Annotated in this window: 46 protein-coding genes and 1 tRNA gene (1 of these 47 running past the window's edge); 15 read left to right on the plus strand and 32 right to left on the minus strand. The window is 74.1% G+C overall.

What is annotated here, in order from left to right:
• The 7 genes from AB0K34_RS24220 to AB0K34_RS24250 all read right to left on the minus strand — a co-directional run.
• On the minus strand, positions 1-696 hold a 696-nt coding region (locus AB0K34_RS24220), incomplete at its 3' end, for a Rho termination factor N-terminal domain-containing protein (protein WP_364550975.1).
• A 504-nt stretch (positions 697-1,200) separates the two neighbouring features.
• Complete coding sequence (gene thrB / locus AB0K34_RS24225) at positions 1,201-2,142, minus strand: homoserine kinase (protein WP_138635946.1); 942 nt, start codon at positions 2,140-2,142, stop codon at positions 1,201-1,203.
• Complete coding sequence (gene thrC / locus AB0K34_RS24230) at positions 2,143-3,210, minus strand: threonine synthase (protein ID WP_138635945.1); 1,068 nt, start codon at positions 3,208-3,210, stop codon at positions 2,143-2,145.
• Positions 3,211-3,303: 93 nt separating this feature from the next.
• Positions 3,304-4,608, minus strand: a complete 1,305-nt coding sequence (locus AB0K34_RS24235) for a homoserine dehydrogenase (RefSeq protein ID WP_240807426.1) — start codon at positions 4,606-4,608, stop codon at positions 3,304-3,306.
• The gene (lysA, locus tag AB0K34_RS24240) at positions 4,605-5,996 is read right to left on the minus strand and encodes a diaminopimelate decarboxylase (RefSeq protein ID WP_138635944.1); all 1,392 of its coding nucleotides are present in this window, start codon (positions 5,994-5,996) and stop codon (positions 4,605-4,607) included. The genes AB0K34_RS24235 and lysA overlap by 4 nt, the downstream gene beginning before the upstream one ends.
• Complete coding sequence (locus AB0K34_RS24245) at positions 5,993-6,622, minus strand: hypothetical protein (protein ID WP_364550978.1); 630 nt, start codon at positions 6,620-6,622, stop codon at positions 5,993-5,995. Before AB0K34_RS24245 ends, lysA begins: the two co-directional genes overlap by 4 nt.
• A gap of 21 nt (positions 6,623-6,643) precedes the next feature.
• A complete protein-coding gene (locus AB0K34_RS24250) occupies positions 6,644-7,006 on the minus strand; it encodes a response regulator (protein ID WP_138635947.1) in 363 nt (120 codons plus the stop codon).
• Positions 7,007-7,131: 125 nt separating this feature from the next.
• On the opposite strand from AB0K34_RS24250, the gene AB0K34_RS24255 reads away from it, so the two are divergent.
• A tRNA-Arg gene (locus AB0K34_RS24255) sits at positions 7,132-7,203 on the plus strand.
• Between the two features lie 317 nt (positions 7,204-7,520).
• On the opposite strand, the gene AB0K34_RS24260 is transcribed toward AB0K34_RS24255, so the two are convergent.
• From AB0K34_RS24260 to AB0K34_RS24270, 3 genes are all read right to left on the minus strand, one after another.
• Complete coding sequence (locus tag AB0K34_RS24260; protein ID WP_364550980.1) at positions 7,521-8,009, minus strand: GNAT family N-acetyltransferase; 489 nt, start codon at positions 8,007-8,009, stop codon at positions 7,521-7,523.
• A 154-nt stretch (positions 8,010-8,163) separates the two neighbouring features.
• On the minus strand, positions 8,164-8,697 hold the full coding sequence (locus AB0K34_RS24265) for a hypothetical protein (protein WP_138635941.1): 534 nt from the start codon (positions 8,695-8,697) through the stop codon (positions 8,164-8,166).
• A gap of 183 nt (positions 8,698-8,880) precedes the next feature.
• Entirely contained in the window at positions 8,881-9,978 is a 1,098-nt protein-coding gene (locus AB0K34_RS24270; RefSeq protein WP_364550982.1) for a hypothetical protein, read from the minus strand.
• 97 nt (positions 9,979-10,075) lie between these two features.
• Here AB0K34_RS24270 and AB0K34_RS24275 point away from each other — a divergent pair, with 97 nt between their 5' ends.
• From AB0K34_RS24275 to AB0K34_RS24285, 3 genes are all read left to right on the plus strand, one after another.
• Positions 10,076-11,371 (plus strand): histidine kinase, encoded by a 1,296-nt coding sequence (locus AB0K34_RS24275; RefSeq protein WP_364550984.1) that lies wholly within the window; start codon positions 10,076-10,078, stop codon positions 11,369-11,371.
• On the plus strand, positions 11,368-12,042 hold the full coding sequence (locus AB0K34_RS24280; RefSeq protein WP_138635938.1) for a response regulator transcription factor: 675 nt from the start codon (positions 11,368-11,370) through the stop codon (positions 12,040-12,042). The genes AB0K34_RS24275 and AB0K34_RS24280 overlap by 4 nt, the downstream gene beginning before the upstream one ends.
• A 155-nt stretch (positions 12,043-12,197) precedes the next feature.
• The gene (locus AB0K34_RS24285; protein WP_301176226.1) at positions 12,198-13,145 is read left to right on the plus strand and encodes a glycoside hydrolase family 16 protein; all 948 of its coding nucleotides are present in this window, start codon (positions 12,198-12,200) and stop codon (positions 13,143-13,145) included.
• 96 nt (positions 13,146-13,241) lie between these two features.
• Here the strand turns inward: AB0K34_RS24285 and AB0K34_RS24290 are convergent, their stop codons facing one another.
• Entirely contained in the window at positions 13,242-13,775 is a 534-nt protein-coding gene (locus AB0K34_RS24290) for a hypothetical protein (RefSeq protein ID WP_138635936.1), read from the minus strand.
• A gap of 428 nt (positions 13,776-14,203) precedes the next feature.
• Here AB0K34_RS24290 and AB0K34_RS24295 point away from each other — a divergent pair, with 428 nt between their 5' ends.
• Together AB0K34_RS24295 and AB0K34_RS24300 are read left to right on the plus strand one after the other, a co-directional pair.
• Positions 14,204-15,820, plus strand: a complete 1,617-nt coding sequence (locus AB0K34_RS24295; protein ID WP_364550987.1) for an FAD-dependent monooxygenase — start codon at positions 14,204-14,206, stop codon at positions 15,818-15,820.
• A gap of 48 nt (positions 15,821-15,868) precedes the next feature.
• Positions 15,869-16,207 carry a hypothetical protein gene (locus AB0K34_RS24300; RefSeq protein ID WP_364550989.1) on the plus strand — a complete coding sequence of 113 codons (339 nt, stop codon included), beginning with the start codon at positions 15,869-15,871 and terminating at the stop codon, positions 16,205-16,207.
• Position 16,208: 1 nt separating this feature from the next.
• Here AB0K34_RS24300 and AB0K34_RS24305 read toward each other — a convergent pair whose 3' ends face one another.
• From AB0K34_RS24305 to AB0K34_RS24340, 8 genes are all read right to left on the minus strand, one after another.
• Positions 16,209-16,637: an acyl-CoA thioesterase gene (locus AB0K34_RS24305; RefSeq protein ID WP_364550991.1), complete on the minus strand. Its 429-nt coding sequence runs from the start codon at positions 16,635-16,637 to the stop codon at positions 16,209-16,211.
• Positions 16,634-22,054, minus strand: a complete 5,421-nt coding sequence (locus AB0K34_RS24310) for an SDR family NAD(P)-dependent oxidoreductase (RefSeq protein ID WP_364550993.1) — start codon at positions 22,052-22,054, stop codon at positions 16,634-16,636. The genes AB0K34_RS24305 and AB0K34_RS24310 overlap by 4 nt, the downstream gene beginning before the upstream one ends.
• A complete protein-coding gene (locus AB0K34_RS24315) occupies positions 22,051-23,091 on the minus strand; it encodes an RnfABCDGE type electron transport complex subunit D (protein ID WP_301176223.1) in 1,041 nt (346 codons plus the stop codon). Before AB0K34_RS24315 ends, AB0K34_RS24310 begins: the two co-directional genes overlap by 4 nt.
• Entirely contained in the window at positions 23,088-25,028 is a 1,941-nt protein-coding gene (locus tag AB0K34_RS24320; RefSeq protein WP_301176222.1) for a VCBS repeat-containing protein, read from the minus strand. Before AB0K34_RS24320 ends, AB0K34_RS24315 begins: the two co-directional genes overlap by 4 nt.
• The gene (locus AB0K34_RS24325) at positions 25,025-26,005 is read right to left on the minus strand and encodes a DUF1702 family protein (protein ID WP_364550995.1); all 981 of its coding nucleotides are present in this window, start codon (positions 26,003-26,005) and stop codon (positions 25,025-25,027) included. Before AB0K34_RS24325 ends, AB0K34_RS24320 begins: the two co-directional genes overlap by 4 nt.
• 335 nt (positions 26,006-26,340) lie before the next feature.
• Complete coding sequence (locus tag AB0K34_RS24330; protein WP_364550997.1) at positions 26,341-27,612, minus strand: AarF/UbiB family protein; 1,272 nt, start codon at positions 27,610-27,612, stop codon at positions 26,341-26,343.
• A 1-nt stretch (position 27,613) separates the two neighbouring features.
• The gene (locus AB0K34_RS24335) at positions 27,614-28,543 is read right to left on the minus strand and encodes a hypothetical protein (RefSeq protein WP_364550999.1); all 930 of its coding nucleotides are present in this window, start codon (positions 28,541-28,543) and stop codon (positions 27,614-27,616) included.
• 163 nt (positions 28,544-28,706) lie between these two features.
• Positions 28,707-29,360, minus strand: coding sequence for a winged helix-turn-helix transcriptional regulator (locus AB0K34_RS24340; RefSeq protein WP_138635926.1), 654 nt, complete (start codon positions 29,358-29,360; stop codon positions 28,707-28,709).
• A gap of 196 nt (positions 29,361-29,556) precedes the next feature.
• On the opposite strand from AB0K34_RS24340, the gene AB0K34_RS24345 reads away from it, so the two are divergent.
• A complete protein-coding gene (locus AB0K34_RS24345; RefSeq protein ID WP_364551001.1) occupies positions 29,557-30,699 on the plus strand; it encodes a nucleotide disphospho-sugar-binding domain-containing protein in 1,143 nt (380 codons plus the stop codon).
• On the opposite strand, the gene AB0K34_RS24350 is transcribed toward AB0K34_RS24345, so the two are convergent.
• The 3 genes from AB0K34_RS24350 to AB0K34_RS24360 all read right to left on the minus strand — a co-directional run bounded on the left by AB0K34_RS24350 (position 30,696) and on the right by AB0K34_RS24360 (position 35,452).
• Positions 30,696-31,643, minus strand: coding sequence for a hypothetical protein (locus tag AB0K34_RS24350; protein WP_364551003.1), 948 nt, complete (start codon positions 31,641-31,643; stop codon positions 30,696-30,698). The two genes, AB0K34_RS24345 and AB0K34_RS24350, sit on opposite strands and share 4 nt — an antisense overlap.
• Positions 31,644-32,548: 905 nt before the next feature.
• Positions 32,549-34,321 carry a hypothetical protein gene (locus AB0K34_RS24355; protein WP_364551005.1) on the minus strand — a complete coding sequence of 591 codons (1,773 nt, stop codon included), beginning with the start codon at positions 34,319-34,321 and terminating at the stop codon, positions 32,549-32,551.
• A 132-nt stretch (positions 34,322-34,453) separates the two neighbouring features.
• Complete coding sequence (locus AB0K34_RS24360) at positions 34,454-35,452, minus strand: aldo/keto reductase (RefSeq protein WP_364551007.1); 999 nt, start codon at positions 35,450-35,452, stop codon at positions 34,454-34,456.
• Between the two features lie 91 nt (positions 35,453-35,543).
• Here AB0K34_RS24360 and AB0K34_RS24365 point away from each other — a divergent pair, with 91 nt between their 5' ends.
• A complete protein-coding gene (locus AB0K34_RS24365; RefSeq protein ID WP_364551009.1) occupies positions 35,544-36,971 on the plus strand; it encodes an NDP-hexose 2,3-dehydratase family protein in 1,428 nt (475 codons plus the stop codon).
• A gap of 67 nt (positions 36,972-37,038) precedes the next feature.
• On the opposite strand, the gene AB0K34_RS24370 is transcribed toward AB0K34_RS24365, so the two are convergent.
• On the minus strand, positions 37,039-38,643 hold the full coding sequence (locus tag AB0K34_RS24370) for an MFS transporter (protein WP_138638445.1): 1,605 nt from the start codon (positions 38,641-38,643) through the stop codon (positions 37,039-37,041).
• Positions 38,644-38,706: 63 nt separating this feature from the next.
• Positions 38,707-39,192 (minus strand): SRPBCC family protein, encoded by a 486-nt coding sequence (locus tag AB0K34_RS24375; protein WP_364551011.1) that lies wholly within the window; start codon positions 39,190-39,192, stop codon positions 38,707-38,709.
• A gap of 182 nt (positions 39,193-39,374) precedes the next feature.
• On the opposite strand from AB0K34_RS24375, the gene AB0K34_RS24380 reads away from it, so the two are divergent.
• The 7 genes from AB0K34_RS24380 to AB0K34_RS24410 all read left to right on the plus strand — a co-directional run bounded on the left by AB0K34_RS24380 (position 39,375) and on the right by AB0K34_RS24410 (position 47,792).
• On the plus strand, positions 39,375-39,896 hold the full coding sequence (locus AB0K34_RS24380; RefSeq protein WP_301176211.1) for a pyridoxamine 5'-phosphate oxidase family protein: 522 nt from the start codon (positions 39,375-39,377) through the stop codon (positions 39,894-39,896).
• An 18-nt stretch (positions 39,897-39,914) separates the two neighbouring features.
• Positions 39,915-41,264 carry a cytochrome P450 gene (locus tag AB0K34_RS24385; RefSeq protein ID WP_301176210.1) on the plus strand — a complete coding sequence of 450 codons (1,350 nt, stop codon included), beginning with the start codon at positions 39,915-39,917 and terminating at the stop codon, positions 41,262-41,264.
• Between the two features lie 61 nt (positions 41,265-41,325).
• The gene (locus AB0K34_RS24390) at positions 41,326-42,150 is read left to right on the plus strand and encodes a methyltransferase domain-containing protein (RefSeq protein WP_364551014.1); all 825 of its coding nucleotides are present in this window, start codon (positions 41,326-41,328) and stop codon (positions 42,148-42,150) included.
• The gene (locus AB0K34_RS24395; RefSeq protein ID WP_364551016.1) at positions 42,147-43,154 is read left to right on the plus strand and encodes an NAD(P)-dependent oxidoreductase; all 1,008 of its coding nucleotides are present in this window, start codon (positions 42,147-42,149) and stop codon (positions 43,152-43,154) included. The genes AB0K34_RS24390 and AB0K34_RS24395 overlap by 4 nt, the downstream gene beginning before the upstream one ends.
• Positions 43,151-44,659, plus strand: a complete 1,509-nt coding sequence (locus tag AB0K34_RS24400; RefSeq protein ID WP_364551018.1) for a TldD/PmbA family protein — start codon at positions 43,151-43,153, stop codon at positions 44,657-44,659. Before AB0K34_RS24395 ends, AB0K34_RS24400 begins: the two co-directional genes overlap by 4 nt.
• Positions 44,656-46,068, plus strand: coding sequence for a metallopeptidase TldD-related protein (locus AB0K34_RS24405; protein ID WP_364551020.1), 1,413 nt, complete (start codon positions 44,656-44,658; stop codon positions 46,066-46,068). The genes AB0K34_RS24400 and AB0K34_RS24405 overlap by 4 nt, the downstream gene beginning before the upstream one ends.
• Positions 46,065-47,792 (plus strand): ABC transporter substrate-binding protein, encoded by a 1,728-nt coding sequence (locus AB0K34_RS24410; protein ID WP_364551022.1) that lies wholly within the window; start codon positions 46,065-46,067, stop codon positions 47,790-47,792. The genes AB0K34_RS24405 and AB0K34_RS24410 overlap by 4 nt, the downstream gene beginning before the upstream one ends.
• 18 nt (positions 47,793-47,810) lie before the next feature.
• Here the strand turns inward: AB0K34_RS24410 and AB0K34_RS24415 are convergent, their stop codons facing one another.
• The 8 genes from AB0K34_RS24415 to AB0K34_RS24450 form a co-directional block, all read right to left on the minus strand.
• Positions 47,811-49,517 (minus strand): ABC transporter substrate-binding protein, encoded by a 1,707-nt coding sequence (locus tag AB0K34_RS24415; RefSeq protein ID WP_138638437.1) that lies wholly within the window; start codon positions 49,515-49,517, stop codon positions 47,811-47,813.
• Entirely contained in the window at positions 49,514-50,443 is a 930-nt protein-coding gene (locus tag AB0K34_RS24420; RefSeq protein ID WP_364551024.1) for a methyltransferase domain-containing protein, read from the minus strand. Before AB0K34_RS24420 ends, AB0K34_RS24415 begins: the two co-directional genes overlap by 4 nt.
• A 71-nt stretch (positions 50,444-50,514) precedes the next feature.
• Positions 50,515-51,447: a homocysteine S-methyltransferase family protein gene (locus AB0K34_RS24425; RefSeq protein ID WP_138638604.1), complete on the minus strand. Its 933-nt coding sequence runs from the start codon at positions 51,445-51,447 to the stop codon at positions 50,515-50,517.
• Between the two features lie 18 nt (positions 51,448-51,465).
• On the minus strand, positions 51,466-52,587 hold the full coding sequence (locus AB0K34_RS24430) for a PLP-dependent aspartate aminotransferase family protein (protein WP_138638605.1): 1,122 nt from the start codon (positions 52,585-52,587) through the stop codon (positions 51,466-51,468).
• Entirely contained in the window at positions 52,587-53,885 is a 1,299-nt protein-coding gene (locus AB0K34_RS24435; RefSeq protein ID WP_138638606.1) for a cysteine desulfurase, read from the minus strand. The genes AB0K34_RS24430 and AB0K34_RS24435 overlap by 1 nt, the downstream gene beginning before the upstream one ends.
• Positions 53,882-54,631 carry a hypothetical protein gene (locus AB0K34_RS24440; protein ID WP_240808066.1) on the minus strand — a complete coding sequence of 250 codons (750 nt, stop codon included), beginning with the start codon at positions 54,629-54,631 and terminating at the stop codon, positions 53,882-53,884. Before AB0K34_RS24440 ends, AB0K34_RS24435 begins: the two co-directional genes overlap by 4 nt.
• Positions 54,618-56,921 carry an ABC transporter substrate-binding protein gene (locus AB0K34_RS24445; RefSeq protein ID WP_364551027.1) on the minus strand — a complete coding sequence of 768 codons (2,304 nt, stop codon included), beginning with the start codon at positions 56,919-56,921 and terminating at the stop codon, positions 54,618-54,620. The genes AB0K34_RS24440 and AB0K34_RS24445 overlap by 14 nt, the downstream gene beginning before the upstream one ends.
• A 90-nt stretch (positions 56,922-57,011) precedes the next feature.
• Positions 57,012-57,671, minus strand: partial view of an aminotransferase class V-fold PLP-dependent enzyme gene (locus tag AB0K34_RS24450; RefSeq protein ID WP_301177686.1) — the 3' portion only. The gene runs 645 nt beyond the window's last position; the window shows 660 of its 1,305 coding nt (coding positions 646-1,305); its start codon lies off the right edge, out of view; the stop codon is at positions 57,012-57,014.

A 57,671-nucleotide genomic window follows, 5' to 3' on the forward strand; every position in this document is an offset into this window, starting at 1 on the left:
AGCCGAGGCCATCTGCTGGTTGTACTGGACGGCGACCGCGCCCGAGCCCGCGGTGTTGTTCAGCATCACCGTGACCGGCCAGCTGTCGGGGGCGCGCCCGCCGTCGCGGCCGCCGCCCTGGGACTCGCCGTCCTCGGCGCTCTGGTCGCGGCCCTGCTCGCGGTGCTGCCGCTCGCCGCGTCCCTCGCCGGCCCCCCGGTCCTGCCGCTCACCGCGCTGGCGGCCGCCCTGCCGGTCCGCCCGCTCGGCCTTCTCCGGCTTGTCGGCGCCCTTCTCGGCGGCGTCGCCCGGCTGGTCGGCCGGCTTGCCGGACTGCTTCTCGGCGGCCTTGTCGGCCGCCTTCTCGGTCTGCTTGTCGGACGGGGCCTGCTCGGTCGCGGGCGCGGCGTCGGAGATCGTGACCTGGTCGTCGGAGACCTCGCGCTTGGCGGCCGCGGTGCGGGTCCGCCGGGGGCGCTCGGTCTTCGCCGGGGCAGCGGCTCCCTGCTCGCCCCCCGCCGAGCCCTGCTCCCCGCCGCCCTGCTTCTCCTGGATGGCGGCGATGAGCTGGCTCTTGCGCATCCCGGTCACACCGGTGATGCCGAGGCTGGACGCGAGCGCCTTGAGCTCGGGCAGCACCATGGCCGACAGGCCGGTGCCCGAGCGGCGGCGCCGGGGGGTGGCGGACTCCGCGGCGGCCGGAGCGGCGTCGGCCACGGTTCCCGTGCTTGATGCGTCCGTAAGGAGTTCGCTGGATTCGCTCACTAAGGGTCCTTCCCAGGGAGCGGGCGTTGGCCGGCGTTCGGCCAGTCGACCCGGTGGTGCGGCCCGGCGGGGGCGCCGGGACGGGCTCCGCTGATCACGATGGAACCGGGATCTGCGTGTTCTGGGCACAGCCAGATGGTGGACGGGACGTTCCGCTCGTGCGTGTCCCCGGTACCGCCACGTCCTGAGTTGTTGCGCTGGAATGCCTGACAACGGGATATCACGGTGTCGGGGAGCCTGGTACGCGGGACCGAAACGACCGGAGGGTCGAACAGGCGACGCGCGGCTGACGAGCACGCTGCCCCGAACGGGGCATCTGGTGCGGCATTCAGCCTAACATCACCAGGGCACACAGCTATTCCCCAGAGGTCGATGTCTTCGCATTTTACCTAGCGGGATCGTGCCGGAACCTGCACCGGCCGGAGCGCCGCGAAGGCCCCGCCCCGGACGCCGCGATCAGGCCCGGACCTCGTGTTCTCCGGTCATGACGCGAGCGCCGCGGGTCGCGACGTCCAACGGGTGTATGTGCCAGCCTTTACCCACTTCGGGGACTACTGAATCAACTCGTGATGCGTTTGTGAAGGCCAGGACAGTCGGACCGGCCCCGGAAATCACCGCCGGGACGCCCCCGTCCCGCAAGGTCTTGACCAGTGCGGCGGACTCGGGCATGGCGGGCGCGCGGTAGTCCTGGTGGAGCCGGTCCTCGGTCGCGTCCAGCAGGACGTCCTCGGCCATTCCCGCGGTGAGCGCCGCCACCAGCAGCGCGGCCCGGCCGGCGTTCGCCGCCGCGTCCCCGTGCGGGACGGCCTCCGGCAGCAGCCCGCGGGCCCGCTCGGTCGCCAGCCGCTGCTCGGGGACGATCGCGACGACCTCGGTGACCTGCGATTCCAGCCGCACCAGCCGCGGGCCGGCCGGCGTCGTCCAGGCGACGGTCAGGCCGCCCGCGAGGCACGGCGCGACGTTGTCGGGATGCCCCTCGATCTCGGTGGCGAGCCGCAGCGCGGCGTCGTCGTCGAGCAGCGCCCCCGCCGGGTGCAGCGCGCGGGCCGCCACGATCGCCGCCACGATCGCGGCGGACGACGAGCCGAGCCCGCGGCTGTGCGGGATCGCGTTGCGGCAGCGCAGCCGGACCCCCGGCGGCCGGGACGGGCCGGATCCGGCCAGGTCATCGAGGACGTCGAGGGTGCGGCGCAGCACCTTCACGATGAGGTGCCGCTCGCCGCGGTCGGCGACCTCCGCGCCCTCGCCGTCCACCTCGATGGCCACCCCGCCGCCGGTCAGCTCGACCTCGACCTCGTCGTGCAGGGCGAGCGCGAGGCCGAGCGAGTCGAAGCCGGGGCCCAGGTTCGCGCTGGTCGCGGGCGTCCGCACCAGCACCGGGCCTTCCGTCCAGCCCACTTAGGTGAGGCCGAGTTCGGAGGCGGCGGAGTGCGCGTCCACCTTGATGGTGGTCGGCGCGGGGGCGCCGGAGATGGCCCAGTCGGGGTCCTTGAGGCCGTTGCCGGTGACCGTGCAGACGACCTTCGCGCCCGGGGCGACGACGCCCTGCTCGCTCGCCTGCAGCAGGCCCGCGACGCTCGCCGCGGAGGCGGGCTCCACGAAGACGCCCTCCTCCCGGGCGAGCAGCCGGTACGCGGCGAGGATCTGCCGGTCGGTGACCGAGTCGATCGCGCCGCCCGACTCGTCGCGCGCGGCGACGGCCAGGTCCCAGGAGGCGGGGTTGCCGATCCGGATCGCGGTCGCGATCGTCTGCGGCTTCAGGACGGGCTCGCCCTTCACGAACGGCGCCGCCCCGCTGGCCTGGAAGCCCAGCATGCGCGGCGTCTTCGACGCCTCCCCGTCGGCGGCGTACTCCCGGTAGCCCATCCAGTACGCGGAAATGTTGCCGGCGTTGCCGACGGGCAGGCAGTGCACGTCGGGGGCGTCGCCGAGCGCGTCGACGATCTCGAACGCCGCCGTCTTCTGGCCCTGCAGCCGGTACTTGTTGACCGAGTTGACCAGCGCCACCGGGTAGTCGACCGACAGCTTGCGCGCCAGTTCGAGGCAGTCGTCGAAGTTGCCGTCCACCTGCAGCAGCCGCGCGCCGTGCACCAGCGCCTGCGCCAGCTTGCCCATCGCGATCTTGCCCTGCGGGACGAGGACCGCGCAGGTCATCCCGGCCCGCACCGCGTACGCGGCGGCGGACGCCGAGGTGTTGCCGGTGGACGCGCAGATCACCGCCTTGGCGCCGTCCTCGGCGGCCTTGCTGATCGCCATCGTCATGCCGCGGTCCTTGAACGAACCGGTCGGGTTGGCGCCCTCGACCTTGAGGAACACCTCGCAGCCGGTCAGCTGGGACAGCCGGTGCGCGGGCACCAGCGGGGTGCCGCCCTCCAGCAGCGTCACGACCGGGGTCCGGTCCGACACCGGCAGCCGGTCGCGGTACTCCTCGATAAGGCCACGCCACGCGCGGGCGTTCGGGTTCACGTCGGTCTCCTGAATGACCTGGGATGTTGCCCGGAGTCTACCGGGATCGCCCGTACCGCTACGCGGCCCGGTCACCGGGCCTCACCTGGGGCGTCACTCCTCGCCTTCGACCCGCATCACGCTGGTCACGGCCCGGACGATCTCAAGCCCGCGCAAGCCCTCCACCGTCGCGGTGAGGGCCGCGTCCGGCGCCCGGTGCGTCACCACGACCAGCTGGGCCTCCTCGCCCAGCCCGACCTGCCGGACGGCCTGGATCGACACCCCGTGCCTGGCGAACTCCTCCGCGACCGTGGCGAGGACACCGGCCTCGTCGGTCACGTCCACCTGGATGTAGTAGCGGGTGACGGTCTCGCCCATCGGCAGTACGGGAAGCTTCGCGTACGTCACCTCGACAGGGCCCGGTGTACCGCCGGCCACGTTCCGCGCCACCGCGACAAGGTCGCCCAGGATCGCGGACGCCGTCGGAGCACCACCGGCACCCGCGCCGTAGAACATCAGCGATCCGGCGGACTCGGCCTCCACGAACACCGCGTTGTACGCCTCGCGCACACTCGCCAGCGGGTGGGACCTGGGAATCATCGCCGGATACACGCGAACGGACACACCGCGGCCGTTCCGGCCGTCCGTCGAAGGGATGCGCTCGCAGATGGCCAGGAGCTTGACGACGCAGTCCATCCCCTTGGCGCCCGCAACATCGGCGGCGCTCACCTCGGTGATGCCCTCACGATGGACGTCCGCCGCCGTCACGGGCGTGTGGAACGCCAGCTGCGCCAGGATCGCCGCCTTGGCCGCCGCGTCGAAACCCTCCACGTCAGCCGTCGGATCGGCCTCCGCGTAGCCGAGCGCCTGCGCCTCCTCCAGCGCGTCGTTGAACCCGGCGCCGTGCGTGTCCATCTGGTCGAGGATGTAGTTCGTGGTGCCGTTCACGATGCCGAGCACCCGGTGCACGTGGTCGCCGACCAGCGAGTCGCGCAGCGGCCGCAGCAGCGGGATCGCACCCGCGACGGACGCCTCGTAGTACAGGTCGGCGCCGTACTCGCGGGCCGCCGCGAACAGCGTCGCGCCGTCCTCGGCCAGCAGCGCCTTGTTCGCCGTGATCACCGACTTGCCGGACTTCATCGCCTCCAGCATCAGCGTCCTGGCCGGCTCGATACCGCCGATGACCTCGATGACGATGTCGACGTCGTCCCTGGTCACCAGGCCCTGGGCGTCCGTCGTCAGCAGCTCCCTGGGCACGCCCTCGCGCACCCGGTCCGGCCTGCGCACGGCGATCCCGGCGAGTTCCAGCGGCGTCCCCACGCGCGCGGCCAGATCGTCGGCCTGCTCGATCAGCAGCCGGACGACCTCCGTGCCGACCACCCCGCATCCGAGCAGCGCCACGCGCAGTCCGGGTTTCACGCTTCGACCTCCGCATCGAGCCGCAGCAGGTCCGCCGCGCTCTCCCGGCGGACGATCACGCGCGACCTGCCGTCCCTCACCGCCACGACGGCGGGCTTCGGGACGTGGTTGTAGTTGCTGGCCATCGACCGACAGTACGCACCGGTCGCCGCCACCGCCACCAGGTCCCCCGCCGCAAGATCTTCGGGGAACCACAGGTCCCGCACCACAATGTCGCCGCTCTCGCAGTGCTTGCCGACAAGCCTACTGAGCATGGGCGCCGCATCCGACGACCTGCTCGCCAGCACGCCGGTGTACTCGGCGCCGTACAGCGCGGTGCGCAGGTTGTCGCTCATGCCGCCGTCGACCGACACGTACGTGCGCAGGCCCTCGACGTCCTTCACCGTGCCGACCTCGTACACCGTGACGCCGCCCGGCCCGATGATCGCCCGTCCCGGCTCCACGGTCAGCCGCGGCATCGCCAGGCCGTACGCCCTGCACTCGCGGGCCACGATGTCCCGGAGCCCGTCCGCGATCGACTTGGGGTCGTGCGGCTCCTCGCCCGGCACGTACGCGATCCCGTAACCGCCGCCGAGGTCGAGCTCCGGAAGCTCGATCCCGTGCTCGTCCCGGATCGCGACCAGCAGCTCCGCCAGCCGGTGCGCGGCGACCTCGAACCCGTCCACCTCGAAGATCTGCGACCCGATGTGGCTGTGCAGCCCCACCAGCTCCAGCTGCTTCAGCTCCAGAACCCGCCGGACGGCCTCCAGCGCGGCCCCCGAACTGCGCGAGAACCCGAACTTCTGGTCGTCATGGGCGGTCGCGATGAACTCATGGGTGTGCGCCTCAACACCCGTAGTGACCCGCACCATCACCTTGGGGCGGACACCCATCTCCTGGGCGAGATACCCCAGCCGCGCTATCTCCTCGAACGAATCCAGCACGATCCGTCCGACGCCGGCCTCAAGGGCCTGCTCCAGCTCCCACTTGGCCTTGTTGCTCCCATGCAGGGTGATGCGCTCGGTAGGGAAGTCCGCCGCGAGGGCAACGGCAAGCTCACCCCCACTGCACACGTCGAGCCCCAGGCCCTCCTCCTTCAGCCACCGCGCGACCGCGGTACACAGAAAGGCCTTGCCCGCGTAGTGGACGTCCCCGTCATGGAACGCCGCCGCGTACTCCCTGGCCCGGCTCCGCACGTCCTCCTCGTCATAGACGTACAGAGGCGTCCCGTACTCCTTGGCCAGGTCCCGCACGTCGACACCGCCGACCGTCAGGACACCGTCCTCCCGGCGGGCACTGCGCGGCCACACAGCGGGCTCCAGGGCGTTCAGATCCTCCGCAGGCCCGGCAGGATGGTCCTCCGGCAGCACATCGGCATGCCTCGGCCCAGCAGGGTGTACTCGACTCATATCCGCTCTCTAGGGGTCTCACCGATCATGTTCAGCCCGTTGCCGAGGACGACCTTCACCGCCCGCGCCAAACCCGCCCGTCCCTCAGGACGGTGCTCGTGCACCTCGTGGTACGCCTCGGCCACTCTCTCCAAACACAACATCAGCGGCCTGGCATCCCGTTCCCGCTCCGCCTGCTCCGCCCGCCCGGGCACGTCCCCCATGGCCCACACGAGCTCGGACTCCAGCTCCCCGCCCCGAAACGGCGCGCTCTCGCCCCACCGCTCAACCCAGCAGGCCCGCGCGTAAGCAAGACGAACCGAAAACCCCGGATTCTCAAACGTCCGGGGCCACTCGTCCCACACACCCCCCGGCACCCGTGCGGCGACCCCGTAACGAGGATCACCCAGGATCTGCTCCACCAGCTCCCCCGCCGCCAGGACGACCCGGACGAACCCATCGCGGACGACGCCCCCGACCCGCCGCGCGATCACCTCGGGATCAACACCGAGCCGCAGCGCCACCGGACTCTCGAATACCCCGCGCCCCCGCCCGAAGACCACGACGCTCTCCGGCACGGCGACATCGATCTCCCCGTCCGCCACGGCGTCCCGCACCGCCCGCACGAGGGCATCGCCTGGAGTCACCCTGGTGAGACTATCCGACCACTATCTGGACACCGCAGCGAGTTTCCGCACCGTCTGGATCAGCTGGTTCGGGTCGAACGGCTTGGTCACGTACGCGTCGACACCGATCTCGTGCCCCCGCCGCACATCGTGCTCCTGCGCCCGCGCCGTGATCATCACGACCCGGATGTGCGCGGTCCCGGGGTCCTCCCGCAGCTTCACCGCGGTCACCCACCCGTCCAGCCGCGGCATCATCACGTCCAGCGTGATCACGTCCGGCCGGACCTCGCCCACCTTCTCCAGGCAGTCCTGACCGTCCACCGCGGTCGACACCTCGAACCCCTCCAGTTGCAGGTTCACGGCGATGAGCTGGCGGATCACCTCGTCATCGTCGACGACCAGCACGCGTCCCAGTGGCTCGGTCACGGCTCGAAGTTAGCCCACTCCTCCCCCGCACGCACGGCGAAATCCCACGTGCACGCCACCCCGCCAACCCTGGTAACCTTCTACCGCGCCACCAACGGCGCAGGGCCCCCTTAGCTCAGGGGATAGAGCAACGGCCTCCGGAGCCGTGTGCGCAGGTTCGAATCCTGCAGGGGGCACCTCAGAAGAATCCGCGAAGAACCCCGGTTGACCAGGCACTAAGCCAGGCACCGGGGTTTGTTGCGTAGGCAGCCATGTGCCACCGAAGGCCGCCGATTGTCACGGTCTCGCCATCCGGCCCGCTGGAGCGCGCCAACTTGTTTGGGGTTGGGGCGCGCCGCCGGTCGGCCGCATGGACCACTTCGGGCGGCTTCCAGGCGTGATCGCTGGCCCCGTCGAGTGGATTTGCCGAAGGCTGTTTCTCGCGGACGACGTACTTCAGCGCACCGTAGAAGCCGCGGCAGCGTATGAACGGCGTCCTGGACGGCCAGCCGGGCTACGGCAACTGCTTGCGCATTAGCGTGCACACCGCCTCGTACCTAAGGGTGGTTCCGTCTGGACCATCCACGTCCCACGACTCGGTCGCGCTCCCATAGGCGACGTAGCCGAGCCGCTCATACAGCGCGCGGGCCCGCGGGTTAGTCTCCTCGACGCCGAGTTCGGCGCGGTCCAGGCCGCGGGAACGGATTCGCTGCTCGGCAGCCTGAATAAGGATGGTGCCGATCCCGCACGACCGCAGCGCCTCATGAACGGCCAACTGCCAGAGGGTTCCCGCACCGGCTGTCTTCGCGTAGTCGACTCCGCCGACCGCTACCGGAAGACCGGACGGCGGGCAGACGGCAAGGTAGTCCACCTCGCCACGTGCGGTCCGGTCCAGGGCCTTGGCCATGCTCACCAGGTGGGTGGCCGACCCGGACCAAGAGCATGAAGGAAGATCGTCATGCGTCAGGTCGCGGACGGTCAGCGAGACCGTGATGTCGGCCATGAGCACTACCTCTCAATCTTCGGTGACCCAACGCGGGCCCGGCTGAACGCTAACGCTGGGCGTCCTTAGGGCACGATCAAGGGCGTTCATGGCCACCGGCGCCCAGGCCGGGGGGCGGTCTGGGCGCCGGTGGGTTCGCGTGTTGGGCGGGCGTCTAGGCGCGGAACGTGACGTGGGCGGAGAGGCGGTTGCCCGAGAGCAGGAGCGTTCCGGCGCCGCCGGTGGTGGTCACCGACCAGGACTGCTGGCCGGACGGGTTCTTCACCCAGCCCTCGACCGCGCAGGTCTTGGTGTCCCTGCAGACCTTCTTGGAGACGGCCGGCCGTCCCCGGTTGATGCCCGAGTAGACGTCGATCACCGCGACCTTCTTGTTGCACTCGACCTTGCCGTAGTGCCAGACGCGGCTGCCGGAGGTGCCGGCGCTGGCGTACGTCCGGCACTTCAGCTTCGTGTTGGCGAAGTGGCTGCTCCAGGGGCCGTAGTCGGTCTTCTTGACCACCTTCGCGGCGGACTGCTGCGAGAGGGACTGCCCCGGAAGCGCCCCGCCCGAAAGGGACTGCGTGGTGCCGGTGCCGGCGACGGGGGACGCGGGCTTGGCCGGTTCGGACGTGAGGCCGGCGACCACCGCGCCGCCGGCCAGGGTGAGTCCCAGTGCGCCCGTCGCGACCAGGGCGTTCGTCTTCTTCATCGCTGAAGCCTTTCTGAAGGATCGGGGCCTTTCTTTGCCGGCCGCCGTTGACTTCAGTGAAGGTAGCGATGTGAAACGGTCTGGAGTCAGGGCCCTAGGGCTTCTTTATTCTGATCGGGGGCCCTACGCCAGGGCGCAGCTAAGGGGTGTAAGGGAATTGCGAGTAAAGGCTTGGACGTGGCGCTATGCGGGCGCCACGGTCTGGATGAAGTTGTATCCCCAGACGGCCGACTTCGAGCATGCGGTGTGGACCGCCTGGACGGTGCCCGAATGCGAGGAGTCGATCCCCACGCACATTCCCTTCTCGCGGGTCTCGCCCGGCCGCAGTTCAAAGAGGGGCACGGGTTGCGAGGTGCCGTCGCCGGCCTTGCCGGAACTCGGCGGTTCGGCCGCCTGCAGGGCGAACCGCTGCCACTTGCTGGCCTTGTCGCACGCCTTCAGGTGGAGGCGTGCGCCGTCGCTGGGGGCGTCCAGCGTGAGGCACCAGAGCTGCTCTTTGACCGTGTAGGCCTTGATCACGTAGATGCCGCCGGAATCGGGTTCCAGCCAGAACCGCTGCAGCGCGTCCTCCTCGTCGCACTGATCCTGGGAAAGGGTCGGTGCGAACTGGTCGTCGGGGAAGATCGCCAGACAGTCGCCGACGGACGTGGCCGTTTCCGGCTGGACCGCGTACCAGCCCGTGCCCGGCGGGGCCGCGGTCGGCCGTTTCCCGCCGTGCCCGCCGTCGGCCTTGCCGGAGTCGTCGCCCGACCCGGTCAGCATGGCCACCGCGATGACCGCGACGGTGACGAACGCCGGGGCGGCCGCCAGCGGGGACAGCGAACGGCGCGTCCGCTTTTGGCGGCGCTTTCCTCCCGGCTTCCGATGGCGGGGGCGCGCTCGCTTTTCCGGTTCTTCCGGTGGCGCCTCCTGCGAGGGAGGCGGGGCGAAGGCGGCCTCCGGGGAAGGCGCCGGTGCCGTCCCGCTGATCCTCGCGTACGCGCGCATCCAATCGGCCTGCACTTCGGGCACGCATCCGCAAGCACTGATGAATGCCGACACAACTTCCCGTCGCGGAAGCTTGCTTCCGCCGAGCATTCCGGCCAGACCTTCCGGAAGGAGCACGAGCGCGGAGCCCATCCTGGCTTCGAGTTCCGCGAGGCTGAGTCCCGACCAGCGCTGAAGCGCGCGCATCAAGGCGATGAACCCGGCGGCGTCACGGACGCCGTCAGGCTGCGGGACCGCCCTGCGGCCTGGCACTTTTCCCCCTTCTTGCGTTGAAATACTGTTGGTCGTGGGCATCGTAGCGACCTCCATTGGAGATGTGGCTAGTGTTCCCTTTGCAAACGCCTGCGCTTCCGGTTCCGGGCCGACGGTACGAACTCGCGGAGGGCCGCCGATGTCCGATCTCGCCAAGCACGCTTCCGGGTCGCTGCGCGGATCCGCCGAATCCCGCATCGGCACGGCGTTCGTGCTGCTCATCCAGGTGCGGGTGCTGGTCGTCGGGGTGACGGTGCTCATCGACCGGCAGGTCCGGGGCGACTTCTGGGCGCTGGGCGTGCTGGCGGGGGTGGCGCTGCTCTCCGGGCTGATGCTGCTCGGCTGGGAGCAGGTGGTCTCGCGGCTGTACGCGCAGCCGGCCCTGCTGGCCTGCGATGTCCTCGTCGGCTACGCGGTGCTGGAGGCCGGCGGGATCCTCGGCCCGTACTTCCTGGTCACGGTGATCGCGGCCGGCCTGGCCGGGCTGCTGTACCGGTGGCCGACGACGGTGGCGCTGTGCCTCCAGCAGGCCGTGCTGTACTACGTGGCGCTCTTCCAGGGCGACGGGACGGACGGCATCCGGCACAGCACGACGCTCCCGCTGCTGCTCGCGATGCCCGCCTTCTACGGGATCGGCGCCCTGGTCGGCGCCGTGATCCGGCGGCTGTTCGACGAGCAGGCCGCGGCGGAGGAGGCGCTCTGGCGCTCGGAGGCGCTGGCCATGGCCGCCGAGGAGCGCTCCCGGCTCGCCCGGGAGATGCATGATTCGCTGAGCGGCACCCTGTCCGGGATCGCGCTGGCGGCGAGCAGCCTCCCCGCCTTCGTGCGCAGGTCTCCGGAGCGGGCGGAGAAGGAGGCCCAGCGCATCGCCACCGCCGCGCAGATCGCCACCCGGCAGGCGCGCTCGCTCATCTCCGAGCTGCGGTCCGGCACCGTGCAGCGCCCGCTGCACGTCGTGGCCGCCGAGCTCGCGGAGGAGTGGGGCCGGGCGACGGGGTTGCGGGTCGTCACGCGCATCCAGGAGGGCGCCGACCTGCCGCTGCATCCCCGGCACGAGACCGTGGCGATCATCTCGGAGGCGCTGGAGAACGTCCGCCGGCACGCCGATGCCTCGGTCGTGGAGCTCACCGTGTCCGGCGGGCCGGACGGCGTCCGGGCGGTGGTGCGCGACGACGGCCGCGGCATGCCCGGACGCCCCGGCAGGGCGGGCTGGCTGGACGAGCTCGCCGGCGGCGGACACTACGGCCTCCTCGGCATGCACGAGCGGGCCCGGCGCGGCGGAGGGGAGCTCACCGTCGACTCGGTCCCGGGCGGCGGCACGAGCATCACCGTCCGGTTCCCCGCCGGGCCGGCCGGCGGCGGGGCGGCATGGGACGGGACGGCGGGGAGGGCCCCGGCCGCGAGCGGGAAGGCGCCGATGGAGGGAAGCGAATGAACGCGGGTGTGCGGTGCCGGGTGCTGGTGGTGGACGACAACCCGTTCATCCGCTCCGGGCTCACGCTGGCGCTGGACGCGTCCGGCGAGATCGAGGTCGTGGGCGAGGCGGGGGACGGCCGCGAGGCCGTGGAGCTGGCGCGCGCGCTGGCCCCGGACGTGATCCTGCTGGACGTCCGGATGCCGCACGTCGACGGGATATCCGCCTCGGCCGCGCTGAGCGCGATCAGCCGGGTCATCATGCTCACCCAGGTCGAGGACCCCGAGGTGGTGCTGGCGGCCGTCCGGAACGGGGCGGTGGGCTACCTGGTGCACAACACCTTCACCCCGGAGGAGCTGGCCGCGGCGGTGCTGGACACCGCGAGGCATCGGGCCCACCCCCTTTCCCAGGCGGCGTCGGCCGCACTGATCGACGCCGCGCGGACCGACCCGGGGGCCGCGCCCGCGGCGGCCGACCCGGCCGAGCAGCGCCGGCGGTTCGGGCTTTCCGAACGCGAGGCCGAGGTCATGGATCTGATCACCCAGGGACATCCGAACTCGGTGATCGCCGCCAAGCTATTTCTCACCGAGAAGACCGTCAAGAATTACATCAACCGGCTTTACGCCAAGCTCGGCGCACCCAACCGCTCCACGGCCATCGTGACCTGGCTCGGAATGCCGCCGCGGGACTGACCTGCGGCGCGTTATTGAGGTCCCCCCGTCCCGCCGCTAGGGCCGTAGGGCCCTAGGGCCCCGTGGCGCGGCCGAGTAGGTTTCGGACGAATTAGTGGAGTGCGGAACGGCTGAATCGGCTGTCGGCACAATTCGTCCGGTGCGGAGGTTGAACCGTGTCCTTCTCATTCCGTAGACGCGCCGTCGTCGTGACGGTCACGGCGGTGACGGTCGGGGTCTCGGCGTTCGCCGCCCTGCACGAGAGCTCCGCCGACATCGGCCGCACGGGCGCGGCGGCCGAGTTCCACCCGGTCGGGCCGGGCGCCTCCAAGTCCCCCCGGAGCGCTCGGGAGACCCCCCGCGCCTCCGCGGAGGCGGACCGCGCCGCCGAGAAGACCGGCGGCGCGGCGACGGCGGCGCAGCGGTACGGCTGGGGGCGTCCGCTGGCGCACGACGAGTTCAACGGCCGCCTCGACCGGGAGGCGTGGGAGCTGTACGACGGCGAGGGGCACGCCGGCAAGGGGCGGCGCAGCCCCGAGGCGGTCACCGTGCAGAACGGGGCGCTGCTGATCACCGGCACGCCGGACGGGACGACCGGCGGGCTCGGCTGGCGCGACGGCGACCGCAAGTACGGCCGCTGGGAGGCGCGGCTGCGGATGAACCGCGCGTGCGCCTGCTACAACGCGAACGTGCTGATGTGGCCCGTCAACGGCGGCGGCGGCACCGCGCCGGAGGGCGGCGGCGGCGAGATCGACTACATGGAGACCTACGGGGACGACGGGCTCCGGAAGGGCGCCAACTTCTTCCTCCACTTCGACCAGCGGAAGGGGTCGGAGCAGAAGGGCCGGGAGGGCAACTCGGGCCGCCTGGACGGCCGGGCCGACGTCGACCTCACCACGTGGCACACGTTCGCGCTCGAGTGGACCCCCAAGGAGATCAACGGGTATGTGGACGGGCGCCGCCACTTCCACACCACCAGGCAGGACGTGCAGCCCCCGCGCGCGATGGGCCAGGCGATCCAGCTCGACTGGATGCCCGAGCTGAAGAAGCTGACCGCGCCCGGCATCGACACCGGCCGCAACGCGACACTCGAGATCGACTGGATCCGCATGTACGACGCCTGATCCCGGCGCCCCCGGGGCGGGGGGACGCGGCGAAGGCCGGCGGGCGGGCACGGTCTTCCGGGCACGGGGTCTCCGGGAGGCCGGCCCGCCGGGGCGTCAGCGGACGATCTGCCACATCCCCTCGCCGTCGCGGCGCAGGACGAACTCGGGCTGGAGCGCCGACTCCGTCAGGTGGCCGTCCGTCCAGCGCAGCCCGGAGAAGGGCAGCACCGCCTCGTCGCGCTCGGTGATCTTGCCGCCGGTGGCCAGGACCCGGCGCAGCGCGAGCCGTTCCCGGGGCCGCAGCAGGTGGGGAGTGTCCTTCACGCCTTTGCGGCAGTCGCCTCTGAGCGCGGGGCCGTTCAAGAAGTCGCTGTCCTTGGCCACGTACCGGCACACGGACGTGTCGCCCGCCGCCTGCCCCCGCAGGAACGCCTGGAGCGCGGCGCGGGCGCCGCGGATGCCGGGCTCGGCGCCGGGATCGGTTTCGGGCGGCTCGGTCGTCTCCGCCGGGCTCGGCGGCGCGGGCCGCGTCGCGGCCGGGGCGGCGCCGGCCTCGCCGTCGTCCGATCCGCCGCCGCATGCCGCGGCGCCCAGCGTTACGGTCGCGAAAAGAAGAAGGCCGCGGACGGCCGCTTTCCGATGTGTCATCGAATGCTCCCTGAACCCGGGATCCGCCGGGTGATCATACTCTGACATATCGCAATTAGGCCATGGCGTCCAGAATGGTCAGCTGATCATCTGGGATGACCGCGCCGCACATCTTCTTGTGTGAAGACTCTTCGTCGGTACCAGGCGTCGAAGACCAGCCGTAGAGGACGGCGAAGGCCAGACCGGAGAGTGCCGCTGTGGTCCATGAGACGTCTGGCTCCAGTGCGCGAGGGAGCGCGCCCCAGAGGGCCCCGCCCGGGGCGTCGTCAATCGACCCACCGGTGGGTGTGGTCGGGGTGGGTTGGAGGATGACCTTGTCCGCTGTGCGGACAGGTGTACGATCCTGGAAACGCGGCAGGGCGATGACTGGTCTCAGTCGGAGAGCAGGGCTCCCACCCCACGCCGGCGACGGGAGGGATGGAATCCCCATGGCCGATCACGAGGTTCCGGTTCTCATCGCGGGAGGCAGCCTTGTCGGGCTGACCACCTCGCTGCTGCTGGCGGCGCGCGGCGTGCCGCACATGCTGGTCGAGCAGCACCGGGGGACGGCGATCCACCCCCGGGCGGCCTCGTTCCACCAGGGAACGATGGAGGTCTACCGCAGCGTCGGCATGCAGGAGGCCGTCGATGACGCGGCCGAGCGGGAGTTCGTTCAGAACGGGGCGATCATCGCCGTCGAGAGCCTGAGCGGTAAGGAGCTGCAGTACTTCTACCGGTCGTACAACGACGGGGTCGAGGGGCTCAGCCCGACCTCGCGGCTGTTCATCACCCAGATCGGGCTGGAGCCGCTGCTGCGGGACCGGGCGCGGGAGCTGGGGGCCGAGCACTGCTTCGGTACTGAGCTTGTCGGCTTCGAGCAAGACGACGAGGGCGTCACGTCCGTCATACGGTCATGTGACCGTGGAACGGAACGGACCGTGCGGTCGGAGTATCTCGTCGCGGCCGATGGTGCGCACAGTGCCGTGCGAGAGCGGCTGGGGATCGACATGGTGGGGCGTGGCGGGTTCGCCGACTGCGTCACCATCTACTTCAAGGCCGACGTCCGGGAGATGCTCGGGGAGCGCAACCTGAGCGTGGTGTACGTCAACCACCCTGAACTGCTGGGGTTCTTCCGGTTTGCAATTGGCGGTGACTCCGGGTTTCTCGCCGTCTTCGCCACTTTCGGGCCGGACGGCTCCCGGGACAGCGATGTCGGAGAACACGTGGATGCCGCCCGGTGCGCGGATCTTGTGCGGACGGCGCTCGGCGCCGGGGCCGAGTTCCCCGTCGAGATCGACAATGTGCAGAGGTGGAGTGCGGCGGCCGCCGCGGCCGAGCGGTTCCGGGATCGGCGGGTCCTGCTCGTCGGGGACGCCGCGCACGTCATGCCGCCGACGGGCGGATTCGGCGGCAATACAGGGATCGCCGACGCGCACAATCTCGCTTGGAAGTTGGCCATGGTGCATGGAGGGGCGGCTGGAGAGCGGCTCCTGGACACCTATGACGCCGAGCGCAGGCCGGTCTGTCAGTTGACCGTCGAGCAGGCGTACACCCGGTACGTGCTGAGGGTGGATTCCTCCCTTCCGAAGGACGATTTGGCGGAGGCGCTCGATGATGCGTCCATCGAGTTGGGCGCCGTTTACCGGTCGGAGGGGGTCGTCGAGCCTGCTGCGGAGGGGGCGCCACTTGAGGATCCTCGGGTTCCTACGGGACGGGCCGGTACGCGGGCGCCGCATCTGTCACTCGAACGGGACGGGGTCTCGGTTTCGACGCTTGATCTTTTCGGGGGCGGGTTCGTCCTGCTCGCGGGGGCGGAGGGTCGGGAGTGGTGCGATGCCGCCGCTTCGGTGGCCGCGGCTTGGGGTGTCCCGCTGAAGGCTCATTGTGTTGCCGCGACTGGTCCGCTCGTCGACAAGGAAGGGCGGTTCGCGGACGTCTACGGGGTCGGGTCCCGTGGGGCTGTGCTGGTGAGGCCCGATCGCATTATCGGCTGGCGGACGGACGCGCCGGGTGACGATCCCCGCAGCACGATCGAGGACGTCATGGGCCGGCTCCTGTTCCGCTGAGGCCGTACGCAGAGCGGCTCGCGGTAGTAGGGCGCTTAGGATGCGGGCATGTCGACCGCTGACCCCTCGCATGCCGGGACGCGCACTGGCAGCGCCCGGATCGTGTCCTGGGTGGTGGTCGGCATGACCTCGTGGTGGCTCGCCTTTCCCCTGGCCATCGCGATTGGCCTAGCCCTGGTCGACGAAGCTTCGGGCAACGTCGTCGGAAGGTCGGCGGCTGTGGCGCTGCTCTGGGCCGGGCTCGGAGGTGCCGCGCTCGCGCCGGTCGCCGGTCTCGTTGCGGCGGTGGTCGGACGGCGGCGCAAGGCGGGCGTCTACTTCGTCGGCATGGGCGCGGTGACTGTCTGTTGCGTCCTGTTCATTCTCTACGCGCTTTCCCAGGCGTGACCTATCGGGAAGCGTAGGGGCGTAGGGCTTCGGCGAATTCCTCTGGGACTTCGGTGGGATGCAGGCCGTCCGGGGTCCGGGTCATGCAGGCGATCGTCTGGCGGCCCCGGGCGGCGAGGAGGGCGGGGCCCGCGCCTGTGCGGTAGTAGCCGAACGCCATGGTGATGCGGTTGTCCTCGATTCCGGCGAGGCTCATCCGCACCGAGATGCGGTCGAGGGCGTGGAGTTCGGTGACGTAGTCGCAGGAGCAGGAGACGGTCACCAGGGCGAGGTCGTCGCGCAGGCGCTGCAGGACGCCGGGGGCCCGGTCGGCCAGGAACAGTTCGCGGCAGGCGCCCTGCCAGGTCAGGTGCGCGGTGAAGTAGACGTTGCCGACGACGTTGGTCTCGGCGAAGGTCACCCGGTGCTCGTATTCGTAATAGGGGTTCATCTCTCCGTCCGGGGTGCGGCGGCGATCGCCAACGGGGTGCGGTGGCCGGCGATGGTGAGCAGTGCGGAGACGACGGGGCGCCCGCCCGCCCGGAGGGTGACCCAGCCGTCCTCGTAGACCTCCTGGACGGTGACGTCGCCGGGCAGGCAGGCGCGCACGGCGCGGAGGCGGCGCAGGACGAGGTCGTCGGGTTCGTCGGTCAGTTTCGCGAGGTGGACGGCCTGGTCGGTCCACGGGACGTGCGGTCCGGCGCCGTCGTCCCGGACGATGGTGATGTCTTCAGCAGCGGGCATCAGGGCGGCCAGGTTGCGGCGCAGGTACGGCTCGACGAGGACCGGCGGGAGGCCGTCGGCGAAGCGGAGCGGGCCCACGTCGCGCAAGCGCAGGCCCGTCCAGCTCAGCACGGGACGCCCTGTCTCGTCGCGCAGGACGACGTCGTAGGTGTAGTCGGGGCCGTGGTGGGCGCGTTCCACCGCGTCCAGGGTGAGGGTGCCCTCGCCGGGGCCGTGCACGGCGAACCGGTCGCAGCCGATCGGGAGGAGGCGCCGGTGCGGCACGCACGCCTGCAGGACGTGGATCGACGCATCATTGCGGATGGTGTCGCCCAAGAGGTCGTCCTGGGGCGGGGAGGCCGACAACTCGGCGGTGCATCCGGTGGCGGCCAGCCGCGTGTAGCGGACGAGGCGCTGGAAGCGCGGGCCGTGGAAGAACAGCGATCCGTACAGGGCCCGGCCGTCGTGCGGTTCCGGTTCGGTGGCGACGGGTTCGACCTTGGGCGGGATGCCGGCCGGGACGACGGTCGCGGTGAAGTGGTCGGCCGCGAATCCGGTCTCGTCGGTGCGGAGCGCGACCCGGACGCCGCCGTCCTCCAGGGTGAGGGCGCAGATCCGCACGGTGCGGGAGCCTTCGTCCGGGACGACGATCGGGCGGTCGAAGTTCGCGTCGGCGACGGCGGTGTGCTCCTCGCCGGTGAGGACGGCGGCGGCCCGCGCCATCAGTTCCAGCGCGGCGACCGCGGGCAGGACGGCGAGGCCGTCGATGCGGTGGTCGTCCAGCCAGGGCCGGTTCGAGAGGTCCAGATCGGTCTCGGCGATCAGCTCGATGCCGGGCGTGTGGGTCCGCACCCGCCACGGGGCGCCGGACGGCGTGTCGAGCTGGGGCAGGCGGCCGGTCGCGAGGACGCTGGCGGGCGCCCGTTCCGACTCGGCTATCCGCGCGGCGAGCAGGACGCCGGACGCGGTGGGCAGCGGCACCACGCCGGTGCGTTCCAGGGCGGCGAGGACGTCGAGCCGCTCGCCCATGCCGGTGCCGCTCCAGGCCGTCCAGTCGATGTTGCGGACGCGGCAGCCGGGCAGTTCGTCCGCCAGCAGCCGGGCGTACTCCCGCAGCCGCCCGTTCGCGAGGGCGTAGTGGGCCTCCCCCGCCAGGCCGAACCGGCCGATCACCGAGCCGAAGGTGAGCAGCAGCCGCAGCCCGGCCGGGTCCAGGGCGGCCAGCAGCGCGCGCAGCCCGTGGTGCTTGGGCGCGGCGTGCGCGGCGAAGTCGGCGGGGCCGAGGTCGGTGAACCGGGCGGGACGGTTGACGCCGCTGGCGTGCACCACGCCGCGGACCGGGCCGAGGGCCTCGGTGAGCCTGCCGACGGCGGCCCGCAGCGCCGCCGGGTCGGTGACGTCGGCGGGCTCGTAGCGGACGGTCGCGCCGGCGGCCTCCAGACGGGCGAGGTTCGCCGCGAGTTCGGGGTCGTCGCCGGGGCGGGCGCGGCCGATCAGCGCCAGGCGAACGTTCCAGCGGCCGGACAGGTACGCCGCCGTCTCCAGCCCGATGCCGCGGCCGCCGCCCGTCACCAGCAGGACGTCGCCGGGGGCCAGGGGCGGGCCCGCATCGTCCAGCCGGACGGGGTGGTGGACGGGTTCGCCGATGCGCCCGTCCGGGGTCATGGCCAGTTCGGCGGCGCCGGTCCAGGAGGCGGTCACCGCCGCCGCGAGCACCGCGCGGGGGCTCGCCTCGGGGGCGGCGATCCGGCGCAGGTCGCGGTCGGGATGCTCGGCGGCCAGGGCGCCGAGGAGGCCGGCGGCGGTGTCGCCGTGGTCGACGATCGTCAGGGGTTCCGCCGCGTGCACGGCCTCGGCGGCGGCCGACAGCAGGTCGCCGATCACCTCGTCGCCGGGGTCGGCGGGCAGGAAGAACACCGTCTGGACGGACGGTCCGGAGCCGTGCACCAGCAGCGGCTCGACGAGCGCGCGCAGCGGCCCGGTGCCGCGGACGTGCCAGCCGCCGTCCCACCGCGTCCCCGGCAGGACGGCCGGGCGGGTGCCGGCGGCCAGCACGCGGTGCCATTCGGCGACGCCGGTGGGCGGTCCGCCGGGCGCGTCCGGGTCGGCGGCCTTCGGGAGCGCCTCGATCGCCGCCGCCAGCTCGGTGACGGTCATCCCCGCCAGCGGCGGCGGGGCGGCGGTCACCGCGCGGCCGCACCGCTCGGCGGCGAGCGAGGCGAGCTGGGTGACGCGCAGCGAGTTCAGGTGCAGGTCCTGGAGGAGGCCGTCGTCGTCTCCGATGGCGTCGGCGGGCAGTTCCAGCGCGGCGGAGACCAGATCGCGGACCACGGTCAGAGGGTCAGACGCGACCGCCTCGGCGGGCTCCGCGACGGGCTCGGGGACGGCGGCGGCCTTCGCCGGCGGGGCCGGAAGGTCGGGGGCCGTCTCGCACGGGCTCGACAGGAACACCGGTTCGCGGTCCAGGGCGAACGGGCGGTGGAAGCGGTCGGCGAACAGCGGCTTGAGGCCGCCCGCGGCGCCCGCGGCGAACAGCGCGGCGATGACCGCGGCGGCGGGCGCGGCGGACGCGGCGCCGACGTCGAGCGGGAGCGCAGGCACGCCGCCGGGGGCGGTCTGGGCGAGCGCGGTGAGCATGTGCCCGGGCCCGCACTCGACGATGAGGTCGCAGTCGGCGGCGAGGCCGTCGAGCGCCTCCCGGAACCGGACCGGCTCGGTGATCTGCCGCACCAGCAGGGCGCGCAGGTCGTCGCGGCCGGTGAGGACGGCCCCGGTGACGGTCGAGTGGACCCGCCGCCGGGGCGGCCCGACGGGGATGCCGCGCAGCACGTCCGCCAGCGGACCGGCCGCGGCGGCGACGGCGGCGGTGTGGAAGGCGTGGCTGACCTCCAGCCGCTGGGCCGTGACGCCCGCCGCGCCCGCCCGCCGCAGCAGCTCGGCGAGGTCGGCGCGCGAGCCCCCGACGACCTGCGCGGCGCCGTTGTCGGCGGCGATGGCGAGGCCGGTCCCGGCGATGAGGTCGCGGACCGCGTCCGGCGGCGCGGCGACGGTGACCATGCCGGTGCCGGACGTCCCGGTGCCGGCCATGATCCGGCCGCGCGCGGCGACCAGCTCGCGCGCCCGCTCCGGGGTCAGCGCGCCCGCCCAGCAGAGCGCGGTGATCTCGCCGAGGCTGTGCCCGGCGGCCGCGGCCGCGACGACGCCGAGCCGGTCGAGCAGCGCGAGCCCGGTGAGCGAGGCCCGCAGCACGGCGGGCTGCACCAGCGCCGTATCGGACCCACCGGACGCGGTGGGACGAGCAGGGGCGGTCGTCGCCAGGTCGGGCATGAGGAGGGCCAGCGCCCCGGCGTCCGGGTGGACGGGGGCGCCCTGGCCGGGGAAGAGCAGGCCGACCCGTGCCGCCGGTCCCGTGCCCAGGTAGACCCCGGGCGCGACTGGCGTCCCGGGACGTCCCGCCGCATCGGCGTGGCGTGCCGCCGCCCGGGCCCGGTCGGCGAGTTGCGCCGGGTCGCGGGCGACGATCGCCGCGCGGACCGGCGCGCCCGCGTGCGCGGAGTTCTCGGCGAGGGCGGCGGCCAGGTCGAGGTGCTCGGCCGCCGACATCCGGGCCGCGCGGGCGGCGACGCGCCGCAGGGTCGATGCGAGGTCGGCCGGGGTGTCGGCGGCGAAGGCGAACACCTCGGCGTCGGGGGCGCGCCGCGCGAGCCGCCGCTCCCGGACGGTCAGCTCCCGGGGTGCGCCGGCGACGGAATCGGCGGCCTCCAGCACCAGGTGGGTGTTGATGCCGCCGAAGCCCATGGCGCTGACGGCGGCGCGGACGGGGGCGTCCGGCCAGGGCGCGGCCTCGGCGAGCACCCGCAGCGGCGCGCCGGGCGCGCGGAGCAGTTCGTGCCGCTGCTCGCAGCCGACGGTCGGCGGCAGCACCCGGTGGTGCAGCGCGAGCGCCGCCTTGATCAGCCCGGCGGCCCCGGCGGCGGCCTTGGTGTGCCCGATGTTGGCCTTGACCGAGCCGAGCACGGCGGGCGGGCCGGTGCGCCCGGCGAGGAGTTCGGTGAGCGCGGCCAGTTCGGCGCGGTCGCCGACGGCGGTGCCGGTGCCGTGCCCCTCGAACAGGGTGACGGTCGCGGGGTCGATGCCGGCGCGGGCGTAGGCGCGGCGCATGGCCAGCAGCTGCCCGTCCCGTTCGGGGCGGGTGAGGCCGCCGCTCCCGTCGGAGGAGATCCCCCAGCCGCGGATCAGCGCGAGCGGCGTCCGGCCCGCGGCCGCGGCGTCGTCGGCGCGCATCAGCGCGACCATGCCGCAGCCCTCGCCCGGCAGGAACCCGGTCGGGTCGGCGTCGTAGACGCGCATCCGGTCGGTCGCGAGGGCGCCCAGCCGCGCGAACCCGACCAGCTCGAACGGGTCGAGGCTGAGGTCCACGCCGCCCGCGAGCGCGAAGTCCAGGTCGCCGTCGCACAGCGCCGTGCACGCCGCCGTCACGGCCAGCAGCGAGGACGAGCAGGCGCCGTCCACGGTGTAGCCGCCGCCGCGCAGGTCGAAGTGGTTGCACACCCGCCCGGCGATGGCGTTGGCGAGGCCGCCGACCAGGCTCTCGTCGGTCGGCTCGGGGAACGGCTCCTTGAAGCCGTGCTCCAGCCGGGCCAGCAGCTCCCCCACCGCGTCCGCGGGCAGCCCGGGGGTGGCGGCGAGCGCGTCCTGGACGGTCCGCCGGACGTAGGGCCACCGCATCCGCAGCAGCGCGGCGCGGCTGAACTCGCCGGTCAGCGTGTCGCCGAGGATGACCCCGGCGCGGTCGCCGTCCAGCCCGGAGGCATCGGGGAAGCCCGCGGACGCCAGCGTCTCGGCGGCCACCTCCAGCGCCAGCCAGTGGGTCGGGTCGGCGGCGCGGTAGGCGGCGCCGGGGACCCGGTGGCGGGCCCGGTCGAAGGACCAGTCCTCCAGGACCGCCGCGTGCCGGACGTAGGTGGAGTCGGGGCCGTCGCCCGCGTAGTCGGCCAGGTTCAGCCGCTCGGGCGGCAGCGGGCGGAACGCGCGCCGTCCGGCCACGACCATCTCCCACATGCGGGCGGGCCCGGCGGCGTCGGGGTACCGGCAGCCCGCCCCCACGATCGCGATGGCGGGCGCGGCGGGGCGCGCCGCGGTCATCGCGTCTCCTCGGCGGTCGTCAGCCGCACGGTCCCGGCCGCCGGAGCGGCGGGCTTCGCCCCGGCCGGACGGGCGGCGGGCTGCGACGCGGCGGGCCCGGATCCGGTGCCCGGCTCCCCCGTCCCGGACGCGGACCGGCGGTTCCGCAGCGACAGCGCCGCGAGCCCGATCGCACGGAGCCCGCACACCGCGACCAGCGCGAAGAACAGCCCGTAGACGACGTGGAAGGCGACCAGCACGCCGTACGCCCCGGCGGTGGCCAGCCCGAAGTAGATCTGCCCGCGCGGCCGGAACGGCGTCGTCCCCGGGTCGGTGATCATGTAGTTGGTGAACAGCACGAACGCGACGCCGGTCATCGCGAGCAGGGCGCTGGGCGTCGCGGTGCCCTCGATCCAGGTCCGCACCAGCGCCTGGAGCGCGAACCCGCCCACCCACGCCAGGATCAGCGGCATCTTCTTGGTGAGCATCGCGTTGAGCATCGTCCCCGAGGCCAGGATCAGCGCCGGGATCAGCCAGTCGACCGGGCCCGCGACCCACTCGGTGAACTGGTAGGGCGGCGCGATGCCGACCCACGGGAACAGCACGAGGACCACGGCGATGCCGAGGTTGGACGGGTTCATCACGTGCCGGACGCGCCCGCCGACCCGCACGCGGATCAGGTACTTGGACGTGATGCCGACCGTCACGGCCAGCACGACCGGCCACAGGCGGCTGTTGGGGTACAGCAGCATCGCGCAGGCGAGCGCCGTGATGTGCGCGGGCAGCAGGAACTCCGCCACCGACCTGGCGTTCGCGGCGAACTTGCGCGGACGCCCCGTCGCCCAGGCGTCCAGCGTCTCCAGGCCGATCTCCAGCACATAGGCCGCGGCGAGCGCGGCGAGCGGCGTCGCGTACGCCTGCTCGAAGCCGAGGACGGTGTGCCCGAGGATCGTGAACACCGTGATCGACAGCGCGAACCGGCGCAGCGCGATGACGCGCGGGTCCTTGGCGCGCCCGGCCGCCGGGGCGGCCGAGGGCGCGGTGGTGGCGGGGTTCACCGGGTCACCTCCTGAATCGTGCCGGCGGCGTCGAGCCGCAGGGTGTGCCAGCCGGGCGCCAGCCGGACCTCGCCGGTGTGCCGCGTGCCGCAGGCGTCGCGCCAGGTCAGCGTGGTGGATACGGCGGAGCTGCCGGGGGCCAGCCCGAACAGCAGCTCCGCCGCCGAATAGCCGCCGTGCCCGTTGGCGGGGTAGACCTGGCCGGTGCGCGTCCCCCGCGCGCCGTCGCCGAGCACGGCCGCGGCGCCGATCGCCGGCGTGGTCGGAGCGCCGGCGGCGGCCCGCCCGGCGGTCCTGCCCCCGGCGCAGCCGCCCGCGGGCTCCACCAGCCGCAGCCCGAGGTAGGGCGGGCGGCCGGTCCGGGTGTTGCGGTACAGGTAGGACTGGCCCCACTGGTTGGCGACGGCGAAGTCGAGCCGGCCGTCGTGGTCGATGTCGGCCAGGCCGATCGCACGTCCCACGCTGTCGTCGTTCAGCCCGAGCCGCTCGGCGACGTCGTGGTAGCGGCCGTCGGTCCCGCGCACGAAGAACGGGTCCTGGTCGCCGCCGGAGACGTCGTCCTCGCCGGGCTTGAAGTGCGGCCACGCGCCGGGGTTCGTCAGCAGGTCGTCGTTGGTCATGGCGAGTTCCTGCAGCTGGGGCCAGCGGTCCGTGCGGCCCTTGATGAACCCGGTCGCCTGGACGATCTCGGGGTCGCCGTCGCCGGCGAAGTCGCCGACCTTGACGTCCCAGCCCCAGCCCGACCGGGACAGGCCGAGCGGTTCGCTGTGGTCGTCGTAGGCCGCCTTGCCGCCGTTGAAGATCTTCTTGTCGCGGCTCATCCAGACGAAGTTGCTCTCCAGCAGCCCGTACGTCTCGGTGATGTTGGAGACGACGAGGTCGGGGACGCCGTCGCGGTTCAGGTCGGAGAAGGCCACCCCCATGCCCTTGAAGGAGTCCTTGCCGAGCACCTTCGACTTCGGGGTGGTCAGGTGCCGGACGCCCGTCTCGACGCGGAACCGCACGTGTCCGGGCGTGGAGCGGTTGCGCAGCAGCCGGTCGGGGCCGAAGTCGTTGGCGAGGTAGACCTCCGGGAGCCCGTCGCCGTCGAGGTCCTGCGTGCCGGTCGCCAGCGTCCAGCCGTGCGCGACGGGGCCGGAGAACGGGTCCGGCACGTCGGTGAACGAGGCGGACGGGCGGTCCCCGCCCTGCCCGGCGCGCCACAGCAGGACCCGGTTCGTGCCGCCGTTGTAGGCGGCCGACATCGACCGCTGCATGACCAGCTGCGACTGGCGCGCGCCCGTGTCCAGCACGCGTGCGCCGTCCGGGAAGTAGTTGCCCACGATCACGTCGTCGTGGCCGTCGCCGTCCACGTCCGCGACCGACACCGCGTCGGTGCTCCACACCTGGCGGGGCGAGACGAGCTCCTGCGGGCGGAAGGCGGCGGGGTCGCCGAGCGCGGCCGGGGTGCGCAGGAACAGCACGGGCGAGCGGCCCCAGTAGGAGACCATCACGTCGGTGCGGCCGTCCTCGTTGAAGTCGCCGGGGGTGCAGACGGTCGGCGCCATCGTCGCGTCGAAGGGCAGCCCGGTGGGGACGAGCGTCCGCGGCGCCATCCGCGCCCCGGTGCCGGGAGCGGGGAGCAGCCGCACCGAGTCGTCGCGGGGGTCGACCAGGCAGACGTCGTCGGGACGTCCGTTGCCGTCGATGTCGGCGACCGCCACGGCGGCGCCGACGGCGGAGATCCAGTGCCGGATGTGCCGGTAGGCGGGGGCGACCGCGCGGACCTGGCGCGGCATCTCGGTGCCGTTCAGCGCGGCCCGGTCGAAGGCGAACGGCTGCGCCAGCCGCGCCTTCTCGGTGCCGGAGGCGCCGGGGAGGCCCGCGAGCTGCCAGGCCGCCAGGATCAGGGCGAGGGAGCAGATCTGCACCAGCCGGGAGCGCAGCAGGGAGATCACGCGACCACCCCGCCGCTGCGGTCGCGGGCGGCCCATTCGGCGCGGACCCCGGCGCGCCAGTGCTGGTAGGCGGCGATGCCGTCGCCGTACCGGGCGGCCTGGACGAGGCGGGCGTCGGTCCAGCCCGCGGCCTCGCCGGAGCCGGTGCCGCACAGCACGGCCACGGCGGCCTCGCTGCGTTCGGGGACGCGGCCCGACAGCAGGTGCGCCTTGGCGGCGAACGCCGCGCCCTGCGCGAGGTGGGCGCGGTGCTCCGCGGCGGCCTCCCCGAGGACCGCCAGCTCATCGGGGGTGCGGACGCCGGTGTAGGCGGCGGCGAGGCCGACGCCCGCCCACAGGTCGGGGCGCCGCTCGGCGGGGAAGCCCGCGACGGTGCGCGCGACGCGCTCGGGGTCGGCGCCCGCGTGGAACCACAGGGCGCGGCCGGCGCCCTGGTCGCGGACGGGCCGGGCGGCGCCGCGCGCGGCCCGCTCGATCCACTTCTCGCCGAACACCCGGCCGGGGTGGAAGTACGCCTGGTGGAAGCCCCAGCCGTCCCAGGCCAGCCAGCGCTGCGGCGCGGGCGCGCCGCCGATCCCGCGCCAGGGCCGTACGCGCAGCCGGGCGAACGCCCAGCCCGCGCCGACGGTGATCAGGTGGAAGTAGCGGCGGCCCGGCCCGGCGAGCAGCCCGGCCAGCCGCCGGCCGCCGGTCAGGGTCACGAGGTCGAGGAGCGTGCGGCTCATGGCCGCGCCCTCGTAGGCGAAACCGCGCATGGGGTGCGGGACGTCCGCGAGGTCGAGCGGGCCGGAGCGCCGGGCGAGGGCGGCGTTGTAGCCGGCGGCGAAGGAGTCGACCACGTCCTGCAGGCCCGCGCCGTCCATCGGCCGGAATGGAATGTGCCCCATCTTTTCGAGCGCGATGGAATCTCCGTCGAGTGCCAGCAATCGCTGGTATACGGGATGGGACGGCGGCCTTTTCGCATAATTCACGCGCACTCCCTGAATGAAGGTCAGTGCCGAAACTAAGCTCCTCGACTCTGGCAGTCAAGGTTAGATACTTTTTACCTTCCAGTTATTGACACGATGATCATTTTTCTCGGCGGAGAAGGCCGGGCAGGTCGCAGCGAACGGCGGCGTACGCTGGCCGAACACACGTTCCCCGGGGCCGGGCGACACGGATTCGCCCTCCCCTCGGCCGAAGCGGCACCCGGCACCGGACATCCGGAAAAAGCACATCCGGCCGGCACGCCAACGCGCCGTCCAGTTACGTCATCAAGTTTTCAACGGCCGTTCCGACAACTGTCGAACACAGCCGGACGGCACGCCGGAGGTCAGCGAATTAATCCCTCCCATGCATAGGGAGCGGCCTCCAATTGGAAATCGAGCCCGGGATGGTTCGCCTGGACGGTTCCCTCCAGCGAGAGCAGGCTCAGCATCGGAAGGGCGAACTCCGGTTCGGCGTGCAGCCGGCAGTCGCGCTGCAGCGCGAAGAGCTCGTAGCAGAACGCCGACAGGCGGAACTCCCCGGCCGGCGCGCCGGCGTTGCGCGCCACCAGCGCCGCGACCCGCGACCGGAACCCGGCCAGGTCGGCGTCCGGGGCGGCGCCGCGCACCGTCGACAGCAGGATCGCCGCGCAGCCCTCTCCGTCGCCCCTGGCCATGGCGGCGAAGAAGTCGGTGAGGTCGCGCCGGGCCGCGTCGCTCATCCGGAAGACGAGCCCCGCGTCCAGCAGCACCACGGACCCGTCCGCCCTGAAGTAGACGTTGCCGTGGTGCAGGTCGATGTGGACCAGCCCCTCGACGAACAGCAGCCGGTACACCGCCCGCACGAGCGCGGTGGTCTGCGCCCGCCGGGTCTCGGCGGGCAGCGCGGCCGCCGCGGCGCGGTCCAGCCCCGGCACGTACTCCATGGTGATGACGCCGCCGCCGCACAGCTCGGCGACCGGTTCCGGCACCAGGACGCCCGGCGTCCCGTCCAGGGCATTGCGCAGCCGCCGCAGGTTCGCCGCCTCGGCCTCGAAGTCGACCTGGGCGAGCAGCAGCGCGCCCAGCTGCCCGACCATCTCCACCAGCGGCAGCCTGCGCAGCGCGGGCAGCCGGACGGCGGCGCGCGCCAGCCGGTCCAGGATCGCCAGGTCGCCGGCGACGGCCTCCCGCACCCCGGGCCTGCGGACCTTCACCGCCAGCACCCGGCCGTCCAGCTCCGCGCGGTAGACCGCGGCGATCGAACCGCCCGCCACCGGCGGCCGGGCGAGCGCCTCGGCCAGCGGGCCGGGCAGCGCGCCGAGCCCCGCCCGCGCCTCCGCCAGCACGGCGGCGGCCGGCGCGGGCTCGATGTCGTCGTGCAGCCGGCCGAGCGCCGCCGCCAGCCGCGTCCCGACCAGGTCGGTGCGGGTGCCGAGGAGCTGGCCCGCCTTGACGAACGTGCCGCCGAGCCGCTCCAGCAGCCGGGCGACCTCGGCCGCCGACCGGTCGGCGCGGGCACCGCCGCGGTGGCGCGCGCCGATGACCGCCAGCCGGACCAGCGCCGGCGCGCCGAGGGCGACGATGCGTACGAAACGGGCGGCCGGTCGCCGGACTGCCGGCCCCCCGCCGCGGCCCACCTCAGCCCGCCCGTGCGGGAAGGAGCCGCCGCAGCGCGTGCCGGAGCGGCTCGGGCCCGCCGTCGAACGCCTCCGGCGGCACCGGCACCGGGCCGCCGTCCCGGCGGTACTCGGTGGTGGCGCCGGTGTCGCCGCGGTGCGCGCGGATGCGCACCGGCAGGCCGGCGTCCGGACCGGGCCCGCCCGGCTCGACGATCTCCCAGCGGCGCTCGGTGGCGCCGCGCCGGTCGACCTCGCGCGCCACGACCCGGCCGGTCGCGGGGTCGGTCGCCTCGGTGACCCGCAGCCCCGGCGTCGTGGCCGGGCCCAGGTAGGAGCGGGTCTCCGCGGACCGCCACCGGCTCCAGGGCAGTTCGGCCCGGCGGTCCTGCGGAGACGCGCCGAGCCCCGGATAGCGCCAGGTCATGATGTCGAGGTAGCCGACCTCGGCGAGCGGCAGGCAGCCGAACAGCTGCCGCTCCGCGATCCGCACCGAGCGCGGCATCGTCGCCGAGCGCGTCCAGACCTCGCAGGTGCCGCGGGCGGCGTCCTCCGCGATCCACAGGTAGGTGCCGGCCAGCGGACCGGGCGCGGTCACCACCAGGCAGGTGCGGGCGGTCCCGGCGCCGAGCCGGCGGGCGATCAGGTACCGCACCGGCCGGTGCCCGGACTCCGCCTCGACCGCGAACGCGAAGCTGGTGAGCCCGTCGGCCGCCAGGTTGGCGGGCTGCGGGGCCGGCGCTTCGAGGCCGGACGGTGTGCGGCCGGACGGTGCGAGGCCGGACGGTTCGGGGCCGCCGGCGCCGGGTTCGGCCGGGTCGGGTTCGGGGGGAACCGGTTCGGGTGAGCGGCGCTTCCCGGATCCCGCCGACCGGGCGGATCCTCGTGGCGCTGCCCCAGGCCGCCGGGTCCTGGGCGGTGGTCCGGCAGAGAACGTCTCGGCAGAGAACATGTGATCTACCTGTCTGGTGCCCGTTGCCTGTCCGTCAGCAGATCACTTCAGGATTCTATAGTCAAGACTCGTGTCATGACCGGCCCGCACGCCTTGACAGGGGGCGGCGGCGGGGGGCGGTCCGGATCCGGTCACGCCCGGCCGGACCGCGGCGGGCGGACGGTCAGCCGACCAGGCCGAGGAGCCGCGAGCAGCGCAGCACGACCTCGTCGTCGCCCTCCATGGACAGCCGCCGGGTGAGCGTCGCCTCCAGCGGGCTGAGCCGGCCGGCGCCGATCTCCACGAACGTGAGCGCGTCGGTCGTGACCACGAGGGCCGGGTCGGTCTCGCACTTGCCGTGCCGGACCGAGACGGCGCCGTCCTCGACGACGGTGTGGAAGACCTCGTCGTCGATGCGGAACTCGTACTGCTCGTCGGGGCCCGCCATGGCCGGGTCGATCATGGCCTCGACCGCGAGGGCGGCCCAGCGCGGGCGCACCACGTCCTCGGCCGCGGGCGCCTGGAGCAGCCCGAGGCCCCAGCGCGCGAGGGCGAGCACCGTCTCGCGCAGCCCCTCGCCCTGCTCGGTGAGCTCGTACACGCGCACCTTGGAGCCGGGCCGCGTGCACTGCCGGACCAGTCCGGTGTCGGTGAGGAAGCGCAGCCGGTCGGCGAGCAGGTTGGTGCCGATGCCGGGAAGGTTGTGCTGGAGTTCGTTGTAGCGGCAGGGGCCCACCAGCAGCTCACGGACGATCAGCAGCGTCCACCGCTCGCCGATCACGTCCAGCGCCCCCGCCAGCCCGCAGTACTGACCGTAGTTGCGACGCTGCTGGTTCATCTCGGACCACCTTCCGCCATCACTTCACAAGTGTATTCCGAATCGACCTCCGATCGCACCCGGATCGACCCGGCGCCGGACGCCGGGTCGGCATCATCGCGGCAGGCGGAGGAGCCGCCGACCGATTGATCCGAGCCCACTCGATTGCTAAAGTTCCGTATAGTAGTGTACCGGGAACTCCGAACCAGGGGCTGACATGCGCGTACTCTTCCCGACGGCCCCCGCGATCGGCCACACGTTCCCGATGGTGCCGCTGGCCTGGGCCTTCCGCGCCGCCGGCCACGAGGCCGTCTTCGTCACCGGGGGTGACGGCCTGACGGTCGCCCGCGCCGGGCTGCCGGTCGTGGACGCGCTGCCGGGCCGCTCCACCACCGAGATGCTGAGCGGGTTCGCCCGCGACGTCCCGGCCCTGTTCGCCCCGCTGTCCGGCACGACGCTGCCGGAGATGCACGCCGAGATGGACCAGCGCAAACCGCACATCATCGGCGCCTGGGACCTGCTGGTGGACGCGTACGTCGCGGCGGCCGAGCGGGTCCGTCCCGACCTCGTCGTGCACGACCCCATCCTCGGCGTGGGCCCGCTCATCGCGGCCAAGGCCGGAGTGCCCGCGGTGGGCCACGGCATCGGGCTGTCGCGCTTCGGGCCGGAGCTGCTGCACGAGCCCCCGGCGGCCCGCGCGTTCCAGCGCCACGGGGTGCGGCCTCCCGACGGCGTCCGCACCCTCGACATCGCGCCGCCGAGCCTGGCGGAGGGGCCGCCGTCGCCGCTGGCGATGCGGTACGTCCCCTACAACGGCGCCACCGTCCTGCCGGACTGGCTGGCGGAGCCGCCGAGCCGCCCGCGGATCGCGGTCACCATCGGCTCGATGGTGCCGCGCGTCGGGGGCCTGGGCCCCGTGGAGCGCCTGCTCGCCGCCGCGCCCGGCGTGGACGCGGAGTTCGTCGTGGCCCTCGGAGATACGGACCCGGAGCAGGCCGGCCGCCTCCCCGAGCCGGACGAGGTCCCCCCGAACGTGCGGACGGCCGCCTGGGTGCCGCTCGACGCGCTGCTGCCCACCTGCACAGCCGCGATCCACCACGGCGGCGCGGGAACCCTCATGACCTGCTGCACGCTGGGCGTCCCGCAACTGGTGCTGCCCCTCAGCCCGGACCGCCACCTGGAGGCGGAGATGCTGCGCGCCCGCGGCGCCTGCCACATCACCTCCCCCGACGGCCTGGACGCCGACGCCGTCAAGCGCCTGCTCGCCGACGACCAGGCCCGCACGGCCGCCGCCGAACTGCGCGCCGAGATCGCCGCGCTGCCCACTCCGTCCGCCATCGTCGCCGGCCTGACCGGCTAGGGCCGCAGCGGGCCGCTGACCGGGACGATCGTGCCCTGCGGGAGCCAGCGACCGCTGAACCCGTGCGCGTGCAGGCCGAGGCTGCCCGGCACCCCCATCGGGGACGCCGCGTACAGGCGCACGGGCGCCGCGGCCGTCCCGCGCGACCAGCCCGCGAACCCGGCGGCCGTCGCGGGCTCGCCGGGGAACGCCTCGTGCAGCCGGGCGGCGTACCGCACGGCCTCCGCCCCGGCAGGATCGAACCGCAGCGGGACGAGCTGCCCGGCGGGCGGGTCGAGCAGCTCCGCGTCCAGCAGCCAGGGCGCCAGGTACACGCCCGAGGCCGGGACCGCGCCCGAACCGACCCGGCGGACCAGGCCCGCCGCCCCGCTCCAGCCCGCCACCACCACCCGGGGCACCCGCGCGGACTCGTCCGCCGTCACCCCCAGCCCGAGCCGCGCCGCCGCCGCCCGCACCTCGGCCTCCGCACGGACACCGCGCGGCGACCCGTCCGCGGTGACGGCGACCGCACGCGCACCGCGCCGGGCGATGAACCCGGTCAGCGCCCGCAGCGCGGCGGCATCCGCACTGGTCAACTCATCGGCCGGGCAGGCCCGCACAGGCTCACGCACGTCGCCGAGCACCCGTCCGAGCGCCCACGCGGCGCACTCGGCCCCGTCGCCCCCACGCAGATCGACCGACGCACCGTCCACCCCGGTATCGAACCGGACGGCCGCGCGAGCGTCCCCCACATCAACGACCAGCCGACCGCGCCCCGCAGGCAGCCGCACCACGGCCCAGCTCCCGGTGGCCGCCGACCGGCTCACCGCCCGAACAGACCGACTCCCCACCCGCACCTCGGCCCGCTCGGCACCGACATGCACCAGATTCCATCCCGGACGCGCCGGAACGACGAGCACCGGCACCGCCCGCCCGTCCCGCGCCACCTGGGCCAGCAGCGGCACCCCCGGCTCCGGCCCCAGGCCAGGCGGCGGAAGCACCGCAAGCGGCAACCCCACAACGACCCCCAGCACCGCGCCACCACTCGCACGACGCCACAGCACAACACCCGCGACCGCCACCGCCGCACCACCCGCCACCACCCACACGGCATTGCCCCGCACCACCTGACCGAGCCCATCGGCCACCAGGAGCCCACTCGAAGCCAGCAGAAGAGGCGCGAACCGCCGCAGCATCCCCCACCGCGAACCCGGCGGCGCAACCATCAGTTGCCCAGTAGCCCCCAGCCACCCGGCAGCGGCCAGAACATGCCCGACCACCGCAACGCTCCACGCACCACCACGCGCCGCCTCAAGGACGGCCAGCAGGCAAGGCACCGCAGCCACCCCCAACCACGGCCGCGCCGGCACCGCGGGCAACGCGAACGTGACCAGCGCCGCCCCAACCGCCACAAGCGGAAGCGCCCCCTGATGAACGGCAGCGAGCTGCGCAACCCCAGCCGTCAGAGCAGCCCCGTAAAGCAACCGCCGAGCGCCCCGCGTCACCTCACCGACCACCGGCCGCAGCACCGCAAACCCCACCGCGAACGCCCCACTGGCAACCACCAACGCCCGCAAGACAGAAACGACACCCGACGACGCGTCCCCAACCGGAAGATGCCCGTCATGAGGCCCGTCCGCCCAAGCCACCCCATCCCCAAAACCCCCACCAACCACGACGCCACCCACCACCAACCACCGCAACCAGCCCCCCGCTTGCCAGCCCGCGGATATCGCACAAGCCAGGGCCGCGCGAAGCCTCATCGAGGAACACCGCCACCGCGAGACGGTGGCCGTTGCTGGAGGGGGTGGTGGGGTTGGTGCCTGGGGCTTTGGCGAGGGGTGGGGTGGCGGGGGTTCCTCGGGCATGTTCAGCGGAGGTCTTGGTCGGCGACGGTGAAGAGGACGCCGTGGGGGCGGGCGGGGCCTTGGGCGCCATGGGGCCAGGTGGGGCGGTCGAACTCCAGGCACGGGGCGCCGGTCGTCTCGTCGCGGAAGGCGGTGTCCAGGGCGAGTTCGCCGCGCGGGTCCACGTTGACCATGCAGACCTTGTGGTCGCCGTCCAGGTGGGACGTGAAGAGCATGTAGTTCGCCACGGCGATGCGGCTGATCTGGTCGGTTTCGCGGTAGAGGCCGTTGGGCGCGGCGCGGAAGTTGTCCATGGCCGCCCAGTGCGGGCCGCCCGTGCTGGGGTCGTTGAGTTCGAGGGCGCTCACCAGGGCCGGGCAGTCGCGTTCGGTGCCGCCGGCGGCGACCTCGGCGAGGGTGTCGATCCTGCACTTGGCCTTGGGGCCGGCGGCCAGCAGGCGGCGGATGTCCAGGGTGTAGATCATCCCGGCCTGCTGGTGGGCGGGCGGTGAGCCGGCGAGGCCGCCGGTCAGGACGACGTGGTAGAGGAAGCGGTCGTCGGGGCTGACCTGCAGCCAGCCGCCGCCGTCGAGCGCGGAGGTCGGGGTGTCGGTGGGGAAGAGGCGCTTGAAGGCGGTGTAGTCGTCGAAGACCTCGCGCCACTGCGGGTGGGGGACGGTGATGTCGGGGGCGTAGTAGACGGTGCCGCCTGGCATGCTGGACGCGAACGCGCCGCGGTGGCCGCGCCGGTGGGTGACGGTGGTCTCCATGATGCCGCGCGGCTCCTCGCCGAACGGGGTGGCCTCCTGGCGCGGGCCGTCCGGCATGCGGGAGACCGAGCGCAGCCGCGGGCGGTCGCGGTCGGCGATGTCGAAGACGCGGACGGTGTCGCGGTTGCCGTTGGGCGCGCCGCCCTCGATCTCGGGGTTGATCAGCAGCCGGGGCTCGGCGAAGTCGCTGGCGACGGCGACGCCGAGGTCCTCACGGACGCCGAGGCCGTGCGGGTTGGCGCAGGTCGGGACGGCGATGGGCGGCAGGCTGGGGCAGTGCTCGGCGCCCTCGGAGCGTCCGGTGGCGGCGGGGGCCTCGGTGAGCACGCGGCCGTCGCGGTCGAGCCGGACGATCTCGCCCGGGGTGCCGGCGAAGCCGTTGCCGAGCCGGGTCTCGCCGTGGGTGTAGGTGCAGGGGCCGGCGATGTTCGGGCCGCCCATGAACGTGGCGTACGCGGTGCCGTCGGCGAGCGTGGTCACGGCGTCGGGGGCCGAGCCGCAGGGGGTGTCCTCGGGGAGGGTGATGCCGGTCAGTTTGATCATCGGTAGCCGGCTGACGTCGAAGACGTACACGGTGTCGGAGAAGATGCCCCCGGCGTACACCCGGTCGCCCTTGCGCCAGGTGTACTGCATGTGGTGCGGCTCGTTGCCGGTCTTGCCGCCGATGGTGACGGTGTTGACGACCTTGCCGTAGTCGGGGGTGCCGCGGGTGGCGTCGACGACGGCGAGGAAGTCGGGGTCGGGGGTGCCGCTGTCACCAGGCCCGGAGTCGCCGGCCCAGACGAGCAGCCATTCCTTGCGGCGCCCGTCCGGTGCGGGGCTGCGGGCGGCGTCGGTGAGGTGGTTGGTGGCCGAGTAGGACGCGCCGTCCGAGCCGGTGACGCGGGAGCGGACGGTGACGACGCCCGCGGCGGCGCCGGCCGCGGTGGTGGCGGCGACCGCGCCCCCGCCCGCCAGCGCGCAGCAGGCGGTGGCCAGGACGGCGGTTCTTCCACGGAGGCGGGCGTGCGGCCTGGAACCAGTCATCGGCTCTCTCCTGCGGGCGCGTGGCACGGCCGCCGATACGGCCGCGGATCCGTACGTTACTAATCCTTTTTAAAGAAAAGCGAGAGGCGATTCAGTCCGGATACGGCCAGCGGAGGGGGCGGGGCGCCCGGGTCAGGTGAGCCAGGCGGCGGGCCCCGCGCCGCCGTGGCCGAGCGGCGGGAACAGCTCCTCCAGCCGCGCCGACTCGTCGGCGGCCAGCGGTGCGCACAGCGCGCGGAGGGCGCCGTCGACGTGGGCGGGGGTGCGCGGGCCGATGACCGGCGCGGTGACGTCCGGCCGGGACAGCACCCATGCCAGGCCGACCTCGGCGGGGTCGCGGCCGAACTCCCGGCACAGCGCCTCGTACCGCTCGATCGTGCCGCGCAGGGCCGGGAGCGCCGCCTCGGCCCGCCCCTGCGCCGACTTCACCGCGGTGCCCTCGGCCAGCTTGCGCAGGACGCCGCCGAGCAGCCCGCCGTGCAGCGGCGACCACGCCAGCACCCCGGCGCCGTAGTGCCGCGCGGCCGGGATGACCTCCAGTTCGGCGTGCCGGACGGCCAGGTTGTACAGGCACTGCTCGCTGGCGAGGCCGGGCAGCGAGCGCCGGCGTGCCGCCTCCTGACCTGCGGCGATGCCCCAGCCGGGGAAGTTCGAGGAGCCGGTGTAGCGGATCTTGCCCTGGCGGACGAGGGTCTCCATCGCCGTCCAGATCTCCTCCCAGCCGACGCCCGGGTCGGGGCGGTGCAGCTGGTACAGGTCGATCCAGTCGGTGCGCAGCCGGCGCAGCGACTCCTCGCAGGACGCGATGATGTTGCGGGCGGACAGGCCCCGGTCGTTCGGGCCGCGGTCCATCGGCTCGCCGACCTTGGTGGCGAGGACGACGCCGTCCCGGCGGCCGGGGCGGGCGGCCAGCCAGCGGCCGACGACCTCCTCGGCGTGGCCCTTGCGCACCCGCCAGCCGTAGATGTTGGCGGTGTCGACGAAGTCGATGCCCTCGGCCGCCGCGTGGTCGAGCAGCCGGTGCGCCGCCGGCTCCTCGACCCGGCCGCCGAAGTTGACCGTGCCGAGGGCGAGCCTGCTCACCCGCAGCCCGGTGGCCCCCAGCCGGACGTGCCGGTCGTCGTCGGACATGCGTTCCCTCCAGCCCGCGGCGAACAGCGTACTATCTTATAATTAAGTAGGTGCGTTATCTACGCCACCCGCCGCCCGCAAGGAGGCGCCGTTGGACACCCGATCCGGCCCGCTCCTGCTGGCGCCCGCCGCGCCCGGCGTCGGCGACCTGGCCAGGCGCCTCGCCGCCTCGGCGGCGCACGTGCCGCGCCCCCCGGCCTGGGCGGTGGCGTGGCTCGCCGAGCGCCGCGACCGGAACCCCTTCGAGGTGACCGGGGTCCCGTTCGCCCGGCTGGACGGGTGGGCCTTCGCGCCCGGCTCCGGGGACCTCGTCCACCGCAGCGGCCGGTTCTTCTCCGTGGAGGGCATCCGGGTGCGCGCCGGCCGCGGCCCGGTCCGCACCTGGGAGCAGCCGATCATCAACCAGCCGGACGTCGGGGTGCTCGGCATCGTGGCCCGGGAGATCGACGGCGTGCTGCGCTTCCTGATGCAGGCGAAGGCGGAGCCCGGCAACGTCAACACCGTCCAGCTCTCCCCGACGGTGCAGGCCACGGCGAGCAACTTCCAGCGCGTGCACGGCGGCGCGCCGTCCCGCTACCTGGAGTACTTCGCCCGCGACGGGCTCGCCCGCGTCCTCGTGGACGTGCTCCAGTCCGAGCAGGGGGCCTGGTTCCGGGGCAAGCGCAACCGCAACATCGTGGTGGAGGCCACCGGGCCGGTCGACGTCCACGACGACTTCGCCTGGTTCACGCTCGGCGAGCTGTACGCGCTGCTGCGGCTGCCGAACGTCGTCAACATGGACGCCCGGACCGTGCTGTCGTGCCTGCCGCTGCCGGTCGCGGCCGATCCCGCGGACGGGTTCGGCGCGGCGCTGCGGCGCTCGGCGCGCGCCCTCGACCGGGGCGCGCTGCACCGGCCCGGCGAGGTGCGCGGCTGGCTCACCGCCCGCAAGATGGCGCACACGCTGGACGTGCGGCCGGTGCCGCTGGACGCGGTGGAGGGCTGGCGCCGCGACGACCGGGAGATCTTCCACACGGGCGGCCGCCACTTCACCATCTCCGGGGTCCGGGTGCGGGCGAGCAACCGGGAGGTGCGGGACTGGTGCCAGCCGCTGCTGCGCCCGCGCGGCACGGGCCTCGCGGTGTTCCTGGCCCGGCCGATCCGCGGCGTCCTGCACGTGCTGGCCCGCGCCGACCTCGCGCCCGGCCACCGCGACGTCGTCGAGGTCGGGCCGACCGTGCAGTGCACGCCCGCCGACCAGGCGCGGCTGCCGCCCCCGGACCGGGCCCGCTACCTGGACCTGGTCACCGCCGGGGGCGGCGCCGTCCGCTACGACGTGGAGCAGTCGGAGGAGGGCGGCCGGTTCCAGCGGGCGGTGACCCGCAACCAGATCGTCCAGGTGGACGACGACTTCCCGCTGGAGGTGCCGCCGGACTTCCGGTGGCTGACCGTGGCGCAGCTCCGCGAGCTGACGCGGGCGAGCTACCAGGTGAACATCGAGGCCCGCACGCTCGCCCTCTGCCTGCACGCCCTCCGCTGACCCGGCCCGCTCCACCGCCCCCGCCCGCTCCATTGCTCCGGCCCGCTCCATCGGCCCGGCCCGCGGTTCAGCCGAGCGGGTCGGCGGCGTGCGCGGGCTCCGACGCCGTCGCCTCGTCCGGCGCGGCCTCCTCTTCCCCGCGCGGCACCTTGATCAGCCAGATCAGGGGCAGGCAGAGCAGGCTGAGCACCATGGCGCCGGCGAACGCGGCGTGCATCCCGGACGCGAACGCCTCGTGCGCCTGCCGGACGACGGCCGACACCAGCTCGTCCGGCGTCCCGGGCGGCACGGGCGCGGCCCCCAGCGCGACCGACTCGGTGTCCATCCGGTCGGCGATCCCGGCGGGGACGCCGGCGCCGGTGAGCTTGCCGGCCAGCCCGTTCTCCACGACCAGCGCGATCGCGGTGCCGACGGAGGCGACGCCGATCGCCGGGCCGAGGCTGCCCATCGTCTCGCCGACGCCGGAGGCGACCCCGGCGAGCCGCTTCGGGGCGCTGCTGATGACGACCTCGGTGCCGATGGGCACGATGAAGCTCATGCTGATGCCGAGCGCGATGAGGTAGGGCCACAGCGCGTGGTACCCGGTGTCGACCCCGGCGCGGGTGATGCCGAACAGCCCGACCATCAGCAGCACGGTGCCCGCGAGCAGCGGCGGGCGCGGGCCGAGCTTCTGGTTGAGCAGCCCGCCGAGCGGCGCCGCGATGATCCCGGTCGCCGGGATCGGCAGCAGTTCCAGCCCCGCGCGCAGCGCCCCGGCGCCCTGGACGTTCTGGAAGTACAGCGCCAGGTGGAACCAGGCCGCGAACATCACCCCGGAGCCGAGCAGGAGCAGCAGGTTGCCGCCCGCGAAGGCGCGGGACCGGAACAGCTCGGGCGGCGTCAGCGGCTGGCCCGCCGTCCGCTCCCGCAGGGCGTACAGGACGCCCGCGGCCAGCGCGACCGCGAAGCAGGCGAGCGGCAGCGCGCCGGTCCAGCCGCGCTCGGGCACCTGGTTGATGCCGAGGACGAGCGCGAGGATCGTGACGGTGAGCAGCGCCATGCCGGGCAGGTCGACGCGGCGCCGGGCGTCCTGCGGCGGGGTGGGCGCGATGAGCGCGAGCACCATGGCGAGGGCGATCAGGCCGCCGATGACGTTGATGTAGAAGGCCCAGCGCCAGCCGGCGTACTCGACGACGACCCCGCCGAGGAACGGGCCGGACGCCGACGACAGCGCGAACGTGCCCATGAAGACGCCGACGGCGACCTTCAGCTTGTCCTCGGGGAAGGTCAGCCGCAGGATCGCCAGCGCGGACGGCAGCAGGCTGGCGCCGAACGCGCCCTGCACCACCCGGAACGCGATCAGCGTCCCGATGTCCTGGGCGACGCCGACCAGGCCGGACGCCGCGATGAAGCCGACCAGGCCGATCAGGAAGACCCGCCGCTGGCCGAACCGGTCGCCGAGCTTGCCCGCGGTGACGAGGGTGGCGGCGTAGGCGAGCATGTACCCGGTGGTGACCCACTGAAGCTCCGCCAGCCCGGTGTGCATCTCCGCGCCGATGGTCGGGTTGGCCACGGTGACGACCATGGCGTCGACGCCGTGCATCATCGCCGACAGGGCCAGGGCCAGCAGCCCGAGCCACAGCCTGGCCGGGACGGGCGCGGCGGGGGCGGCGGGCGCCTTCTTCACATCCATCGGTGACTCCTCGGGCTGGGGGCCGGCGGCCGGGGTCGGGTCTGCGGGGTCACGTCCGCGGGGTCAGATCTCCAGGCCCGGGGGCGAGTGGTCGGCGACGACGGCCAGCTCGATGTCGTGCTCCAGGAGCGCCTTGAGCGCGCACAGCGTCATGGTGAAGCCGCCGGTGGAGTCGGCGACGCGGGCGACGGCGGTGTCCCCGTCGCCGCTGAAGCCGGTCTCGGTGACCTGGACGTAGGTGGTGTCGTCCTTCCACGGGACGAAGCGGAGCGTGACCGTGGTGGCGGCTTCCTCCGGGCCCCAGTCGAAGACGATCCGCTCGCCCTCCTCGGCCTCCTTGACCCGGACGTCCACCGACGCGCCGTACATCTCCCACTCCCACCGGACGGTGGTCCCGGGCACGAGCTTGCCGCTGCTCTTGGTGAACCAGAAGCGGGTGGTGACCGCCGGGTCGGCGAAGGCGCGGAACACCTCCGCGGCGGGGCGCCGGATGAGCATCCCCTCCTTGACCATGGGCGGGCGGGTGAGCGTGAAGGCTGCTTGTGACATGGGATTTCCCCTCTCTGGCGGTGCCGCCGGAGCATCCGCGCGGACGTCTCCGGCCCTACCCTCCATCTCGATATGCAACCAGATGACTGCCTGTTATCGCAAGGGTCGACCCGCATCCCGGCCCCCGCATTTGATTGAGAAACATATAGTTATTTGCCGGGAGCTGACCTATGATCCGGGGCATGGCGTCCTCGGCCTTCAGCACCGAAGTGGACTTCCCCGAACTCACCGACGACTTCCTCCGGCTCACCCGGAGCATCGGCTGGTGCACCGTCGCCACCGTGGACCGCAAGGACCGGCCCCGCAGCCGCATCCTCCACGTCTCGTGGGAGATCGGCCGGGACGCCGGCGGCGACCGCCCGATCGGCTGGGTCAGCACCCCGCGCTCCCCCGTCAAGACCGCCCACCTGGCCCACAACCCGTTCGTCTCCTGCAGCTACTGGAGCCCGGCGCACGACGCGGTGTTCGCCGACTGCGAGGCGTCCTGGGCCGACGACGAGGCGAGCGTCGCGCACGTGTGGGACCTCGTGTCCACCGAGGCCCGCGAACGCGGCTTCGACCCCTACGCCCAGTGGCCCGAAGGCGCCGCCGACCCCGGTTTCCAGGTCCTGCGGCTGGTGCCCTGGCGCGTCCAGATCACCCTCCAAGACCTGGCGCACGGGGAGACCATCGGCTCTTCCCGGGTGTGGCACGCGCAGGACTGAACGCCGGGAGGCGGACCGATGACGACGACCTCGCCGGCGCGCGAACCCGTCCTCGCGCCGGGCGCCGTCCCCGTGCTCGGGCACGGCCTGCACATGAAGAAGCGGCCGGGCGACTTCCTGCTGTCGCTGCAGAACGGCGACCCGGTGACCGTGATCCGGCTCGGCCGGGAGCGCATGTACGTGGTCAACGACCTGGAGCTGATGCGCCAGGTGCAGCGCGACCCCGACACCTTCATCCGGGGCGGCCCCATCACCGAGCGGTTCCGGCAGATGTTCGGCAACGGGCTCGGCATCTCCGAGGGCGAGACGCACCGCCGGCAGCGGGCGCTGATCCAGCCCGCGTTCCACCGCGACCGCATCGTGGCCTACACCGCGATGATGAGCGACCGGGCCGCCGCCGTGGCCGCGTCCTGGACGGACGGCGCGCGCCTGGAGGTCGACCGGGAGATGGACGACCTCGCCCTCGCCAACGTCACCCAGGTGATCTTCTCGGCGGACGCGGGCCTCGACCACAAGAGGTTCATGACCGCGACGACCACCGTCCTCGGCGGGCTGTTCCGGCAGATCGCCGACACCACCGGGCTGCTGACCCGGCTGCCGACCGCGCGCAACCGCGCCTACCGGGACGCGCAGCGGTACCTGCACGGCACCATCGACCGGGTCATCGCCGACTACCGGGCGGCCGACGCCGACCACGGCGACCTGCTGTCGATGATGATGCGGGCCCGCGGCGACGACGGCGAGCCCGCGATGACCGACCGGCAGGTGCACGACGAGGTCGTCACCTTCTTCATCGCCGGGAGCAACACGATCAGCAACACCCTGTCGTGGACGTTCCACGAGCTGGCGCGGCACCCGGAGGTCGAGCGGCGGCTGCACGAGGAGGTGGACGCGGTCCTCGGCGGCCGGGCCGCCGGGTACGACGACGTGAAGGCGCTCGACTACACGCGCCGGGTGCTGGACGAGACGATGCGCTACCGCACGCAGGGCGTGTTCCAGAGCAAGGTGGCCGCGTCCGACACCGTGCTCGGCGGCTACCGGATCCCGGCCGGGGCGCCGGTCCTCTACAGCTTCCACGCCGTCCACCACAACCCGTCGGTGCATCCCGACCCGGAGCGCTACGACCCCGACCGGTGGCTGCCGGAACGGGCCGCCGACCTGCCGCGCGGCGCGTTCACGCCGTTCGCGGTCGGCCCGCACGGCTGCATCGGCGACCAGTTCGCCCGGGTGGAGATGGTCGTGACGCTGGCGACGATCGCCGCCCGGTGGCGGCTGGTGCCGGTCCCCGGGCACACGCCCCGGCCCAAGCCGGCGATCACGATGCCGGTGGACGCGCTCCCGATGACCGCCCACGCGCGCGGCGCCTGACGCCGCGCCTGACGCCCCGACTGACGCCCCGCCGGAGAAGGACGCACGAGAAGGAGACGCCATGCCTGACCAGCCCGGGCTCACCGCCGACCAGATCGGCGAGTACTACGACGACATCGGCGGGCTGGTCGAGCTCGTCGGCGGGAACCTGCACGTCGGGTACTGGGAGGACGGCGACCGCGGCACGTTCCTGGCGGGGCTGCTGCGCCTCACGTCGATGCTGGAGGAGCGGCTGGAGCCGCGCGCCGGGCAGCGCGTCCTGGACGTGGGCTGCGGGGTCGGCGAGCCGGCCGTCCGGATCGCGCAGCACCACGACGTCCGGATCACCGGGATCACGCTCAGCCACTGGCAGGTGCGCGAGGCGACCCGCCGGGTGATCTCCGGCGGCGTGCGCGGGCAGGTGGAGATCGAGCACGCCGACGCGACCGCGCTGCCGTATCCCGACGCGTCCTTCGACGCGGTGCTGGCGTTCGACTCGCTCGCCAACGCCGAGGACAAGGGGCGCTGGCTGGGCGAGATGTTCCGGGTGCTGCGGCCGGGCGGCCGGTGCGTGTTCACCGACTACCCGCGGCTGTCGGACCCGACCGATGCGGAGATGGCGGTGCTGCGGGACGCCGCCCTGTTCGACCCGGCGCCGGCCGGGGAGATCGTCAAGCGCGCCGAGGCCGCCGGGTTCGAGATCCTGGAGGCGCTGGAGTGCGCCCGGAACGTCCGCCGCTACTACGACGAGGTCCTGGTCCGGCTGGAGTCGCTGCGTCCCGTCCTGGACGCGGACTACGGCCCGGAGAAGATGGCGATGTTCGAGCAGGCGCTGAAGACGTCCTACGGCATCTGCCGGGAGCGGCTCGGCTACCTGATCGTCACGTGCCGCAAGCCCGGCGCGTGAGCCCGGGGCCGCCGCCCGCCTCGCCCGCGCATTGGAAGGGCCGCCGGGTCCTGGTCACCGGCGGTGGCGGTTTCCTCGGGACGTGGTTCGCGCGCCGGCTCGCGGAGATCGGCGCGGAGGTCGTCGCCGTGCACCGCCCCCGCCCGGAAGGGCCACTGCCGGACGGGCTCGGGGACGGCTGGGCGCCGGCCGAGGCCGACCTGCGCTCGCCCGCCGAGGTGGAGTCGCTGCTGCGCGGACCGGCGGCGGGCACCGACACCGTCGTGCACTGCGCCGCCGTCTACGGCGACAGCGCGTTCAAGCGTCGGCACGGCGGGACGCTGCTGGCGGCCAACACCCGGCTCGTCTCCACCGTGCTCGACGCGGCGCGCAGGCACGGCGCGGGCACGCTGGTGCTGATCAGCTCGACCGAGGTGTACTCGGCGGCGCTGACCGGGCCGATCCGGGAGGAGGACGACCACCGCGCCCGCCCGGACCTGTCGGGTGACGGCTACGCCCTGGCCAAGGTCTTCGCGGAGCTGCTGGCGGACGAGTACCGGCGCGAGTTCGGCATGACGGTGTTCACGGCGCGCCCCGCGAACGTGTACGGGCCGGGCGACGGCCTCGGCCCCCGGCCTCCGCTGGCGGTCCCGGCGATGCTGCGGCGGCTCGCGGCGGGCGAGCCGGTGCCGGTCTGGGGCGGCGGACGGCAGCGCCGCTCGTTCGTCCACGTCGAGGACATGGTGGAGGCCGTCCTGCAGATGGTCGCGTCCGGCGCCTTCGACACCTTCAACGTCGCCGCGCCCGGGACGGTGTCGATGCTGGAGCTGGCGCACATGGTCGCCGCCGAGTTCGGCGCGCCGGACCGGGTGGAGCTGCGGCCCGACCTGCCGGGCGGCCCGCCCGTCCGGGAGTTCGACACCGCACGCATGCGGCGCGTCATCGACTTCGAGCCGCGCCCCCTGCGGACCGGGATCGCCGATACCGTCCGGTGGTTCCGCGAAGGCGGCGGAGGCCCGCGATGACGGACCCGATCGACGCGTCGTTCCGCGCGCTGCCGCTGGCCGAGGCGGCCGGGGCCGCGCTGGCCCGCGCCGAGCGGCTGGGCGCGCGGCACGCCCGGGTCCGCGTCGCCCGCATCCGGGAGGCGGCCGGGTTCCTGCGCGACGGCCGTCCGGCGGGCGGCCACGACACCACCCGCACCGGCCTCGGCGTGTCGGTCGTGCACGGCGGCGCGCGCGGCTTCGCCGGGTGCGCGGAGCCGGCGCCGCGCGCCGCCGAGGACGCCGCCGAGCGCGCGGTCGCCGCCGCCCGCGTCGCCGCCGGGATCGGGCCGCCGGCCGCCGAGCCCGTCGCGGAGCCGGTGCACCGGGACGCGGTCTGGGCGTCCGCGTACGAGATCAACCCGTTCGACGTGCCGGCCGCCGAGCGCCTCGCGCCGCTGGCCGACTGGAGCCGCCGGCTGCTGGCCGCGCCGGGCGTGGCGCACGTGCACGCCAAGCTGGTCGCCGTCCAGGAGAACGCCTACTACGCCGACCTGGCGGGCACGGTGACGCTCCAGCAGCGGGTCCGGGTCCACCCGATGCTGGTGGCGGCCGGGGCGGACCCGCGCACCGGCGGCGCCGGCACCCTGCGCACCCTCGCCCCGCCGACCGCGCGCGGCTGGGAGTACCTGACCGGCACCGGCTGGGACTGGGACGCCGAGATCGCCGGGCTGCCCGCGCTGCTGGCCGCCAAGCTGCGCGCCCCCGCCGCCGAGCCGGGCCGCTTCGACCTGGTGATCGACCCGTCCAACCTGTGGCTGACCCTGCACGAGACGGTCGGGCACGCGACCGAGCTGGACCGGGCCGCCGGCCACGAGACCGGCTACGCGGGCGGCTCGTTCGTCCGGCCGGAGTCGCTCGGCTCGCTGCGGTACGGGTCGGAGCTGATGAACGTGACCGCCGACCGCACCGCCCCGCAGGGCCTCGCCACCGTCGGGTTCGACGACGAGGGCGTCGCGGCCGGGGCCTGGGACCTGGTGTCGGAGGGCGTGCTGACCGGCGTCCAGACCGACCGGCACACCGCGCCGCTGATCGGGGCGGAGCGCTCGACCGGCTGCGCGTACGCCGAGTCGGCGCTGCACGCGCCGATGTCGCGGATGCCGAACGTGTCGCTGCGCCCCGCCCCCGCCGGGCCCGGCGTCGAGGAGCTGATCGGGACGGTGGACGACGGCCTGTACGTGGTCGGCTCGGGGAGCTGGTCGATCGACACGCGGCGGCGCGGGTTCCAGTTCACCGCGCAGCGCTGCCACCGCATCCGGCGCGGGCGGCTCGCGGGCCAGGTCCGCGACGTCGCCTACGGCGGCGAGACCACCGCGTTCTGGGGGTCGCTCGCCGGGGTGGGCGGCCCCGGGACGTACCGGATGTTCGGCGCCGACCTGTGCGGCAAGGGGCAGCCGCTGCAGATCGCGCCGGCCGGGCACGGCTGCCCGGCGGCGCTGTTCACCGGGGTCGCCGTCCGCGACGCGGCCAGGGAGGCGGGGCTGTGAGCCGGACCCGGCAGGACGCCCCGCCGTCGCCCGCCGCGCTCGCCGAACGGGCCGCGGAGGCGAGCGGCGCGGACGAGTGCGTCGTGACCGTCGAGGTGCGCGGCGGCGCGCACCTCCGCTGGGCGAACAACGCCGTCACCGCGTCGGGGCACGTCCACGACCACCGGGTCACCGTCGTGTCGGCCGTGGCCCGGCGGGACGGGATCACGGTCGGCAGTGTGACCGGCCAGACAGGTCCCGGCGGCGAGGTGGACGGCCTGGTCGAGGCCGCCGACGCAGCCGCCCGCTCGGCCCCTGCCGATCCGGACGCCACGGGCCCGGTCGGGGACCGCGCGTCGCCCGATTGGGCCGATCCTCCCGCCGAGGCCCCCGCCGCACTGCTCGCGCCGGTCGCGGCGTCACTGCGGTCGGCGGTCGACCGCGCCAATGCGGAAGGACGGCTGCTCTACGGGTACGCCGAGCGAGGTTTCCGCACCAGTTACGTCGCGTCGAGCACCGGCCTGCGGCTCCGGCACGTCCAGCGCGAAGGGCTGCTCGACCTCACCGTGCGCGGCTCCAATGGCGCGGGCCAGGTCTGGGCGGGCAACGGCTGGACGGGTTCGCAGGCGGACGACGACGTCGCCGCCCTGGACGAGCGCCTGCGCTACCGCCTGCACCCCGAACTGCCGCGCGCCGAACTCCCCGAGGGCCGCTACGAGGTACTGCTGTCGCCGTCCTGCGTGGCCGACCTGATGCTGCACCTGTACCGGGCGGCCGGAGCCGGAGACGCGGCGGACGGCGCGTCCCCCTTCGCCGATCCGGGTGTCGGCACGCGGCTCACGCCGATGCCGCTCAGCCTGGAGTCCGGGCCCGGCCTTCCGGGGCTGGAGTGCGCGCCGTTCCTGCTGCCCGGCGCCGCCGACGAGTTCGCGGCCGGGCTCGCCGCCCCGGAGGACGCGGGCCTGCCGCTCTCCCCCACGGAGTGGATCTCCGGCGGGACGCTCGCGGCCCTCGTCCAGACCCGCCGGACGGCCGCTCGCACCGGGCTGCCGCTCACCCCCTGGATCGGCAACCTGCGGCTGTCCGGCCCGCCCGGCGGGCGGACGCTGCCGGAGATGGTGGCCGCCACCGACCGCGCCGTGCTGATCGACTGCGTCTGGTACGTCCGGACGGTCGACGCCGCGACGCTGCTGCTCACCGGGCTCACCCGCGACGGCGTCCACCTGGTCGAGCACGGCGAGATCACGGCGGCGCTGCCCGACCTGCGCTTCACCGAGAGCCCCGTGCACCTGCTGCGGCGCGTCACCGAGGTGGGCCGCACCGGCCCCGCGCTGCCCCGCGAGTGGGGCGACGGCTTCACCCGCACGGCGATGCCGCCGCTGCGCGTCGAGGGCTTCCCGCTGTTCCCGAGCGAAAGGGCGACCACGTGACCATCTCGGCAACCGGCGCCGGCGCGGCCGCACCGCGCCGCGGCGGCGTCCTCACCCTGGTCGGCGCCGGAGACGTCGACCATCTCGACCCGGCGCTGGCCTACCACACCGTCACGCGCGGCCTGCTGCGCTGCTACACCCGGCAGCTCGTCCAGTACGTGGCGAGCCGGGACCGGGCGGCGGCGGGACGGATCACCGCCGACCTGGCCACCGAGGTGCCCGCCCGCGCCAACGGCCGGCTGAGCGCCGACGGCCGCGTCTACGTGTTCACCCTCCGCGAGGGCGCCGCCTGGCACACCCCGGCGGGCCCGCGCCAGGTCACGGCGGCCGACGTGGTGCGCGGGATCAAGCGGCTGGCGCACCCGCTCGCGCCGTGCCCCGGCCTGCCCTACTACCTGAGCACCGTCGAGGGGATGGCCGGGTTCCGGGACGCCCTGGAGCGGGCGCCGCGCGACCCGGCGGCGATCGCCGAGGCGCTGGAGGCCACCGACCTGCCCGGCGTGCGCGCGGACGGCGACGCCGAGGTGGTGGTGACCCTCCGGGAGCCCGCGCACGACCTGCTCAACATGCTGGCGCTGCCGTTCGCGACCCCGGCGCCCGCCGAGTACCTGCCGTTCGTGCCGGGCAGCCCGGAGCTGGACGCGGCGCTCATGTCGAACGGCCCGTACCGCGTCACCCGGTACGTCCCGGAGCGGCGGATCGTGCTGGAGCGCAACCCCTCCTGGGACCCGGCCACCGACGGCCTGCGCGCCGCGCACATCGACGGCGTGGACGTGCGGCAGGGCGTCGCCGAAGAAGAGGCCCACCGGCTCGTCGCGGACGGCGAGGCCGACATGCTCTGGGACATCCAGCCGCTCACCGAGCGGCTCCCGGAGCTGCTGGCGTCGAGCGACCCGCGTCTGGAGGTCTACCCGGCCGGGCTGTTCAGCCCGTACCTGGTCGTGAACTTCGCCAGCCCCAATGAAGGCGGCGCGCTCGGGTCGCGGCTCGTCCGGGAGGCGCTGCAGTACGCGGTGGACAAGGAGGCCGTGTCGCGCGTCTGGGGCGGGCCCCGGCTGAACGACATCGCCGACCAGATCCTGCCTCCGCTGTGCGCGGCGCACCGGCCCGTCCGGTACTACGGCACCGACCACGGCCGCGGCGACCCGGCGCGGGCCCGCCGCCTTCTCGCGGAGGCCGGATACGGCGACGGGCTCACCCTCAAGCTGGTGTACCGCGACCGCGACATCCATCCCGAGACCGCCGAGGCCGTCATCAAGGCCATGGACCGGGCCGGGATCACCGTCGAGCCGGTGCCCGCGTCGATCAACGCGCTGTTCGACGAGTACCTGTCCGCACCGGACGCGGTCCGCACCGGCGCCTGGGACCTCGCGCTGACCGGCTGGGAGCCGGACTGGTACGGCGACAACGCCCGCACCTACCTGCAGCCGCTCCTGGACAGCCGGGACGTCGCCCCGGACGGCGACTGGGGCGCCAACTTCGGCCGGTACCGCAGCGAGACCGTCAACGACCTGCTGGCGCGGGCGCTGTCCTGCGGCGACGCCGAGGAGGCCGGGGAGCTGTTCCGGCGGGTGGAGCGGGAGGCGATGCGCGACGCGGGGATCGTCCCGATCCTGTTCGCGCACCAGTACTGGTTCCACTCCACCCGCGTCCGGAACTGGCTGCCCTACCCGGTCCTCAACGGCGACCCGACCAACCTCTGGCTCGCCGAGCGCGCCGGCTGACCTCCGCGACCGGCCGCGTCAGGGCTCCAGCCACAGGTTGGCCAGGTCGAACCAGCGGTCGATGGTGGGCATCGGGACCGCGTCGCGGACGCGCGCCCCGCGCAGGTGCGGGATCGTCGGGGCGTGGACGAGCAGCGGCACGATCGCGGCGTCCGCCATCACCCGCGCGTCCACCCGGTGCCACAGCTCCTCCGCCTCGCCCTGGTCGGTCGCCGACAGCGCCGCCTCGATCAGCCGGTCGGTCTCGGGGTCGCTGTAGCAGCCGTAGTTGCTGGTCCCGCGCGTCTCGTTGGTCTGGAACATCGGCTGGAGGAACGCGCGGCCGTTGTTGCCGAACCAGTCGGGCGTCCAGGCGGGCGCCGACAGGTCCCAGCCGCCCGCGCGCGCGTTGGCGGGGTCCTGGAGGAACGGGTAGTAGTCGGCGTGGCCGAGCGGGATCATCCGCAGCGTGATGCCGATCTTCGCGAGGTCGGCGGCGAGCGATTCGGCGACCTCCGGGTTGGCGTCCACGTCCCGGTGCACCATCGTGAGCGTCAGCCCGTCCGCGTACCCGGCCTCGACCAGCAGCGCCCGCGCCTTCTCCGGGTCGCCCCGGAACCCGGGCGTCGGGTACGGGTCGAGCTCCCGGTAGCCGTAGTTGCCGGGCGGGATCGCCGAGGTCGCGGGCCACATGACGGTCCCCGCGCTCAGCTCGTCGAAGATCGTCACCATGGCGGTGCGGTCCACGGCGTAGGAGATCGCCTGCCGGACCTTCAGCTTCGTCGTCGCGCCGTCCTCGTTCGGGCTGACCATGTTGAAGACGAGGTACGGGTTCAGCGCGTAGCCGAGGTTGTTGCCGGGGTCGGTCGGGTTGACGTCGTAGGGCTCGGTGACCGGGGACGCCCACGACAGGTCGGCGCCGCCCGAGCGGATCCGCTCCCCCACCTGGTCCGGCGTCGCCTTCTCCATCACGACCTCGACGCCGTCGAGGTACTGGTGGCGGATCGGGTCGGTCTCCTGGCGCCACACCGGGTTCCGCTCCATCCGCAGCTCCCGGCCGTGGACGTAGTGGGAGAGCCGGTAGGGGCCGATGGAGCGGACGTTCGCCCGGAAGTCCGGCCCGTCGGGAAGGTAGCCGTCGTACTCGGCGGGGGCGGGCGACCCGAACGTCATCGCGAGGATGTGCGGGAAGTCCAGCGCCGGCCGCACCAGCTCGAACCGCACCGTGTGGTCGTCCACGGCCCGGACGCCCGGGATGTCGTGGGAGTTCTGGAACGCGGCGAGGTCGCGGGCGGTGGGCTCGGTCCCGGCCATGGCGGCGGTGTAGTCGTCGCTGAAGCGGGCGAAACCGCGGATCGTGCTCGTGTAGTAGTGGATCGCCCCGCCCCGGAACACCGGGTTGGCCGCCCGCTTGAACCCGCGCACCACGTCGTGGGCGGTGACCTCGCGGGCGGGCTCGGTGTCCCACAGCACCCCGCGCCGCAGCGGCACCGTGTAGGTGAGGTGGTCGTCGCTGAGCAGCCCGTTGGCGAGCGTCGGCATCTCGGTCGCCAGGTCCGGGACGGGGACGACCTGCCGCCAGTCGCGCAGCACCGGGATCGGCGGGTAGGCGAACAGCTGCCGGGTGAACAGCCGCAGGATCTGGCCCGACAGCATGTAGTAGGAGCTGGCCGGGTCGACGTGGTCCATGCTGCCCGGCCCGTACAGCCTGAGGACGCCGCCGCGGCGGGGGCTCGCACCGGTCATCGGACGCCCTCGCTTCCCTGCGCCGCGCCCTGAACGGCCCCGTCCCGCCCTGCGACGGCGCGGACGCACAGCGCGGTGGACGTCAGCTCGATCCCGCCGCCGTCGTCCGCGTACGGTTCGACGGCGGCGGCCACCGCGTCCCAGACGCCGGGGGCGTCCGGCGAGCCGAACCGGTCGCGGACGGCGTCCAGCAGCGACGGCGGCGACACCGCCTTGTTGAAGTCGGCGTACTCGGCCGCCCGGTCGAGCCGGAACGGCACCGCGAACTCCTCGACCGACACCTCGGCGAACCCGGCCCGGCGCAGCCCGGCGGAGAGCGCGGCCGGGTCGGACATGCTGAACGGCCCCGGCATGCCGGGCGGCGGCGCGGGCAGGTCCAGCAGGCCCGCGAGCACCCGGTAGCCGAGGCCGATCATCGGGACGTCGGGCGGCGGCGCCCACACCGCGGCGGCGAGCACCCCGCCGGGCGCGAGCAGCCGCCGCAGGCCGGCGAAGGCCGCCGCGTGGTCGCAGGCGAACATCAGCCCCCACCGGCTGAGCACCGCGTCGAACGACCCGGCGGGCAGGCCGATGGACTCCACGTCCGCCTGGACGAACTCCAGCGGCGCCAGCGCGGCGGCGTCCGGCGCGGCGGCGGCGCGGCGGCGGGCCGCCGCGAGCATCCGCGGGGAGATGTCCGCGCCGACCACCCGCCCGGTCGGGCCGGCCGCGCGGGCCGCCGACAGCGCGGGCTCGCCGAGACCGGTGGCGACGTCCAGCACGCGGTGGCCGGGGCCGACGCCCGCGAGCTCCAGCAGCCGGCCGGTGACGGCCGCCGCGCCGCGCTCGAAGACGCCCATCGCGTCCTCCCAGCCGGGGCTGATGGCGTCCCACGAGGCGCGCTGCCCCGTCTTGACCGTCGTCGGGTCGATCGATGGTGCCGTCATCGGCGTCCTCCAGGTGGCTCGTCGGGCGGTGGGTGCGGGGCGTGGGAGCGGGGCCGTGGGAGCGGGGCGGGTCAGCCGGCGGGCTCGGCGACGGGCCCGGCGCCGGCGCCGATGAGCGCGCGGGCGGCGGCCAGGTGATCGGGCGTGGTGCCGCAGCAGCCGCCGAGGACGTCGAGGCCGTACCGGTCCCGCCAGCCGGCCATCAGCTCGGCGAACTCGTCCGGGCCGACGGCGGCGGGCAGCGCCCGGTCGGTGTGCTCCCAGCGGCCGAGCGAGCCGCGGTCCTCCAGGTTGGGCGCGACGCCGATCGGGCCCGAGCACCGTTCCCGGAGCCGGTCGAGCGCGGCGGGCACGTCCGCGAGGGCGGTGCAGTTGACCAGGACGGCCTCCGCGCCGTCGCGTTCGGCGGCGGCCGCCGCGTCCCCGACCCGCTCACCGGACGGCAGCAGCCCGTCCGGCCCGCAGACGAAGCTCACCCAGGCGCGGCCGCCGCCGGCGAGCGCGGCGGCGAGCGCGGTCCTGGCCTCCCGCTCGGTGTTCATGGTCTCGATGAGGAACAGCTCGACGCCGGACCGCCGCGCCTCGGTGACCAGCCACGCGTGCTCGGCGGCCAGTTCGTCGGCGGGCGGCACCAGGTCGGGCCGGTAGCAGTCCTCGACGGGCGCCATCGACGCGGCGATCACGGCGTCCGGGCGGCGCGCCTGCTCGCGGGCCGACTGCGCGACCCCGACGGCGGCGTGCACCATCCAGGCGAGCCCGGCGGCGTCGAGGCCGATCCGGCGCAGCGTCCGCAGGTTGCACCGGAAGGTGTTGGCGGTGAGCACGTCGGCGCCCGCCTCCAGGTGCGCGCGCTGCACGGCCCGCAGCTTGGTGCGGTTGGGTTCGCCGTTCAGCGCGCGGACCGTCCACCAGGGGCCGTCCACCGCGAGCCCGGCGCGCTGCAGCTCGGTGGCGGTCGCGCCGTCCAGCCACAGGGGCCGCCGGCCGTTCGTCGTCGGTTCCATGCTCTGCCTTCCCTTCGGTCACAGGGCCGTGCGCAGGTCGTCGAGCAGGTCGGCGGGGTCCTCGATGCCGGCCGAGATCCGCACCAGCCGGTCGGTCACGCCGAGCCGCAGCCGGGCGGCGCGCGGCACCCGCGCGTGGGTCATCGCGGCGGGCACCTCCACCAGGGAGCGGACGCCGCCGAGGCTGACCGCGCAGCCGAACAGCCGGAGCCGGTCCATGAACGCGGCGGGGTCGCCCAGGTAGTCGAAGCTGACGATCGTGCCCGGCGCCGCCATCTGCCGGGCCGCGACCGCGTGCTGCGGATGCGCCGCGAGGCCCGGGTAGCGGACCGTCCCGACCCGCTCGTGGCCGTCCAGCGCGGCGGCGATCGCGGCGGCGTTGGCGGCCTGCCGGGCGGTGCGCAGCGCCAGGGTCTGCACGCCCCGATGGACGAGGTAGCAGTCGAACGGCGAGGGGACTCCGCCGGTGACGGTGCGGTCGGCGGTGAACCGCCGGTGCAGGTCCGCGTCGTCGGTGACGAGCGCGCCGCCGATCACGTCGGAGTGGCCGGCGATGCCCTTGGTGGTGCTGTAGAGGGTGACGTCGGCGCCGTGCCGCAGCGGCTGCTGGAGCGCGGGACCGGCGAAGGTGTTGTCGACGACGGTGGGGATCCCGGCGGCGCGCGCCGCCCCGCACACCGCCTCCAGGTCCACGACCTTCAGCAGCGGGTTGGTGGGGGTCTCGATCCACACCAGCCCGACGTCGTCGCCGAGCGCGGCGCCGAGCGCGCCGGGGTCGGACAGGTCGGCGTACCGCACCTTCACGCCGTCGCGCTCGGCGCGCATCGCGAACAGCTCGTGGCTGCCGCCGTACACGTCGTCGCAGGCCAGCAGGGTCCGGCCGGGTTCCAGCAGGGCGAGCGCGGCGACCGCCGCCGCCTGCCCGGACGAGAACGCCGCCGCGTGCCGGGCGCCCTCCAGCGACGCCAGGCAGCGCTCCAGCCGCTCCCGCGTCGGGTTCTCCCCGCGCGAGTAGAAGTAGCGGGGCGGGTCCTGGACGCGCCGCTCGTAGGTGACGGCGAGGTGGATCGGCGGGACGAGCGCGCCGGTCGCGGGGTCGGGTTCGTGGCCGGCGTGCACCAGCCGGGTGTCGAAGCGCATCACAGGAACCGGGTCGTCGGGTGCTCGGCCGTCCACACGCCGGGCCGCACGGTGGCGAGCGCCTCGGCGACCCGGTCCAGCTCGGCGGCGGTGTTGTAGACGCCCAGCGAGACGCGGACGGTGCCGAGCAGCCCGAGCGAGTCCAGGAACGTGCTCGCGCAGTGCACGCCGCTGCGGACCGCGATGCCGTGCGCGTCCAGGTGCCCGCCGACGTCGTAGGGGTGGACGCCCTCCACCACCAGGGAGACGATGCCGCCGCAGCCGGCCGCCGGGTCGCCGACGACCCGGACCCGGTCGATCCGGCCGAACGCGTCGACCGCGTGCCGCACCAGCAGCTGGTCGTGGCGGCGGATCCGCGTCCAGCCGAGCCCGGCGAGGTAGCCGGCGGCCGCCGCGAGGCCGACCGCGCCCGCGATGTCGGGGGTGCCCGCCTCCATCCGCGCCGGGACCGGCACGTAGTGGACGGGCTCGTCGTGGGCGACGCCCTTCACGGTGCCGCCGCCGACCTGGTAGGGCGGCAGGTCCGCGAGCAGGTCGCGGCGCCCGTACAGCACCCCGGTGCCGGTCGGCCCGTACATCTTGTGGCCGGAGAAGCAGTAGAAGTCGGCGTCCAGCTCCCGCACGTCCACCGGCCGGTGCGGGACGGCCTGCGCGCCGTCCACCACGACCGGGACGCCCTGCCGGTGCGCGGCGGAGACCAGCTCGGCGACCGGGTTCACGGCGCCGAGCACGTTGGAGACGTGCGCGACCGCCGCCAGCCGCACCCGGGGGCCGAGCGCGGTGGTGAAGTCGGCGACGGCGGTCCGGCCGGACGGCCCGGCGGGCACGACGACGAGTTCGGCGCCGCGCGTCTCGCACAGCCGCCGCCAGGGCAGCAGGTTGGAGTTGTGCTCCGCGCCGGTCACCACGACCTGGTCGCCGGGGCCGACGACGCGGGGGCCGAACGTGGCGGCCAGCAGGTTCATCCCGTCGGTGGTGCCGCGGGTGAAGACGATCTCCTCGGGGTGCGCGGCGTTCAGCATCGCCCGGACGGTCTCCCGCGCGTCGTCGTAGCGCTCGGTGGAGGCCATGCTCAGCCGGTAGTAGCCGCGCCCGACGTTGGCGTTGGCGGTGGAGTAGTAGCCGACGACGGCGTCCAGGACGGCGCGGGGCTTCTGCGTGGTGGCCGCGTTGTCGAGGTAGACCAGGGGCCCGTCGCCGCCGGCCGTGCCGCCCGCGTCGAAGATCGGGAAGTCGCGCCGGACGTCCTCCAGCGGCGGGCCGGCCCGCCGCGAGCCGAGCCGTGCGGTGTCGGTCATCCGGACTCCTCCCCCGGCCTGGGCCGGAACATCTGGCGGAAGCTGTCGAGGAACCGCTTCGGGAACAGCAGGACCTTCTGCTCGGGGAACGGCCTGCGGCTCGCGGGCACGTCGCGGTGCGGGCCGTAGTAGAACCAGCAGATCTGCGCGATCTGCTCGGTGAACAGCACCGGGTGCGCCTCCTCCGGGTAGAGCTGGAGGTGGCCGTGCGCCGCCAGGAACTCGCCCTTCGGCCCGAACCCGGTGTCGAACGCGACGTGCCCGAGCAGGTCGTGGACCGCCCGGAACACGTCGTTGTGGCAGAACTCCACGCCGTCCACCCGCAGGCCCGCCGGCTCCCGCATCGGGTGGAAGCCGCGGACCGGCCCCGGCCCGTGCCCGCGCGCCGTCAGGTGGACGTAGAGCCGCCGGGTGCGGCGCACGCGGTCGCGCAGGACGCGCGAGTTCGGGTAGGGGCGCCCGTCCCCGAGCCACGGGCGGATCTCCACGCCCGCGTCGGTCAGCGCCTGGAACTGCGCGAGGTTGTGCCGCTTCAGGCGGTCGTAGCGGCGGCGCAGGTCCGCGCCGTAGCCGGGCTCGGGCGCGGCGTCGTAGTAGGCGGCGGTCCGCCGGCCGAAGTCCTCGTCCAGCTCGACGCCGGTACCGGCCGCGATGCGGGCGACCGCCGCCGCGCGCTCCCGGGTCGGCGCGAGGGCGCGCGCGACCGGCAGCAGGTCCAGCCCGGCGGCGCCGTCAGCCACCGCCACGCCTCCGCGCGGGCGGATGCCGCAGGACCTCGGCGAGCCGCACCGACTTCAGCCGCCGCGCCTCGAAGTCGCAGTACCAGAGCTGGTAGCCGTCCCACGTCAGGCCGGTCGGGTGCCCTTCGAGGGTGACCTCGGCGACGGGCTCCCCGGTCGTGTCGTCCACCGCGCGCAGCACGCCCGTCTCGAACTCGGCGTACAGGACGCGCCCGCCCGCCCAGGTCAGCCCGGCGGGCTCGCCCTCGATCGGGAACTCGCGCAGCACCTCCATCGTGCGCGGGTCGCGCAGCTGCGCCACCGACGGGGCGCGCAGGCACAGCCACAGGCCCTCGGGCGCGGCCTCGACGCCGGTCACCCGGCCGCTCGGCGGGTCGACGGGCTTCTCTCCGACCTCCTGCCCGGTCTCCGGGTCGATCAGCACCAGCCGCTTCGGCCGCCCGCCGATCTGGTGCAGCAGCCCGTCGTGGAAGGCCAGGTCGGCGCGGACGCGCGGGTTCGACACCTCGCGGACCATCTCGCCGTGCGCCGGGTGCACCGCGAAGAGCTTCCCGGCCTCCTGGTCGGAGTGCCACAGGTACCGGCCGTCGTGGGTCAGCCCGCACAGGTACCGCCCGGGGGCGGGCACCGACCGGGCGACCGGTATCGCCGGCGGCCGTCCCGGCAGGGTGAGGTCGAGCCGGACGGCGGCGAGGTCGGGGGCGTGGTCCTGGACGGGCATCGCCACCGCGCCGCGGACCCGGTCCCCGGCGGCGCGGGGCACGGTCCGGGCGACTGCCAGCAGCGGCACGACCGGGGCGTCCGCCATGGCGCGCCGGTCGATCTCGCGCCAGGCGGCCCGCGCCCGGTCGGGGTCGGTGACGCCGATGGCCTCGTCCATGGCCCGGTCGAGGCCGGGGGCGAGGTAGCGGCCGTGGTTGGCGACGCCGGGCACCGGCCCGCCCCGCAGCAGCGGCTCGACCGTGGCGCGGCCCCGGTCGTCGGGCCATTCCGGCGCCCAGGCGGCGAGCGCGAGGTCCCAGCCCCCGGTCTCGGCCACGATCCGGCGGTACGCGGCGAACGGCCGCGCTTCGACGCGGACCGCGATCCCGGCGCCGGTGAGGTCGGCGGCCACCGACCGCGCCATCGCCGGGTGCGCGCCGGCATCGGAGTGGATCAGCACCAGCTCCTTCGGCGGCGCCGGGGACCCCGCCACCGGGACATCGGCGGGCTCGGCCCGCACTTCGTCCGGGGCGAGCAGGCTGTGCGCGACCCGCACGGACGGGTCCAGCCCCAGATCGCGGTGGATGCGCAGCAGGGCCCGCTTGTCGATGGCCGCCGCGATCCTCCGGCGCAGCTCGGGCGCGTCCAGCACGGGGGACGCGGCGAGGTTGAAGACGAGATAGGGGTCCAGGACCTCGTCGCGCACGTACCGGTCGCCGCGCGGATCGGCCGACAGGTCGGGCACCGAGAGCCCCCAGGGCAGGTCGGCGCGCCCCGCCCCGATGACCCGGCGCAGCGCGCCCGCCGTCGCCGGGGCGGCGGTCACCTCGACGGCGTCCACGTGCGCGCTCCGCAGCGGGTCGGTCTCCGGCCGCCACACCGGGTTGCGCTCCAGCCGCAGCGTCGTGCCCGGCGGGGCGGGCACGACGCGGTACGGGCCCGTCGACCGCAGGTGGCGGGGCGCGGTGCCGTCGCCCGGCACGAACGCCTCGTACTCGACGGGGACGGGAGAGGCGGCGGGCAGCGCGAGCAGGTGCAGGAACTCCGGGTCGGGCCGCTCCAGCTCGAACACCAGCACGTCGTCGTCCACCGCGAACACGCCGGGCAGCTCGGTGGACCGGTGGAACTCGGCCAGCTCCGCCGCCGTCGCCCCGCCGGGGAACGCGGCGGCGCACGCCCGCCGGTACTCGGTGAAGTCCCGGATCGTCCCGGCGAAGTAGGCGGCGCCCGCCATCCCCGGCACCGGGGAGCACAGCCGCTTGAAGGCGCGCACGAAGTCGCCGGCGGTGACCTCCCGCGGCGGCGAGGAGTCCCACCGGACGCCGCTGCGCAGCGTCACCGTGTAGACCTTGTGGCTCGCGCTCATCCCGGCGTTGTAGGTGGACGGGACGTCGGCCGCGAGGTCGGGGACGGGCGCCGCGATCCGCCAGTCGGCGGGGTCGGCGACCGGCGCGTAGCCGAACAGCTGCCGGGTGCACAGGCGGGTGATCTGCCGGGCCGGGGCGCCGCCGGCGCGGGCGGGGTCGAGGTCGCCGCTCTCGCCCGGCCCGTACAGCCGCAGTACCCCGCCGTCCGGCGGCCCGTCGTCGGTCATGGCTTCACCGCTCCGTAGCTCGTCCGCCCGCGGGGCGTCCGCCCCGCGCGCTGCCTGCGGCCCCCGCGTCCCGCGCGGCGGCCCCTCCGGTCACGACAGCTCGTCGGCGAGGCGGCCGATGGCGTCCACGGCACGGTCGACGTCCTCGCGCGTGTTGAACAGGTGGGTGCACAGCCGGGCCGCGTAGTGCAGGTGCGGCGAGCCGGGCACGTCGAACTCCACCCAGCGGATCCAGATCCGGTGCTCGGCCTCCAGCCGGTCGACCAGGATGTTGATCTTCTTTGGGTTCCAGGCGTCCGCCGGGTCCCGGAACGGCTTGAAGGCGACCAGCGGCGAGCGCAGCCGGACGTCGGCGGACGGCGAGTACAGGGAGTCCTCGCCGAACCGCTCCGCGACCCGCTCCCGCGCGTAGTCGCCGAGGTCGAGGATGTGCCGCTCGATGCGGCCGCGCCCGATCGCGTTCCAGATCTCGCACGCCTTGGCGAGCGCGGCGGCGCGGGCGGTGCCGGCGCTGCCCGCGCTCTGCAGGTAGTCGCCCATGTTGCAGGTCTCGACGCCGGTCGTCGTGCGCGGCGGCATCGGGCCGAGCAGCGGGTACCAGGTCGAGATGACCGGCCAGAAGCGCGGCAGCGGCAGCGGGTTGTGCTCGGGGACGACCTTGTTGCGCGCGTACAGCAGGCCGGTGCCGAGGGGGCCGCACTGGAACTTCGAGCCCGATCCGCTGGCGAAGTCGAGGCCGAGGGCGCGCAG

It is taken from the genome of Actinomadura sp. NPDC049382, assembly GCF_040677125.1.
GTDB lineage: Bacteria > Actinomycetota > Actinomycetes > Streptosporangiales > Streptosporangiaceae > Spirillospora > Spirillospora geliboluensis.

Excerpts from the sequence above, each read along its gene's own strand:
- AB0K34_RS24400 (WP_364551018.1), top strand. The coding sequence starts at position 43,151 with ATGACGGACCCGATCGACGCGTCGTTCCGCGCGCTGCCGCTGGCCGAG.
- AB0K34_RS24270 (WP_364550982.1), bottom strand. The coding sequence starts at position 9,978 with ATGCCCACGACCAACAGTATTTCAACGCAAGAAGGGGGAAAAGTGCCA.
- AB0K34_RS24310 (WP_364550993.1), bottom strand. The coding sequence starts at position 22,054 with ATGACCGCGGCGCGCCCCGCCGCGCCCGCCATCGCGATCGTGGGGGCG.
- AB0K34_RS24355 (WP_364551005.1), bottom strand. The coding sequence starts at position 34,321 with ATGACTGGTTCCAGGCCGCACGCCCGCCTCCGTGGAAGAACCGCCGTC.
- AB0K34_RS24435 (WP_138638606.1), bottom strand. The coding sequence starts at position 53,885 with ATGACCGACACCGCACGGCTCGGCTCGCGGCGGGCCGGCCCGCCGCTG.
- AB0K34_RS24425 (WP_138638604.1), bottom strand. The coding sequence starts at position 51,447 with ATGGAACCGACGACGAACGGCCGGCGGCCCCTGTGGCTGGACGGCGCG.
- lysA (WP_138635944.1), bottom strand. The coding sequence starts at position 5,996 with ATGAGTCGAGTACACCCTGCTGGGCCGAGGCATGCCGATGTGCTGCCG.
- AB0K34_RS24300 (WP_364550989.1), top strand. The coding sequence starts at position 15,869 with ATGTCGACCGCTGACCCCTCGCATGCCGGGACGCGCACTGGCAGCGCC.
- AB0K34_RS24280 (WP_138635938.1), top strand. The coding sequence starts at position 11,368 with ATGAACGCGGGTGTGCGGTGCCGGGTGCTGGTGGTGGACGACAACCCG.
- AB0K34_RS24370 (WP_138638445.1), bottom strand. The coding sequence starts at position 38,643 with ATGGATGTGAAGAAGGCGCCCGCCGCCCCCGCCGCGCCCGTCCCGGCC.
- AB0K34_RS24380 (WP_301176211.1), top strand. The coding sequence starts at position 39,375 with ATGGCGTCCTCGGCCTTCAGCACCGAAGTGGACTTCCCCGAACTCACC.
- AB0K34_RS24305 (WP_364550991.1), bottom strand. The coding sequence starts at position 16,637 with ATGAACCCCTATTACGAATACGAGCACCGGGTGACCTTCGCCGAGACC.
- AB0K34_RS24290 (WP_138635936.1), bottom strand. The coding sequence starts at position 13,775 with ATGACACATCGGAAAGCGGCCGTCCGCGGCCTTCTTCTTTTCGCGACC.
- AB0K34_RS24260 (WP_364550980.1), bottom strand. The coding sequence starts at position 8,009 with ATGGCCGACATCACGGTCTCGCTGACCGTCCGCGACCTGACGCATGAC.
- AB0K34_RS24375 (WP_364551011.1), bottom strand. The coding sequence starts at position 39,192 with ATGTCACAAGCAGCCTTCACGCTCACCCGCCCGCCCATGGTCAAGGAG.
- AB0K34_RS24345 (WP_364551001.1), top strand. The coding sequence starts at position 29,557 with ATGCGCGTACTCTTCCCGACGGCCCCCGCGATCGGCCACACGTTCCCG.
- AB0K34_RS24295 (WP_364550987.1), top strand. The coding sequence starts at position 14,204 with ATGGCCGATCACGAGGTTCCGGTTCTCATCGCGGGAGGCAGCCTTGTC.
- AB0K34_RS24335 (WP_364550999.1), bottom strand. The coding sequence starts at position 28,543 with ATGTTCTCTGCCGAGACGTTCTCTGCCGGACCACCGCCCAGGACCCGG.
- AB0K34_RS24265 (WP_138635941.1), bottom strand. The coding sequence starts at position 8,697 with ATGAAGAAGACGAACGCCCTGGTCGCGACGGGCGCACTGGGACTCACC.
- AB0K34_RS24360 (WP_364551007.1), bottom strand. The coding sequence starts at position 35,452 with ATGTCCGACGACGACCGGCACGTCCGGCTGGGGGCCACCGGGCTGCGG.
- AB0K34_RS24430 (WP_138638605.1), bottom strand. The coding sequence starts at position 52,587 with ATGCGCTTCGACACCCGGCTGGTGCACGCCGGCCACGAACCCGACCCC.
- AB0K34_RS24445 (WP_364551027.1), bottom strand. The coding sequence starts at position 56,921 with ATGACCGACGACGGGCCGCCGGACGGCGGGGTACTGCGGCTGTACGGG.
- AB0K34_RS24420 (WP_364551024.1), bottom strand. The coding sequence starts at position 50,443 with ATGACGGCACCATCGATCGACCCGACGACGGTCAAGACGGGGCAGCGC.
- AB0K34_RS24415 (WP_138638437.1), bottom strand. The coding sequence starts at position 49,517 with ATGACCGGTGCGAGCCCCCGCCGCGGCGGCGTCCTCAGGCTGTACGGG.
- AB0K34_RS24385 (WP_301176210.1), top strand. The coding sequence starts at position 39,915 with ATGACGACGACCTCGCCGGCGCGCGAACCCGTCCTCGCGCCGGGCGCC.
- AB0K34_RS24390 (WP_364551014.1), top strand. The coding sequence starts at position 41,326 with ATGCCTGACCAGCCCGGGCTCACCGCCGACCAGATCGGCGAGTACTAC.
- AB0K34_RS24275 (WP_364550984.1), top strand. The coding sequence starts at position 10,076 with ATGTCCGATCTCGCCAAGCACGCTTCCGGGTCGCTGCGCGGATCCGCC.
- AB0K34_RS24340 (WP_138635926.1), bottom strand. The coding sequence starts at position 29,360 with ATGAACCAGCAGCGTCGCAACTACGGTCAGTACTGCGGGCTGGCGGGG.